Source organism: Piscibacillus salipiscarius JCM 13188, from assembly GCF_001311865.1.
Classification (GTDB): Bacteria; Bacillota; Bacilli; order Bacillales; family Alkalibacillaceae; genus Piscibacillus; species Piscibacillus salipiscarius.
Genome location: NZ_BBCD01000009.1, coordinates 1 through 56776, shown reverse-complemented (window position 1 = coordinate 56776; position 56776 = coordinate 1). Strand labels below are relative to the sequence as shown.

The window sequence follows — 56776 nt, the reverse complement described above, 5'->3', positions numbered from 1 at the left end:
ACATATCAAAACGATTCAGAAACACTATCCAGAGTTACATATTGAGGATTACTACATAAATGACATCGGTCAAAATAATGATGTCTTAATTGTGAATGATTCCTTAGTATTTAGGTTTCCAAAATATCAAGACGGCATTGATCAACTACGAACCGAAACTAAAATTTTGAACTATATTAAAGACAAAGTTTTACTCGCGATCCCAAATCCAATCTATTATTCTTTTGATAAGTTAGAGCCAGGCGACGTTTTTACTGGTTATGAACTCATTGAAGGCGAACCATTGTGGAAGAGTCAATTTGAATCGATTAAGAACAGTGAACAGGTTCAGGCTCTAGCTGATAATCTCGTTTCGTTTTTAATAGAATTACATTCAATTTCAATAGGTCGAGTCAGGCAAGAGTTGAATTTAATTGTGAATAATCCTTTTGAGCAAATGAATCAATTATACGAAAAGATCCGGCTTAAATTATTTCCGTACATAAGGGATGAGGCTCAAAAGGAAATCTCTCATTCGTTTGAAACATTTCTTAAAGGCGAGAGTTTTAAGGCTGCAGACCTATCCCTTATCCATGGCGATTTCGGTGCATCTAATATTTTGTGGAACCCGGAAGTCAGTAGAATATCGGGGGTTATAGATTTTGGCGGATCTGGTTTAGGAGACCCGGCTTATGATTTCGCGGGTATACTTTCTAGCTACGGAGAAGAATTTTATCAATTGTGTCTTAAGAAATATCCAGATAGTGATCTTTTAGACAAACGAGTAAAGTTTTACAGAAGTACTTTTGCGTTGCAGGAAGCTTTGCATGGGATTGAAAATAATGATCAAGAGGCGTTTGAGAGTGGAATAAAATATTATAGATAAATTATAGGAAGCAAAATTGTCCATTTTCCGGTATATAAACATTTGATAAAAAAGTTAAAGGAGATTAATAGAATGGAAAATAAAACTACACCTATTACGTTTCATGGCATAAAAGAAATTGAAGAAAAGAAACTAGTCGGATTTCGTGTTGTCTGTAATGATATGGCAGGTTACGGAGAAAAGATTCCTAAAGCTTCAATGTTATTAGAGCAGCGTAAGGGCGAAATCAAACATCTGGTTGAACCAGTGAAATTAATAGGTGCTTTCATGGCTGCTGAGTCAACTGAGGATGAAGATGGGTACTGGGTTTGCTTCGAAGTGAATGATTTTGAAGATCTCCCAGAAGGAATGGTCAGTCTGATTGTACCAAAACAAAAGTATGCCGTATTAAATTTTAAAGGGCATGCTTCAGAGATATTTCATGTCTACTCTCATTTACATAACTGGATTGACGAAAATGGGTATCAGAGAAAGCCGAATAAGTGGACATTAGAGATCTATAACAGTTGGTCAGGCAAGGAAGATAACGTAGATTTGTGTGACCCGGTTTATTAGAATTTTGGAGGTACACTATGGATTGATTTTAAGACTTATACTGGTAATGATGATGATCATAACGATGTACATAATTGAACTAAATTATCCCATGAGGATTGATTTAAATGCGTTAGTTCTTATACTATTTACTTGGCTTTTTCTGATAGTTGAGGCCTATCATGATCTTCGTGTTAATAACCATTTTAAAGTGAAGTTAGCAATAAGTTTTGGTGTCATAACCGTGGCATTCATTTATGTTTCTTGGTCAGTCATGTACAGTTAAAAAAACGAGCCGATATTTCGAGCTCGTTTTTTTCTTGACGTTTAAATGGGAAAATTTGACGTTAAAATTCAAAAACTTGACGATAGTTTTGAAAAACTTACCGTATCTTCAATACTCAACCCGGCTTTTTCTCTTGATTCATCGCTATCACAAAAATCATTAGTATGATACGGTGCCACCCACTCCCCAGAAGAATGCCCCTGTTATAACGAGTAAAATTCCCTTTTTTCTGTTCATGATGCTTCTCCACCTTAACTAAAATCTTAGAGGTAGTTTGAGAAACCTGCAGGTAAATTTCGAAAACCTGCCGATAATTTTCGAAAACGTGCAGGTAAATCTCAAAAACATGACGATAAAACTCAAAAACCTGCAGGTAAAATTAAAAACATGACGATAAATCCCGAAAACGTTCAGGTAATTTTAAAAGTTGATATATCAATAACTTGACCAGTTACGTTTTATACTCCAGCGTCAACACGCGGTGGTCTTCCACGCAACCATTAGCTTGCATGGTTTTCCTCATAGGTAGGTTTTCGACTTCAGTTGCGCCTAGATATGTTTTGGCTTTAAAATCTGCACGCAACCTTTCAAGGCCGATGAGGTGTAAATGGTTACCGAGCCCTTTTCCACGGTGTTTGGGTGAATGCCAATCCAAAATAGTCGCCCTTCTTGATCGCGACCTGGCTCCAAATGGGGAAGGACGACTCCAATTGGTTCAGAATTGATTTTATAAACGGTGAACATGTTTGGTACTGAGATGGCAGTTCGACCATCATGCTTTTTAGGAACTTCTTTGTGACTTTCACACTTCTCCCCATCACTTCAGATAAGAATGAAATCGAATTTTCGTCAGTGGGCGACCAAATCTCGTAATCTAGTGGCGCGCTCTCCAAAGGTGTTTCTAATGAACGTTGATAGATCACTCTTTCGCCTTTCATACCCATCTGTTTGCCAACAAGTTTTAGTTGATTTAAATATTCTCTTGGGCATACTAGCAAGACTTTCTTAAACTCCGTACCTTTGATGCATGAATTCAAATGGTCGATTGTCTCATTGACTAGGTCTAACTGTGTTACGTCTTCAAGTATCTCTAAGATGATTGCTTCATTGCTGATTAAACTGTGTACACCGAGCTTTTTTAGTTGATGGAGTATGGATTGAATCATAGTTAGTCCTCACTTGTCTTAAATTAAAACTATTGTAACATGCAGATGTTTATATGTGTTTGTAATTTTTTGAAAATTGTAGTACCATTTCCTTGACTAATTTATTCCATATTATAGAAACGAAGGTCATAGAATGGTTTTATATCACTTATATAAAAAATATCCTGCCTATGGGTTGTTACAAGTTGCATCAATCATAACTATTTTAACAAACTGGGCAGCTTTTCTGGCAATGCTCGTGTTGCTTGATCGCCTTACTGAAAGTGGTCTAGCATTTGGTTCCTTATGGGCTGTGAGTGGGTTGATTCCACTTGTTTTAGGCTATTTTTCAGGTGTATGGATTGATCGGTTAAATGTTAAGCGGTTGATTGTAGCGACAGAGGTTACGGCTGCCATTGGGTTTGGATTCTTTTTAGTCATGTTTAGTACGCCAGGTGACTGGCAGTGGGTTGTGTTTTTAGTTGCGAGATTGTTCATTCTATTATCTGGTAACATCAATGGAACCTGCGTTCAAACGGTGATTCCGGATATTGTTGAAAAGGATGATTTAGTTAAGGCAAATTCGTTTAGCTTTTCGCTTAATAATGTGTTGAGGCTGACTGGGGCTTCGCTAGGCGGGGTGCTGCTAGCTGTTTCAAGTTTAGAGTTTGTGTTTCTATTAAATGTGATCACGTGCCTGGTGGCTGCGCTATTAAGCTATCAAGCGACCAAATATTTTCAGTTCCCAGAGAAGACGGCATCACGTAAAAACTATTTACTAGAGTTTAAAGAAGGAATCACTCAGATCAACGTGAATAAATGGGTACTGTCAGTGGTCGTGGCCGCGATTTTCTCAGGAATAATTATCGGGACGTTTAATCTGATGCTTCAACAGTTCACCTCTGATGTTTACCATGAAGAAGATTACATATTGAGTTATTTATATGTCGCGCATGGGGTTGTGGCATTCATCGTGGCTTATACACTTGCGAGGCGGAACTTTTTTTTAAAAATCGTGTGTATTATGGTCTGAACTATATGTTGTTCGGCTTGATTTGGATGTGTTTCGGGCTGACGTCGAACTATATTCAAGGGATGATCGTGTTAATTCTGTTTGGGATTGTTGGGGCGTTCAGTGGACCTTATGAACGAACGACAATGCAACATGAAGTGCCGGACCATATGAGAGGGCGAATCTTTGCGACTTGGCAAACGACTTACTCGTTATCGATTCAGCTAGGCGCCTTTTTATCAGGTGTCATTATTACCTTATTCGGATTACGATGGGTACCGATTATTACTGGCATGATGGAAATCTTGCTTGGGGTCTTATTGTCGTGTTGTCGATTAAAGTAGGGAAGAGGATTAATTATCAAGCGAGTTGATGAATGTGGATAAGCACAATGGATATAAATTTATTGATTTTATTTATAAAAGAAAGCGAAATGCATAACTATCATAGATTGGCAGGATCTTATGCTGTCATTAAATGTGATGGCAGATATCTATTATGTTATAACACCTTGAGAAAACAATGGGAACTGCCCGCGGGACGAAGGGAAGAGAATGAGTCGCCGAAAGATTGTGCGATTAGAGAGCTTTATGAAGAAACTGGTCAAAGCGTTTCAAGTATGACCTTTAAAGGATTATTAAAAATGATGAACGTAGCTACTAGAGAAGTTAAGTATAATCCCATTTATTTTACTACTCTTGATCAACTTCAACCATTTCAGGTAAATAAAGAAACATCTGAGATCTATTTGTGGGATTTAAAGAGTCAAGTTGGGTACATAGATGAGGTTGATATCAAGATATTTGATTATTTATAAATGTAGAAAGGATTTGAATATGGAATTTACATATATTATTTGGATTGCGCTATGCACTTTAGGGGTTATTTCCGGTATTTATATTATTGTCCAAGAAAAAGGAAGGGTGCTAAAGTTTCCAGAGTGAAAAGAGACCTACAAGCTTCAATCTTCTTTACTGTTGTCATGTTTTTGACTGCGGCTGTGGCTTATGTAGGAACAGATATTACATCAGTATCTTTAATTCCATTCGTCTTCTTTATCATGGGGTTATTTATGATTATTATAAACTTATGGAAAAGGCGTAAAACAAAGGCGGAATATCTATGACAAATTGGGCTTCTCAAGCATTCACAACTGAAGATCGGCTTAGAGTTGCGAATCAAATACTAGATGTCTTAAAAGAAAAGTATAAAGAGTCATTAATCGCAGTTGCGATTGAAGGGTCGACGGCTAAAGGGTTAGATGCACCTGAGTCAGACCTTGAGCTGAGAGTTCTGTTAGATACAAAATATGATTATCACTGGATCTAGATGAAATCAATCTTGCCGTTGGTGCTCTTTGGCAGTCTTTAGTGAGTTGGGCGCACCGTGAGTATGGAATTGATCTAAATGATGATGGTCTGTTAATGGTATAAGAAAATATTCACGTTTTCATTTTCGTCTATGGTGGCAAGTAAAATATCTTTTAGCTGTACATTGCCGTAAGTTGTGTTGATTTTGTTTAATAACCAGGTTTGATCTTTTCCGAATTTATTTAGCTCATTATAGTCAATTTCTTTTTCTCGAATGACGGTTCTTGGCATTTGGAATGGCTGAATAGGTGTATTAAGAGTCGTTGGTGTTAAGGGTTGGTAACCAGATTTTAAGAAAACAGAGACTTCTCCGCTTGGTTCCCAAATAGCGAGTGCCACTTTGTTAATGTCTTCGGTTTGCTTTTTACGTAGCTCAGACAGTAAAACATCCAAAGAAATGCGGGCTTTTCTTATGTTTTATATATAATTTGACCATTCTCGATGACTGGTAGCGGATCTGGGATAAACAGTTTTCTTGTTTTATGCGAACGTAAACTAAATAGAATGCCAATTAAGTAAAGGACTAGGATGGACCCCATGGTAATCATTGAACCTTTTAATCCTAGGCCTTCATCTGATAAGGGGTGGGCGATAATGTTTCCGATTAATAAGACAATGACGAAATCAAGCAGGCCAACCTGCGAGAGTGATCGCTGACCCATGAGTTTGGCTACGACGATAAAGAACGTAAAGCCTACGAGTGCACGGAGTAACCATTGAACAAATGTCAGAGATTCTTGTGAACTGAAAAATTCCATCTTTTCGTCACCCTTGCCATAAATTTACTCGCTTAGTTTGACCATAATTGTTGTTAATATGTTTTGGTTGGAATAAAAGATAGAGGGATATTTAAGGGAGATGCTTGAAAAGAACCAAGATGAATAAATTGTGGTGGTTAAACCAAAAGGAGTCTTGTTCAAAAAGAATCTGTTGCAAGAAGAATTAAAGGGAGGAACTTTCAATGCTGTTTAATGGAGTAAGAGTTCGTCTACGAAAAAATGTCCAGTGATGATGTTTCTACTTACCATGAGTGGAGAAACGATTTAGAGGTTATGCATTTCACAAACTCCACATTAGATGTTTATACGTATGCAGACACTGAGAATTTATTTGAACAAATAACTGAATCCAATAACTCAAAAATATATATAATAGAAGAAGTTGAAGGTAATAAACCAATTGGAGTCACGTCACTTATTAATATTGATTATGTAAACCGTAACGCTGAATGTAATATAAGCCTCGGGGATAAAAATTACTGGGGTAAAGGTTTAGGGCAGGAAGCTTTTCGGCTATTATTGAATTTTGCATTCAAAGAATTGAACTTACACAAAGTGTATTTAAGGGTTTTTTCTTACAATAAAGGGGCAATTAAGTTATATCAAAAACTTGGTTTTTATGAAGAAGGAGAATTAAAAGAACATTTTTATCGGGATGGTTCTTGGCATAATGTCATTTTCATGGGCCTATTTAAAAGAAATTATAAACAGTGAGAAGTCTATTTTTTTCAACGTAATTCACCCTCAAGTTTTATTAAGTAATTATAGCTCAAATAACATTCCCAACTTGTATTTATTTGTTAATTAATGGCTATCCTTTTAAGGATGAAAAACTGAAAGGATGGTTGACATGACTAAAGAAAATAAAAATTTATTTGTAGCGGGCTTTATTTTGGGTTTAGGAATTTTAGGTGCGATTGATGGCGTTGTGTTCCACCAACTACTTCAGTGGCACCATATGATATTAAGTCCTAATATCAAGGTAGAAATTTTTTACAGACGGATTGTTTACGGCTGCTTTTTCGGCGCTGATGGTTTGGGGTGCGATTAAAATTTTTCGTGATGCGAGGAAGCATGAGCTGGGTCATAACGGGAATATATTTTTGAGTGGAATTTTGATTGGTGGCGGTGTGTTTAATCTAGTTGAAGGAATTATTGATCATCACATTTTGCAGTTACATAGAGTTAGACCAATGGCGGAAAATCCACTTATGTATGACTTAGCTTTTTTAGCTTCTGGTGTCATACTTATTTTAATTGGTTATTGGCTGAAAAATCAGGGGCAGAAGGCGCATGACTAAGAAAGATGTACTTATCATTTTTGTGCTTTTGCTGGCTTTTTATTTTTTATGTGAATCAAAATCCTCATGTTGGTGTATTAAGTGGGGATGAAATGGCGATGCATCATCTTGATATGGTGTATGAGGGATCGTATGAGGTTCCGGATGGGTTGAAGGTTGCTGAGAATCCGACTTATCCTATTGGGAGTCAGGCATTGAGTCGGGCTGATCATATGGATGGGATGATGGATGGGGTTGAAGTAACCATTGTTGGGACGTATGAGACAATTGCTTACGCGACGACCTATACGTCAACGAACACTGGTATGCGGGTGGAAGAGCATAAGTGGGTGGTGCATGAGGAGCTCGTGGATGTTTCGGCTGGCGCTTTGAAGGACGGCGCGGAAGTTTTTAACTCGTGCGCAGCATATGAAAGGGATGAACGATGCGGTACATACAATCGATTATTCCACGCCGACGACGGTTTACATGGTCGATTTTGAACTCCCTAATGGTACGAAGGTGACGAATCATAAGTGGGTTGTCGAGGAAGAACTGGAACCATTATATTAGAACACGTACATAAGACCTCGTTTTCTAAAGTTTGTTCGTTTTTTTAGAAAATGGGGTTTTATTTTTGGTCGAATTAATATATAATCACAATCATACACGAACAACTTAATAAATTAACGCTTGTATAATAGTGGGAATATGGCCCACGAGTTTCTACCAAGTTACCGTAAATGACTTGACTACAAGCGATTTTCATTATACGAACATACAAGTCTCTAGTCTTGTATGGTGTCTTGCATACTTTTTATTAAGACAAGTCGAATGTGATGAATCGCTTATAGTCATGGGTGATTCTTGGCATTCGGCTTTTTTTATATTTAAGGGAGGCATTGACATGGAACAACTACGGAAAGCAATTGAGGAGAGAGGGTCTGTGTTATCAGATCGCGTGATTAAAGTGGATGAATTTTTGAACCATCAGATTGATACGGACTTGATGGTGGAGATTGGTCGTGAGTTTATTAAACGGTTTCAAGATGCTGGCATCACGAAGGTGTTAACGATTGAAACATCAGGCATTGCGCCGAGCTTTATGGCTGCTCATGAGCTTGGGGTGCCGCTCGTGTTTGCCCGTAAGAAAAAGTCATTAACGATGAGGGACCATCTTTACACGAGTCAAGTTTACTCGTATACGAAAGAGGAGACGAACCAGATTACGGTGTCGAAGGATTTTCTGAAGTCGGATGATCGAGTTCTCATTATAGATGATATTTTAGCAAACGGGGAGGCCGCGCTTGGGTTGGTGGACGTGATTGAACAGTCCAAAGCGAGCATTGTCGGGATTGGGTTTGTGATCGAGAAGTCGTTCCAGGACGGGCGACAGAAGATTGAAGAGACGGGTTATCAAGTGGAGTCTTTAGCACGTATTCAATCACTTGAAGGCTCGAGCGTGACATTTTTAGATGAAATAAAAGAGGAGGTTTAAGCTATGAATCAAACGGTTAACTATCCATGGTTTAAAAAAGAAGATACGGATGCGTTTTTCGCGCTTTTTCAAAATAACCTCGCGAACTTCGTGATCATTGCGGTGACAATGCTCGGAATGGGATTTCCGGCTAGTATTGTGTTTGGAAAAGTGATTCCAGGTGCGGCGGTGGCTGTGATGGTTGGGAATTTATATTATGCGTATATGGCGAATCGTTTGGCGAAAAAAGAGGGCCGAACCGATGTCACTGCGATGTCTTATGGGATTAGCACACCTGTAATGTTTGTGTTTTTATTTGGTGTGACGGCACCAGCGCTTGCGCTAACAAATGATCCTGAGCTTGCGTGGAAAGTAGCAGTGGCGGCTGCGTTTTTTAAGTGGACTTATTGAGGCTTTAGTGAGTTTTACAGGTAACTGGGTGCGTAAACAGATTCCAAGAGCGGCGATGCTTGGGGCTTTAGCGGGTGTTGCGCTAACGTTTATTGCAGGGGAAATGTTGTTTAATACGTTCTCGATTCCTGTGGTTGGGCTGGTGACGCTTGTCATTATCATTATTGGCGTGATTGGCAAGATTGCGATGCCATTTAATATTCCGCCAACGTTATTTGCGATCGTGATTGGAACGGTGTTGGCGTTAACACTTGGGTATCAATCGGCGGATAAAGTATCTGAAGGTCTTTCGAATGTTGGGTTTTACCCTATTTTACCTAGCTTAGCCGCATTTGATGGAATGAGTTTGTTGTTCACGGCATTAGTTGGCTTGTTAGCAGTGATTTTGCCGATAACGTTATACAATGCGATTGAAACGATGAACAATGTGGATGCCATGGCGGCAGCGGGTGATTCGTATGATGTACGAGAATGTCAGGCTGTTGATGGCGTTGGTACGATGTTAGGTGCTGTTTTTGGCGGATTGTTTCCAACGACGATTTATATTGCAACGGTTGCGTCTAAAGAAATGGGAGCTGGACGTGGATATAGTATTTTAAATGCAGTCGTGTTCGGACTTGCAGCTGTGACAGGTGTAATTGCGGCGTTGTCTGCTATTATCCCAATTGCCGCGGTTGCACCAATTCTAGTATTTGTTGGTCTATCAATGGTCGGGACGGCGTTTCAATCGAATGAGCAAAATATTTTCCAGCAGTGGCAATTGCGATGCTTCCGTATTTTGCGAATTATGTAATGACGCGTTTTTAACAATAGTGCTGGCGAGACGGTTGCGGGCATCTCAGAAGGTATCGTGCCGCTAGGGCAAGGTGCGATGTTTACCGCGATTATCTTAGGTGCGATCACGGTGTTTGTGATTGATCGTGAGTTTGTGAAGGCTGGGTTGTTTTCGTTGGTCGCTGCGGGGCTATCTTTTGCAGGCTTCATGCACGCACCTGAGCTAGCTCTCAATGCAGCTCCTCAGTATTCACTCGGTTACTTAATCGTTGCGGGGATGTTTGTGTACTGTGCTTTTCAGGAAGCAAGTGTGAAGGTGACGAAGAGAGAAACCGTTAAGCAAAGTGTCGCTTCATAAAGGAACTCCACGCTCGGGCCGTGGAGTTTTTACTTTTAGGAGAGGCAATGTACCATGTATTTTGTTCAATGTCTCATAAACCGGGTAGCATGACCTGAGAAGATATTTTCTATAAATCTATCTCCATATAAATCGGACAGTGGTCGCTCCCCATGACCGTTGTATGGGCGTCGGAATCTATTAATTGATCCTGAAGACGTTCAGACACAATAAAGTAGTCTATCCTCCATCCGATATTTCGTTCTCGGACGGTTTTCATGTAGGACCACCAGGTGAAGATGTCGTCACGGTCGGGATGGAAGTGTCTTAATGTGTCGATAAACCCATTGTCTAGTAAGCGGCTCATTTTCTCGCGTTCTTCTTTAGTAAAACCAGAGTTACCATGATTGGTTTTGTCGTTTCGTACATCAATCGTTTCGTGCGCGACGTTCATATCGCCACATAAGATGACGGACTTGTCTTGATCGAGTCTATGAATATAGTCAAAAAACTCATCTTCCCACTCAAGACGGTGAGGGAGTCTTGCGAGTGTACGTTGTGAATTTGGTACATAGACCGTGACAAAATAGTAGTTTTCGAACTCAAGTGTGATGATGCGACCTTCTGGGTGTGAGTCTCCGTTCATGCCGTACGTGACCTTAATTGGCGTTTGTTTCGTAAAAACAGCCGTTCCTGCATAGCCTTTCTTCTCAGCATAATTCCAATATTTTTCGTAGCCTTCAAGCTCTAAATCTATTTGGCCTTCTTGTAATTTAATTTCTTGTACGGCAAAAAATGTCCGCATCGACTTCATGAAAATAATCTAAAAAACCTTTTCGAACGGCAGCACGTAAGCCGTTAACGTTCCATGATACGAGTTTCATAGCGTGTTAATCTCCTCTCTAATTTCCGACCACCATTTTACCACACAAAATTTTTTCGAAAAGTGAATTGCTTTTAAAGTGTATTAACCATATAATACAGTTATCGGTGTATTAAGCGCTTAATACATATTTGCGCAAGGTGTATTATGGTGTTAATACACTAACGATAGTAAGCTTACGTCAAGATCAACGGGAGTGTGTGAGATGAATATGCAATTCAACAATCGAGATCCCGTCTATGTGCAAGTAGTTCGTCATTTTAAGAATCAAATTGCGAAAGGGTTTCTAGAGCCTGGGCAAGCGATTCCTTCTAGGAGGGAGTTAGCTAACCAGATTAAGATTAACCCGAATACGGCACAGCGGGCTTATAAGGAAATGGAGGAAGAGGCTTTGATTAAGACAGAGAAGAATCAACCGAGTCGTGTGACCTCTGATGAGAAAGTATTACAGAATTTAAGAGAAGAGTTAGTCGGTCAGGCTGTCAATGATTTTGTGACGTCAGTCAAATCGATTAATGTGCCTCTTGATGATGCGCTAAATCTCGTCAAACGAAAGTATGAAAAGGGGGATTCCAATGATTGAAGTGAAGGATTTAGTTAAGAATTACGGGCGTAAAAAAGTGTTAGATGGCGTCAGTTTTACTGCCGATAAAGGTGAAATTACATGTTTAATTGGGGTCAATGGTGTTGGTAAAACGACGATCTTAAACTCCATTATGAAATTAACGCCATTTAAGGGTGAAATTTTAGTTGATGGTGAAAAGGTGAGAAAGAACACGTTTGAGAAAATCACATTTATACCAGATTCAACAACGATGATACCGAGCTTTACAATCGATGAAGCGATGGATTTTATGAACGACTATTATGAGGCGTGGAATCAAGGTCGCGCGGATGATCTGCTTAAGTTTTTTAACTTAAAACGAGAAGAAAAAATATCGAGCTTATCTAAAGGTAATACCGCAAAAGTGAACCTGTTACTCGGCCTTGCATTAGATGTGGATTACATATTAATGGATGAGCCATTTTCAGGAATTGATATTTTCAGCCGTGAACAGATTGCGGAAGTATTTACGACACATTTAATCGAAGATCGTGGCGTGATTATTACAACGCACGAGATTCATGATATTGAGCATTTAATTGATAAAGTTGTGTTATTAGATGAAGGTACGATCTATAAAGAGTTCAGTACTGAGGAAATACGTGAGACGGAAGGTAAATCCGTTGTTGATGTGATGCGGGAGGTGTACCGAGGATGAAGAAGTTTTTAAAATTAACGAATTTTGAATTCAACCGTGTGAGTAAGATGTTGTTTGTGTTAATGGGATTTGTGTTAGTTGTTCAGTTAATCGGTGTTGTTTATGAAGTTTTAAGTTATAAGAGCAGGTTGGATGGGCTGATTAAAGAGGCGCAGATGACGCAAGAGCAGGCGCTGAATCAAATCGGCGAGTTATCATTGAAATGATTATGTACAATATGTTCTTCTCCGGACCGATTTTTATTTGTGTAGGTGCGATCTTGTTTTATATATTTTTAATTTGGTACCGTGATTGGTTTGGGAAAAATACGTTTTATTTATCGGCTTTTAATGCTGCCGACAGAACGTCTTAATATTTTCTTATCGAAACTTGTGACGATTTTATTGGCCACACTAGCGTTAGTTGCTTTTCAATACTTTGCGTTATTAATTGAAAAGTCGCTGTTTGACTTAATGCTGCAGGAACAGTTTAGATCTGATGTGTCATTAAGAATGTTAATCGTAAGTAATCCGATGTTTAACTTAATTTTGCCTAAAAGTATTGATGGAATTGTCATTATGTATGGATTAGGTGCTGTTACCGTCACTACCACTTTTACCGGCATTATAATGGAGAGAAGCTTTCGTATTAAAGGAATTGCGCTGGCAGTAATTTACGTTATCTTGAACTTAGCTATTGTTTTTGCGCCGGGTATACTTAATTATGAACTAATGGACCGCGGATTCTTATATGAATCCGAAGTGTTAATGGTGACAGGTGTTTTGATTTTAATTTTGACAAGTATTTCAATTTTAATTAGCCGAAAATTATTGAACGACCGAATTCGGGTGTAAGGGGGAGAAGACATGAGGAAATATTGGAAAGTTGTTGCCATTTTAGCGTTAATCGTTGTTGGAGTGAGTACTTATTTAGTTCAAACGGCACTTGCAAGTCAAGACTTGCCGCGATTTGAAATTGAACATAAAAACGGAGATGAAAGTGTTGTTGAAGACGTTAGTTTCTCAGGGGCTTATGTTCAGCATAACATCCAAAATGTTTTTAGGTTTGATGGTGAAGAGACAGAATACAGCATTGAGTCTAGCTTTATTGAAGAGATGATTGGTTCTAAGGGTCCGGTTGAAGAAGAGCTTATTGAAAAATATCGCGACTTTATGAGAGGGAAGCCTTACTTATACAATAACTTTTACAATGGTGACGATGCGTTAGTGATTGTCGAAGAAGACTGGAACTATACAGGACAGTCTAGAGCCAAATTAAATGTATCTTATTTGAATAAGGAAACGGAAAAAGAGCTTGAGACCGTCATTAATGTAGAAAACGCACACTATGCCAACGTGATCGAAGTGCAGTATATGGACGGAAGAATCCATATTTATGTTAATTATGCCGAGCAGGAATCGAGAATTTTGAGAGAATTTATTTATGATGTAGAAGGCGAAGCGATTGTAAGTGACAAAAAATCTTAGAGACAAAAGAACCAGAGGGTCAAGGATTTACTGAAATTAACAAGTTAACCGAATCTGTTACTTATCAGCCAACTCAATTTATGGTGATTAGAGCAACGGACGTGTTGTTAGAGGAAGGACTTAATGGGGATTTTCATGAAAAAGAACGTGATGAAGGACTTTATCGTTACGATATTAAAAACGGTGAACTCTCTGAATTAGATCTTCCTAGTGAAGAATACGGACATGCGAATCGTTTTGATGGTAAGTATCTTTATTTTGAACAGCCGACTGAGGGAGAACAACTATTGATTAAGCCTTATGATATAGTAGAAGAAAAATTTATTAATGACATTGAGCTTCATCCATCTGGCCAAAAGAACCACCAAATGACTTTTTCCTATGAGGTCTACGATCAGAAGCTTTACGTATTAAACGGTCTAAATCTAAAAGTTATTGATGTTGCGACGGGTGAAACTATTTATGAAGGTGAGATTGTAACAAAAGGAAATGTTGATTTAGATCAAGTTCGATTGGATACTATTATAAATTTTGATTAATAATTAAGCCCTCATCGTTGCGATGGGGGGTTTATTTTTGATTAGAATTCAGCTGATCAGCTCTTCTTATACTTAAAAATGAAATAATAAATGACAGTACAACACAAAGTACCCAAAAGTTATTTTCGCTGACAGCGAGCACTACGCCAAGTGCGGCGGTTAATATAGATAAGATTAATCCTGCAACAGTCTTAACATCTTTTAAGGCAGCCCAATTCATATGATCACTCCACTATTTGTTTATTGTATTAAATGTACCATAAAAGAAGGATTTGCGCATCGGAGCGAACGGGTCTAAAAAGTTTTTAAATTAGAAGCTATTGCGCGCCCGGCCGTGAAAAAGCACTATCCTATCATCCTCAAGTGTTAGATAAATTCGTTTGAAGGGTAGATAAAATGGTGATTTTTACTCCGTCGACAAATTTCTGGGTAGATATATTCCGAAATGGGGTAGATAAACTCGGAAAAGGAGTAGATAAAAAGATTCAAAAAAGAAGCTTTTGCGCACCCAGCGCAAAAGCCTCTAATTATAATTCATTGGTCACTTTTTCGCATTAGCGAAAAAGCATCTACATTAAGCCTTAACCTCACTCGCCCTCTGAGCGGCATGCAGTCCTGCGACGAAACCAGTTGAAAAGGCCGCAGTTATATTGAATCCACCTGTGTAGCCGTGGATGTCCAAAATCTCGCCGCAGAAGAACAAGCGATCCATGAGTTTAGACGCCATTTCGTTCGGAACGATTTCCTTAAGCGACACGCCACCTCCTGTGATAAAGGCCTTTTCAATCGATAGGGTTCCGTTGACTCTCATTTTAAAACCTTTCATCATGGCTGCTAAGTCCAGCACCTCTTTTTTCTTGAGGTGGTGGTACGTTGTGCTTGGGTCAAGTCCGATTTGTCCCATTAAAATAACAAATATCTTTCAGGTACAAGGCCTTTCCACACTTGCTTCACCGACTTGTTCGGACTTTCTTTGGCCATCTTCATTAGTTTATCGGCGACGTTTTGCTCCCCTTCATCTGGAAAGCAGTCGATCGCGACATCAAGCGTATCAACTTTAAACTTTTTAAGTGCTTTAACAACGAACTGGCTGAGTCTTAAGGCGGCTGGTCCTGATAAGCCTTGGTGGGTAAATAAGATGTCCCATCTGTGAGCTTGAATAGGTTTGCCGTTTGGTTTCAGGGCTGTGACCTCAACGTCGTACAAAGAAATGCCTTGAAGTGTTTTATCTTTAATAAACGACTCGTTTGACGTCAAAGGCACTTCGGTCGGGTACAATTCAGTTATCGTATGGCCAGCTTTCTTCGCCCAGGCGTACCCTTGTCCTTCACTGCCTGTGTTCGGAACGGACTTTCCGCCAACCGCGATGACAACACACGATGTCTTGATTTTTCATTTTCCAAAATAATCTCATGCGAATCATCACCGTAATGAACAGCTTCAACCTTCGTATTGAGCCTGGCCTCAACCCCGAGCACGTCTAACTGTTTTACCAGTGTGCTCACGACTGTTTTCGCGCTGTCGCTCACGGGGGAACATGCGGCCTTTATCTTCTTCTTTAAGCTTCACGCCTAGCGATTCGAAGTACTCAATAATCGAAGAGTTGTTAAAAATGGAAAAGGTGCTGTATAAAAATTTCCCGTTCCCAGGAATGTGCGCGATTAACTCTTCATCAGGTAGCACGTTGGTCACATTACAACGACCACCCCCGCTAATCGCAAGCTTGCGCCCTAATTTATTCCCTTTTTCGATCAATAAAGTGTTGGCTCCGTTTCGGCCTGCGGTAATGGCTGCCATTAGTCCGGATGGGCCACCGCCAATTACGACTACATCATATGTCAATTTATTCAAGCCTTTCTGTATTAAAATTCGTCATATTTCTACAACACGTGTGTTTTTCTTCATTTATATCGTTCTATTATATGATAAAATATAATGGTTAGATTGAACAACAATTGTAGGTGAAAACATGTCAAACAAGATGTTAAGGGGCACCATGCTGTTAACGGGTGCGAACTACACGTCTAAAATTTTAGGCTTATTATATGTGATTCCGTTCTATGCGTTAGTTGGAAATACGGGCGGGGTCCTTTATTCATACGCTTATAATCCATATCAAATATTTTTAACCTTATCGTCATTAGGCATACCAATGGCGATGTCGAAATTTGTCGCGAAATACGATGCTTTAGAAGATTATGAAACGAAACAATCCATGTTTAAAACAGGCATGATGTTTATGATGGTCATGGGACTTGTCATGTTTTTAATTATGTTTTTAGTGCTGATTGGTTAGCGCAAATTTTTATATCGGATACTGATTTAGATAACTCCGTAGAAGATGCGGCGTTTGTTATAAAAATGGTCAGTTTTGCGCTGATTGTTGTCGCACCTATGAGTTTGATTCGAGGATATTTTCAGGGGCATCAATCGATGGCGCCAACTGCGTTTTCAATTGTCGTCGAACAAATTGTCAGGATTGGCTTTTTATTACTTGGGGCATTCATTGTAATGAAGGTGTTAGACGGAACGATCAGACTTGCGGTTGGACTTGCTGCTTTTGCGGCTTTATTGGTGCAATTGCAGCGGCGTTTATACTTTATTATTTCTACAGGCGCCATAAACCACAAATGGAGCGTGAGCTTGAAGAAAGTGGAGGCGTTCTATCGTTTCCAAAATCAGAGCATTACCGGGAGCTATTATCTTATGCCGGGCCGTTCGTGTTAGTCGGAATTGCGACGCCCCTTTATCAAATGGTCGATCAATTTACGTTTAACCGAATTATGTCCTCAATTGGACAGGCTAAGATCTCAGAAGATTTATTGTCGGTTATTCTCGTTTATGGTCATAAGCTTGTGATTATTCCGGTGACTCTTTCGATTGGACTAGCGATGGCCGTATTACCGGCGATTACGAAAGCGTTCACCGAAAATGATAATAACCTATATAAACATTATATTAATCAGGCCATACTAATCGTCGTGTTGTTAGTGTTACCAGCTGCTGTTGGTTTGTCCATTTATCGGTACAAGCTTATGGTGTGTTATATGAAGTGCAAGACGCTGTAAAATTCGGAGGTGCGATCTTAAGTTATTATGCTCCAGTATCGTTGTTCTTCGCGTTATTTACCGTCAGCGCAGCAATTTTACAAGGGATAAACCGACAAAACTTTGCCGTCATAAGTCTTGCGGTGGGGTTAGTGCTTAAGATTGTTTTGAACTTCCCACTCGTGTCATTATTCCAGGGTAAAGGTGCGGTTATGGCGACAGGTATTGCCGTTTTAACAGCGGCAGCCTTAAACTTGTATAAAATTCATCGCGTGACAGGATTTAATGTGAAACCTTTATATAAACAAAGCTTATTAATCGCTATATTAACCGTTGCCATGGCAGTTGTGGTCATCGCAGCTCGCTTTATTGCTGGCTTACCATTTAGTGACGACCCAAGCAGACTAAAGTTTGTCATTCAAACTCTTATTGCCGTTCCAACTGGGGGTTATGTTTACTTATGGCTGGCGTATAAAACAACGTTATTACAACGGTTATTAGGTGACAGGGTCAATCGTCTTGCGAAACTTTTCCCATAAGAGGTGTGGTCATGAGATTAGATAAAATATTAGCCAATCAAGGATTTGGTTCGAGAAAAGACGTGAAGAAGTTAATTAAAAAAGGAAAGGTTCAAGTGGATGGGAAGGCGATTAAAGATTCGTCTTTCCATTGTGAACCTAAGGAGTCTGAGATCGTTGTGAATGGACAGGTGCTCGATTATCGAGATTATGTCTATATCATAATGAACAAGCCTAAAGGCGTGATTTCTGCGACTGAGGACCACGTGGAAACATGTGTGACAGATTTATTAGATGAGTTCTATCAACCATTTTCACTATTTCCAGTCGGGCGCTTGGATAAAGATACGGTCGGTTTACTGTTATTAACAAATGATGGGGGAATTAGCTCATAGGCTATTATCTCCTCAAAAACACGTTGAGAAGACATATGAAGCGCATATCGATGGTTATGTGACAGGTGCAGACGTAGATGCCTTTAAACAAGGCGTTGAACTTGACGATGGATATGTGACGAAACCTGCTGAATTAATAATTGCTGAAGCGGGTGACATTTCGTATGTACGTGTTGTGATTACAGAAGGAAAGTTTCATCAAATTAAGCGTATGTTCGCATCACGCGGTCATAAAGTGGTTGAATTAGAGCGTGTACAAATGGGAAGTTTAGTGTTGGATGAAGAATTAGCTCGTGGTGAGTATCGTGAGTTAACGGAACAAGAGCTATCATTACTACAAGCTCATTAATCGACTTTAGGCAGTTTTAACTTTTTTATCAGTTGTTGTCCATTCGCCTTTTTATAGCTTTCAACGAGTCCGTTATATTGTAAAATATTTATATCACGCTGAATCGTTCGCTCTGAAAGACCGAATTGCTCTGATAGTTCCTTTGTTGTGGCTGTTCCTCTCTCATTAAGGTACAAATAAAGATCCTTAATCCGATTTAACATCGTTTGTGATGGGTAACTCAAAAAACCACCTCTGGAATTTATTTGAATACATGATATTATTGATTTAGAAATATTGTACTATAAAATAAATAAAAAAATCAAAAAAATTTTAAATAGAAAGAGAAGTGACGAGTAAATGCCTGACGATCCTCATTATTTATTGGTTTTTCCGTGCCACAAGAGTACAAAGAGTTTTTAGTGAAGTGGCAGGAGGCTTTAAAACCTTTTGTGGATTATCATAAGTGGGTTCATGGAGATGACTTTCATGTCACCCTTAGGTTTCTTGGTGCTGTAAAGCCGAAGACGCTCCATCAACTTAAACGACTTTTGTCTACCCTTAAGAGTGCTCCATTAGAGCTTCAAATGAATGGTCTAAATTTCTTTGGTAAGGAAGAACAGCCGCGAGTGATGTATGCCGAAATTGAACGGGATCAAGAGGTTCTTGATTTTAAAACGTGGTGTGGATGAATTATTAGACTCACTCGGAGTCGAAGAGGAAAACGCCCGTACCGCCCGCATATAACACTTGCAAAGAAGTGGGGAAAAGGGAAGCTTCATTTATCCAAAGAAGCGCTTGAGAATAAATTAGATGACCCGAAGTCGTTTTCATTTGATGTAAGGCATGTGAACTTATACCGCGTCCATCCTGATCGCGAAAAAAATATGAAGTCATTGAATCTTTTGATTTGAAGTAAGGTGTTGTTATGGGGCAATTAGTAAAGTTACAAGATTACATATCTAGATATGAAACCGATATTTATAAATATCCGGGCCAGTTCATTAGGTTAAAAAAAGATCAATATGAACGGTTAGTTGCGCGCTGGGAACAGGAGCAGCAAGGAGTGTTTACAGGTGAGCCTGATTTAGAGAATCATGCTGAGAAAGAACCTTCCTTTTTTTAAGCGCTTTTTTCAACGTAAAGAGGAAGTGGATGATCCCGAAGATGAAGATGAGGTTATGGCTCTTCCGGAACGGGAAGAGGACGTAAAGCAATTTTTCTTAGATCAAGTGTTTGACACCCAGCTTATTTGGGCTTCGAGTACGCTTCAAGAAGTATCTTATTTTGATAAAGGTTATGAGCGCGACCCGTGGTTAAAATATTTTTTGCAGCGTTTTCCTGATACATATCTCGTATTCTATCAACCTTCTTTTAAGCTTAAAAATGCCACGCTTGATGCTGAAGTTATTATGTTAACGCCAACTGAAGTGATGTGCGTGTCCATATTAGATCGTGATTATCAAGATGCTGTATTTTATCCCTCTGATGATCGCAAATGGACGGTTATGAAAGATGAACAGGAGAAATCGATTGTTAACCCGGTTATTAAACTTAAGCGGATGGAAAAGCTCGTTCAAAGTATTTTTGATTATTATGAGGTTGATTTTCCTATTAAGAAGTATTTACTTGCCCAGCAAAATCAAATCGTCCATCAGTCATTGCCGTTTCAAACGGAGTACATAGATCAAACGAATTATCCAGAATGGTTTCATAAACAAAGAGAGTCCAAGTATCCGATAAAAGCCCAGCAGTTAAAGGCATGCGAAAAAATGTTAGAACATACGTTAAGGCATTATGTGAACGTCCTGTTTGGCTGGATGATGAACGTCGAATTGGTTTTGAGGAGTCATGATATGTATGTTCTAATTATTAATCCAGTTGCAGGTAGAGGAAAAGGAATCAAAATTGTTAAAGAGTATTTGAAAGGCGTACAAAATCCCCAAAACTATAAATCTTATTACACGGAATATCCTGGTCATGCGACGAAGCTGGTGGCTCAAGTTGTTTCCCTTCACGAGGAGAAAATTGAAATGTTAGTAGTCGTAGGAGGCGATGGAACGTTTTATGAAGTCATAAACGGGGTAAAAGCCTATGGCGATTTGCCACTTGCCTTTGTACCAGTTGGGTCAGGGAATGACTTTGCTAGAGGCTGCAGCATGCCACTAGATCCGAAAGAGAGTTTAAGGACTATTTTTAAACAAAAACGTTTCAATCATACTGGGCTGGTACTTATTTAACTGATGGACGGCCTGCTAGGTTAGAGAAGCTTTTTGCCTCAAGTTTAGGCATTGGCTTTGACGCTGAGGTCGCTGAACGGACGAATGAATCGAAGTGGAAGGCATGGTTTAACCGAATTCATTTATCATTTTAGTTTATGTTATTGGACTTATTGTGACCATTTTTAAATTTCAGCCAAAAAATATTCATTTAACGATTGATGGCAAAGAGCGTGAGCTTAAGGGCATTTGGATGCTAACGATTACAAATCATCCTTATTTTGGTGGTGGCATGAAAATCGCTCCAGATGCTACAATAAATAAACAAACTTTTCATGTAACGATTGTTCATCAAATTTCTAAGTTGAAATTACTTCTTTTGTTTATCACGGTGTTTTTCGGAAAACATACTAGATTAAAAGAAGTGGAAATGCTGAAAGGTTCTGAGATTATGGTTCGTTCAGATGAATCTATAATCTACCATGCTGATGGTTACACTGGTAAATGCTATGAGTGTCACGTCAGAAAAGAACAGGGGCCACGTCGTGTCGTTAGAAAAAACTAGGAAATTTATGAAATCCTCTTGAAATTGAGTCGGTTTATAAGGTAATCTAATTAAGTATCTCTAAAAATTTGAGGTACCAAACACGAAGACTACATGTGCAAAAAGTGGGTGAGTGAATTGGAACAGTTTCTCGGTTCCGAATGGGCTATAACTCCTGCAGGTGGCACCACAGGAGAAGCTTTCTTAGCACAAATGATCATCAAAATTATTTTTAAAGCGTAACTCGTCACCGTTCTTAGCGGTTTTATCTGCTGAAGGCATTGTACCAAAGCTCGTTTGGACAAAGCGTTTAGAAAATGGCGATGTGATTACAGCTCAAAAGTGGTTAGAAGGCCGCGTTCTCACAAAAGATGAAATGAAAGAAGATCAAGTTGCCAAGCTACTCAGCAAAATTCACCACTCATCTGAAATCTTACATCTTTTTATGAGAATGGGGAAACAACCACTTGATCCGTCTAAATTATTGGTTAGACTTATTAACCAATACCGCGGGAATCAGCATGTGGATCAGGCACTGATTGCCCATGCGCTAGAGTTTTTACATAAGCATCTTGATCAAGTAAGAACGCAGGAAATGGTCGTTTGCCATTCAGATATTAACCACGAAAACTGGTTACTCGGTGAAGACGATCACTTGTATTTAATTGATTGGGATCAAGCTGTCATCGCGGACCCTGCTCTTGATTTGTGCATGCTTTTATATCAGTATGTACCAAGGGAAAAGTGGTCTGATTGGCTCAAGGTTTATGGCGTCCAGTTAGATGACAATCTATATTTACGCATACAGTGGTACATGATTGCCTCAGCGCTATCCTATTATATTTGGTACTTAGAGAAGGGTAATATGGAGTACTCGAATAAATGGAAAGAGCGTTTGATGCAACATAAAATGGTCATTTATTCATAGAGTTTAAGTCTATATCCTTAAGGTTAGCTTTTGGATATAGACTTTTAGTATAATAGAGTTTAATAAATGAACTAGGAGTGACAGCATGCGTTTACGACATAAACCATGGGCAGCAGATTTTATAAAAGAAAATGAAGGGCTTATGGTCTTAGATCCGTTTGACCAAAAAGGGAAGTGGCAATCGTTATATGACGATGAACAGCCAATTGGACTCGAGATTGGAACAGGAAAGGGGCAGTTTATCGCTAATATGGCGAAGCAGCACCCTGAGATGAATTTCATAGGCATTGAAAAGGCTGAGAGTATCATTGTGACAGCTATTCAAAAGGTGTTAGATCGTGATGTTTCGAATGTTCATCTTGTACATGAGAATGCGGAAGACCTGAGAGACATGTTTGCCGAGAATGAAGTGGATACGATTTTCTTAAACTTTTCAGATCCATGGCCGAAAACAAGACATGAAAAACGTCGTTTAACTTATAAGACGTTCTTAGAACAATATGAGAATATTTTAAAAGATGATGGAAGAATTATTTTAAAAACGGACAACCGAGCGTTATTTGAATATTCGTTAGTTAGCTTTTCCCAATACGGGATGAAGCTTGAAGATGTCTCACTAGATTTACATGCAATAGAGGATGACAACAATGTGATGACAGAATATGAAGAGAAGTTTTCTAGTAAAGGACAACCTATTTATCGCTGCATTGCGACATTTCAGTAATGGATAAAAAGGAGAGGATCTCATGGAAACACTAACAGTTGGTCGTGCGAAATTAACTTGGTTAAATGGCGGTGTCACGCATATGGATGGCGGGGCGATGTTTGGAGTCGTTCCTCACCCGCTTTGGAGTAAAAAGTATCCTCACAATGATAAAAATCAAATCGAATTACGCTGTGATTTAATTTTACTTCAGTTAGATGGCAAGAATATGGTCATTGACTCTGGCATTGGCCGCGGGAAGCTTAATGATAAGCTAAAACGTAACTTCGGCGTACTTGAGGAGTCCAAAGTGGAAGATTCGCTTGGTGAGGTAGGACTGACACTTGAAGATATTGATATAGTGCTTATGACGCATCTTCACTTTGACCATGCCAATGGATTAACGAAGCCTGATGGCGATGACTTAGTAAGCACATTCCCAAACGCGACAATTTATACATCTAAGGTTGAGTGGGATGAGATGCGAAATCCTAATATGCGTTCAAAGAATACTTACTGGGAAGAGAACTGGAAGCCTGTTCAGCATCAGGTTAAGACGTTGAAGTTGAGGTTGAGATTGCACCGGGTCTTACGATGCATCACACGAGCGGGCACAGTGACGGCCATTCGGTCATTAAATTTAAAGACGGGGATGAGTCATTTGTTCATATGGCAGATCTAATGCCAACCCACGCGCACCAAAATCCGTTATGGGTGCTAGCGTATGATGATTTTCCGGTTACAAGTGTTCATGAGAAGAAAAAGTTGCAAGATGAAGCATACGAAGCGGGAAGCTGGTTCGTGTTTTACCACGATGCTTATTACCGAGCGATTAAGTTTGATGATGAAAAACAAATCAGCGAGTCGATTGAACGTCCGCGTTATGAGTATAATTAGAATGGTCAAAAGCCTGCCAGGACGGCAGGTTTTGTTTGTTTTTCATGGGAAAGGACTATTCCGATAAATTAAAGGACTATTAAACAGACTTTTTGCATCATTTTTCTAGAGAAAAAACCATTCCTGCTGAACAAGGGTCCATTTGCATGATTCCGAGGACTATTCAGTTTATAAAAAGTAGCATTTGCGCGCAAAAGCCACAATTATTTACTAGAAACTTTTCTCGTTTACTAGACAAAGTTGGTCGCTTACTAGACACTTTTAAAGATTTACTAGACAAAATCAGAATTTTACTAGACAATTTCGAGAATTAACTAGACAAAATCGCGATTTTACTAGAAGAATTTTTGAAATACTAGACATTTTATTCAAACAGCACTTTCTCTCGCCATTTTCCAAACCTGAAATATAGATAAGCGAACAAACTACTGATCACGAAGCTTCCTCCCATACCAATGGCGATACCAACTTCACCCATTAGATCGGCAAATAATGCTGATAGCGGAAACCGCAAAACCCAAAACGAGATGATGTTTAGAACGAGTACTTGATACATGGCGCCAGATGCGCGGACGATGCCGTTTAAGACGAAATTGATGCCTAAAAACGGGTAACAAAGCGCAATAATCTGTAGGTACGTGGTGCCGAACTCGATTGCTTCCGTCTCATCAATAAACAGTGAAACTCCATACTTCGCAAGTGGAATGACGAGTAGTCCAATCGTAAACATAATGCCGAAGTTGTATAGAACAGCTGTCTTGGCAATTTTACTGACTCGTTTCATGTTCCCGATTCCGATATTCTGTCCTGCCATACTGTTAACTGCCGTTCCTAAGGCGTGTGCAGGTAACATGATTAAGCTATCAAGACGCTGGGCTGCACTGAACCCTGAGACAACTGAAGGTCCAAACGATGTGACGACAGACATAATGGCTGCTACTCCAGCTGAAATCATCGTCATTTGCAAACCTGACGGGATTCCAAGGTGCAGAATTAATCTCACTTCTTCCTTACTTGGTAAAAATGGAATCGAAAATGGTGCCAGCTGCTTTTTAATATATAAATTAATCCGATTAAAAATGATACGCCTTGCGAGAAGATTGTAGCAAACGCAGCACCTGAGATGCCAAAGCCAAACACGGAAATGAACAATGGATCTAAAATAATATTCAGAATTACAGCAATGGCAACAATTCTAAGTGGCGTCCGGCTATCGCCTAAAGCCCGTAGCACTGTGCTAATAAGTTATATCCAAATAAAAGATGATTCCTAAAAAGTTAATCTGTAAATAGAGCTTGGCCTCTTGTAACATGGCCTTAGGTGTGCCAAGCAGGTTCAATAATGACTCTGCGAATATATAGCCGAACGTTCCCATGATTATGGCCAGAACAGTCAGTACGATGACAAATCCATTCAAATAACGCCTTAAGCCTTCGTCATCATCACGGCCTTTTTGCTGAGACAAAATGGTGAGGGAAGCGTTGTTAATGCCAATCGCAAAGGCGAGCATCGTAAATATAATCGTACTTGAGATCGCTACTGAACCGAGCGCGTCATCACCTATTAAATTACCTACCCATAGGCTGTCGATAATTGATAGGACGTTTGAAGTAAGCTAGCTAAAATTAACGGTCCTGAGAAGATGACTAATTGTTTTAGTATGTTTCCTTGCGTGAAATCCTGCTGGTTCTTCTTCATAACAAGACAACCTTTCAACTTTACTACTTCATATATTATCATTAATTGGATGTTCATAAAGTGTTTAGAAATTGACAGTTTTTTAAATTGATATGCTTTTAAATCAGCTAGTATAATATAGTTAAGAGATTTGGCTTTCACAAGCCGCTAAAGGTGATGGATAACATGAAAAAGCTTTTATTTTCACTTCTAGGATTCATATCGCTTGGAATAGGTGTAGCCGGAATTATATTACCGATTATTCCTGGAGGACCATTCTTTTTATTCTCAGCTTACTGTTTCGGAAAGAGTTCGGAGCGACTAGAAAAATGGTTCAAGCAAACGACTTTTTTATAAAAATTACGTGGTCAGGTTTAAAGAAAATAGAGGGATGACACTTAAAGAGAAAATACGGATCAACATTATTGCCGATAGTTTTATCATATTATCGATTATAATGGTCGATATACTGATCGTACGATTGTTTATGATTTCACTTGCCCTTTATAAGCATTACTATTTTGTCAAAAAGATTAAAACGATTAGTCAAGAAGAGTATGAAGCGCAGTATATTAAAACGGATTCAGCAACATAAAACCGCCCCTTTCGCTATTCACGAAAGAAGGCGGTTTTTCTAATCTTTCTTAACTTCTTCTTTACTTGATGGTTCTTCAATTAGGTTGTTTGCAGACTTTTTTAAACTCAGATAGCGTTTTGTCCGATTGCTGATCCAATCTCGGGTAGTTTTTTCGGACCGAAAACGACTAAGGTGATGATCAGGATTAAAATTAATCCCGGTACCCCTATGCTGGAAATCCCCATTGAGGTTCTCTCCTTTCCATTAAGTTAGGCTACTTTTGCTCTTGCTTTTAACAAGGGCACCGCCGCCTTGTTTAAGATACTTCTGGATGCCGTCAGCTGCACGATAAGCTAGAGCTCCAACTGTGCCTGTTGGGTTATAGCCGCCATTATGAGCAAAAGCTGATGCACCAACAACAAACAAGCTTTCAGAATCCCACATTTGTAAGTAATTATTTACAGCTGAGGTTTCGGAGTCTCCACCCATAATGACCCCGCCTGTATTGTGAGTTGTTTGATAAGGAACGATGTCATAATGCTCATCCATGGAAGCTTCTTCGATAATGTCTGCACCCATTTCACTCATAATGTCTTTACAAACTCCTGAGATATGTTTGTGTAACTTGCGGTCTTGTTCAGTGAAATCATACGTTAATCTCAGAAGCGGGTTCCCGTAAAAGTCTGTATAAGTTGGATCTAGATCCATATAGTTGTTGCGATGCGGGATGGATGCCCCTTGTGAGCCGACATTTAATGTACGGTTATGATATTTTAATGTAGCTTTTTTAAACTCAGGACCCCAAGATGGTGTGCCTGATGGCGTTACGTTAGATCCAATTGGTCTTCTACCTGTTTGAGTAATTGAAATTGAACCGCCATGAATGAAGTCTAAATCGGAATGATCAAAGTTATCACCATTATAATCATCCACTGAAGCACCTAAGGAACCAGCTCCCATGAAAGTGTTAAACTTTTTCTCTTCAAAAATCCAGCCGCACCAGGTAAGATCTGATAGCAATAGTTTTTACCAATAACACCTTCACCAGTCTTATGATTATAAGGTTGTCCAATATTGGATTGTAATAACAAGCGTGTATTGTTTAAAACATAACTCGTTAGGACGACTACATCCGCTGGTTGAATGAATTCTTCACCAGAATATACATCAACGTAACGAACGCCGGTTGCTTTTCCACCTTCTTGAATCACTTCAACCACTTCTGAGTGCGTTCGTAGTTCGAACTTACCTGTTTTCTTTGCGGTTGGAATGACCGTGACGTTCGGTGAAGACTTCGCTCCGTATTCACAGCCGAAGCGTTCGCAGAATCCGCAATACTGACACTGCGCAATTGTCTGGCCATCAGGGTTTTCATAGTTCTCAGAAAGGTTCGCAGATGGCATCTGGAAAGGGTTAAGTCCCATATTTTTAGTCGCTTCTTTAAACAAGTTTAATATCGGCGTGCTCTTCATCGGGGGTGTTGGATAGCCATTCTTTCTCGGCGCTCCTTTAGGGTTTTCCTCACCACTAATGCCGGCTGTTTTGTTCGAATTTATAAAAATATGGTTCCAGCTCATCGTACGTGATGCCCCAATCTTGATACGTATACTCATCTCCAAGCTTTTGGCCATATTTTTCATCCGTCATCGATTTAATTTGAAAATCGTACGGTAAAAAGCGCCATGTCTGACCGTTCCAGTGAACACCAGCTCCGCCAACACCAGAGCCTGGTAAGAATGAACCTAATTGTCTCATTGGTAAAGCAAGTTCATCTGGATTATTTCTAAAGGAAATCGTTTCCCTAGAGGCATCTTGCATCAGTCCGTGACGAATATCATAACGATACTCATCATGAATCATTTGAAAGTCTTCTGTTGAACGATCTTCACCTCGTTCTAATCCGACGACATTAAACCCGGCTTTAGTTAATTCAGCTGCGATGATGCCGCCTGTCCAGCCGACACCGACTGTAACGCGTCGACTTTATCTTTTTTAGTTGCCATAAGCATCCTCCTTAATGTAAGTGGTCATAAAGTGCACTTGGCTCCATTTCCACAAAATCTTCGCTCTCGATTTCTTCAATGTAGCTCATCTTACTTCCAGGGAAATTCTTCATACGCCAGCCGTCCATGTTCGTGTTACCGCCGTATAGCGGGTCACTATAAGCTCCAGCTAAAGTTGCCTCGCGGAGTAGGCCGAAGAACGTAGAAGCTTTAACCCCTTTTAATTTCACTTCATCTTTTGCGAATCTGCTTAGAATTTGATCCTGTTGTTCAGCTTCTAAATTAATGAAGGAATCATTGAACTCATTTTGGCTTTCTTTTTCGATTGCCATTAACCCTTGCATGAAGATCTCTTTCCGTTTCAGACGACTTTGAAATCCTTGGAACTCTGTCCCTTCACGAAAAGGTCCTTTCATATAAACTTTTTCATTATTGCCATATTCTCCAGCCAGCTCGTGATCAATGAAATAAGGAACACCTAAAGCAATCGCCCCTGGTCCATTGTCATCCTCAGGAAATATTCGTTCAGTCGCAGCACCTAGTCGTTCGAAAGCGGCGCGGTTTTGAAGAATTTCAAAGCACGGTTATAATCTTGTTTTCCGCCTTGATTGCCATCTTGATTTTGTCCTTTTGTCTCGGCATTGTCGTCCACTTGCCAGCCAATAACAGAACCTAGAATTCCACCTCCGACAAGTCCTCCAGCGAAGTAACCACTGTTTTTCAGAAACTGTCTGCGAGATTCATCGGTCTTATGCGTGTGTTCATCTGCCAAATACATACCTCCCTATTTTAGATGTGTAGTTATTGTTTACCGCTATTGGTTAATTTATGTAAAAAAATAGAAGTAATGGACCTTTTATAAGCGTTAATGGTTTCGACTAAGAGGTTAATAGTCCTTTTTTCTAAAAAATTGATGCGATTTTTGTTGAAATGGGAAAAAATTTATAACAATAGTCCTTTTAATATGATTATTGGGATTTTAAACATAAAAAAAGAGCGTCCACACAAGGACAACTCTCATAAAATATTATTCAAATTTAACAATCTCACCTGATTTCGCATCCATACAGAAATTGATCTGAACTCGTTTACCCTCAATTTCCTGAGTAACGCCGCCTCTATAGACTTTAAGAGTTTCACCATCTACCTCGATTTCTTCGAGTTTCATTAAAATCCATGAACCTGTAATCGGTCCGTTTGCTTCAAGTTGTTTCTTTACTTTTTTTAAAGCAAGCTCAGGGAACAACCATTTATCGGTTACTTTTTGCCAATGATTGTGCCAACCGTTATGCCGACTGCAGTTGGCGCAATCAACTTATACCATTTCATGAAATCCTCTCCAATTTAAATATGTTACTGATATTATACGATTCTTTTGATAGGATTAAAATAAATTTAATAGAGATTGGAATAATTCGTGCTTTTTCGATAAAATAGAATAGGAACTAAAAAGAGACGGAGTGATACATAATGAAGCAAGATACGTTAGACCTATTTAAAACGTTAACGGAATTGCCTGGGGCCCCAGGTCATGAGCATCAAGTTCGTCACTTCATGAAGCAAGAATTAGAGAAATATTCAGATGATATCATCCAGGATCGCCTTGGCGGTGTATTTGGCGTACGTCGAGGTGACGGGCCAAAAGTTATGGTAGCGGGTCACATGGATGAAGTTGGGTTTATGGTAACTCAAATTACGAAAATGGTATGATTCGATTTCAGCCATTAGGCGGCTGGTGGAATCAGGTACTATTAGCGCAGCGTGTTCAAGTGATCACAGATGAAGGACCTGTTACTGGAGTCATTGGCTCTATTCCTCCACATAACTTAACACCTGAACAGCGCAAGAAGCCGATGGACATTAAAAATATGTTAATTGATATTGGTGCCGATGATGAAGAGGATGTTAAGAAAATTGGGGTTAAACCAGGACAACCGATTTTACCTATTTGTCCTTTTACGCCAATGGCAAATGAAAAGAAAATCATGGCTAAGGCGTGGGATAACCGTTATGGCTGTGGTTTATCTATTGAACTACTAAAAGAACTTCAAGGTGAAACGCTAAATCATGAGTTATACTCTGGTGCTACAGTACAAGAAGAAGTTGGCCTTAGAGGAGCTCAAGCAGCCGCAAATATGATCAAACCTGATTTATTCTTTGCGTTAGATGCTTCACCTGCAAATGATATGGAAGGTAAAGAAAGTGAGTTTGGTCACTTAGGCAAAGGCGCACTGGTTCGAATCTTTGATCGTTCTATGGTAACGCATCGCGGGATGCGAGATTTCGTATTAGATACGGCTGAAAGTAAAGACATCCCGTATCAGTATTTCATTTCACAAGGCGGAACTGATGCAGGGCGCGTTCACATCTCAAACGATGGTGTACCATCAGCAGTGATCGGTGTTTGCTCTCGTTACATTCATACTAGCTCATCTATAGTACATGTTGATGACTATGCTGCAGCGAAAGAATTACTCGTCAATTTAGTTAAACAAGTTGACCAAACAACTGTAGACTCGATTAGACAAAATGGCTAAGATATAAAAAGAGAGATGACAAATTGTCATCTCTCTAATCATGCTTATTTAAAATAGTATTCTAATACTTCAAGAGCCTGGTCAATATTTTCAACAGTAACGGTTGCTTTATTTGATAATTCTTTTAGTGGATGAATCAATTTTTTTGGACGGATTAGAATAAGTGGCTTATTAAGCCCAATTGCAATTCCAGCGTCCATAGCAGTATTCCATTGTTTATAAGATTCACCGAATAATGCAATCACAGCATCAGCCTTGTGCATTAGAATATCAGTTCTGAAATTATTGACGCTAGCACCGACATCATCACGGTACTTTTGATTAGGTTGTTCACCTAATATGTTTTCACCGATATCATCTGATAAATCATGATTTTCTTGAGGTCCTGAAAATTGGATATCTAAATTCTTTTCAGCAGCGCGATCTTTTAATTGCTGCCTCCAATCATCGTGAATTTGTCCTGCTAGATAGATGTTAAGACTCATAGATTTATTACCTCCAAGACTATTTTTCTATTATCATCTAATGAAATAATTTTTGTCAAACAATTCAAAAATTAGGGGAGAGAGAAAGTGTTTAAAAAAAGATTAGTATTAGCGTTTATAGTCCTCATGTTGGTTATCATCATGTCAGGGTGTTTGAACTCTGAAGAAGACACGATTGAAGAATCAGAGACGGTTGTTAAGGAAATGTTTTTATCAGACGCTGAAATTGAGAGAAATTTTGAAGCAGAGGAGTTCAAAATGTACAAGCCTGAGTCTCTTGAATTCTCAGAATCTCGTGGTCAAAATCTTATATTTTTCGAAGAAGAACAGCCATACATATTATTTATCAATGAACTAGAGGCCCCGAATAGTAAATGGTACTATGATGAGCTAAAACAAAAAGAAGAACAGCTTCATCTAAGAACTTTTGAAACGGAAGAGCAATTCGCCTATTACAGTGTTAAAGAGAAAGAAGAAGGTCAATATGAAGTACAAGTAGGCATAGGCGGGGTCAAAATGGCTACTAAAACTGAAGCTGACGATCTAATTGACGATGTTCAAGAAATGATGAAAATGGTTAAATCTATTAATACGAAATAGTCGGAGGAAAACGTGATGAAAGAGTTCTTAAAACGTAAAGGCGTTGAGATTAGCTTTCAAGCTTATGCGATTACAGCATTGAGTTATATGGCATTAGGTTTATTCGCATCGCTTATTATTGGTGTGATTATACAAACTATTGGCACTGAGGTTCCATATGCCCCAGAGATCTTTGTTGAAGCAGGTGGCTATGCCATTCAAGGCGGAGTCTATGGTGGAGCGATTGGTGTCGCGGTCGCTTATGGGTTAAAAGCACCTCCGCTAGTTATGTTTAGTGCGTTATTTGCTGGGTCTTTTTGCGGCGCACCCTGATTTTATTAATTCAGGTCCGGCTGGAAGTTTTATAGCAGCATTAATTGCTATTGAAGTTGGTAAGCTCGTTAGTAAAGAGACGAAGATTGACATTATTGTGACGCCTTTTGTGACGATTATGGTTGGCTATATTGTGGCAAAATTAATTGGCGTTCCGATCGCTGAATTTTTAACAGCATTTGGTGATGTCATCGAGTGGGCGATTCAGTTAAGACCGTTACTTATGGGGATTATTGTTGCTGTATTAATGGGGCTCGCTTTAACGGCACCTATTTCAAGTGTAGCGATTGCTATTATGCTTGATCTAAACGGCCTCGCTGCAGGAGCTGCAACAGTTGGTTGTGCTGCACAAATGATTGGCTTTGCAGTGAGCAGTTACCGGGAAAATAAATTTAGCGGGCTAATCTCACAAGGGTTAGGCACATCCATGCTTCAAGTAGCAAACATTATGAAGAACCCAGCTATTTTAATCCCGCCAACTATTGCGGGGGCCTTACTTGCACCCATTGCGACCGTTTGGTTAGAGCTTGAAAATAATGCCTATGGTGCTGGCATGGGAACGAGTGGATTAGTCGGACCTATTATGACACTAAAGACGATGGGCTTTACTCAAGACATCTTTTGGATTGTCATATTACTATTTTTCATCGCACCAGCTATGATTAGTCTGCTGATCTCAGAATGGTTACGCAAAAGAGGTGTGATTAAGGCTGGAGATATGAAGTTAGATGTGTAATCATGTTAGCATGACCATAGAAGGGGTCATGCTTTTTATTCATTCATAAAATGGTAAAATAATGGCTAGTGTGGCTTTCGAAAAGGAGGCGAAGAACGATGAAAATGACTTCGATTAAAATGAAACGTAAACTAGAGGAACGTTTTAAACACGATGAGTGGCAGACGCACTTTGATCGTGATGAAGATACATTTCGAGTTGAATGGAAAGATTCCAAGCAAGGTGTAACAATTTCGTTACCAGGGGTGATTTCAAAATATGAAAATCGCCAAGAAGAAGCTTTAGATGAGCTTGAGCAGCACATTAAAGAAGCGCTTAAGATCATGAATGAAGAACAGACATTGGAAGGAAAAGAAGCGAATATTTTCCCTGTTATTCGTTCGGGTTCTTTTCCTAAAGAATCTAATAGCGGTGAGCGATTAATCTACAGTGACCATACGGCAGAAACGCGTATTTATTATGCAGTAGACCTTGGTAAATCCTATAGATTAATTGATGCGAAAATGTTAAAACAAGAAAATTGGGAAGAGGAACGCGTGAAGGAAGTTGCGATGTTTAATGTCCGCAGACTTAACACAGACATGAAGTCTGATGAGGTTGCTGGTAACACGTTCTATTTCCTATCATCAAAAGACGGATATGATGCTAGCCGTATTCTAAATGAAGCGTTACTTGAAGAGATGGCTGGTAAAACCGAAGGCGAACTAGCCGTTGGTGTCCCTCACCAAGATGTGCTCATCTTTGTTGATGTCAAAAATAAACGGGGTATGACATCTTAGCCCAAATGATGATGCAATTCTTTGCTGAAGGGCAAATACCGATTACTTCCTTACCGTTTATTTATGAAAATAAAACATTAGAACCGATCTTTATATTAGCTCAAAATAAACCAAAAGATAAGGAGTAGTGGACCATGCAATTTGTCTATAATAAACAAGGCATTGGCGATGTCTTAATCATCACTTTAAATCAAAAAGAATCAGAGGTTACTCATGAGACCATTGGTGATGTAGTCAAACTTTTAGATGAAGATGGCCAAATTGTCGGCTATAATATTTTTAATGTCTCAAATTATTTATCTTTAACTGGTAACGGGCCCCTTGAAGCGACAGAAGAACTCGTCAATGATGTTAAAAGTGTCTTTGAGAAAAATGATGTTCAAGATGAATTAAATATAGATCTAACGCCTAAATTTGTAGTTGGTTATGTAAAAGAGATGGCGCCACACGAAGATGCAACCAAATTAAATGTATGCCAGGTAGATGTTGGTGATGAAGAACTTCAAATTGTTTGCGGTGCACCAAATGTAGAGGCAGGACAGAAAGTCGTTGTTGCTAAAGTTGGTGCCATGATGCCAACTGGTATGCTTATTAAAGACTCGAGCTTACGCGGGGTAGCATCAAGTGGAATGATTTGTTCAGCTAAAGAACTTAACCTGCCAAATGCGAGTGAGAAAAAAGGCATTTTAGTTTTAAGTGACGACTATGAAGTCGGAGCACCATTAATATATATGCTTAAATAAAAATATAAGGTGGCTGTCTACGAGAAAGACGCCCCCTAAATCTCACGAAGATTTGAGGGATATACGATGAAAGAATTTACATTAAAACAAAAGGTGAAATTAAGCGTTTGACCAATGAAACATTTAAATTTGATGAACGTATTGGTGAAGGCTGGTTTTCTGCGGTTTACTTCTTAAAGACGAAGAAAATAGTGGAAGAGCATTTAAGAGATAATGTTGTTACCATGCAATTTTTCCAAAAGAAAGATGCCGTACTGTGCGGTACAGACGAAGCGATCGCATTATTACATACGTTTGCTGACCATCCAGAAGAACTAGAAATCCACTCTTTACAAGATGGGGATAAAATAAGTCCGTATGAATCTGTGCTAACTGTGACAGGACCGTATCAAAATTTTGGCTATCTAGAAGGCATTATTGACGGGATTTTAGGTAGACGTACATCTGTTGCAACAAACGTCTATAAGGTTGTAACAGCTGCGAAGTCTAGCGGGCGTGATAAGCCTGTTATTTTCATGGGTGACCGGGACGATCACTATACTCAGCAAGCTGGTGACGGATATGCTGCTTTTATTGGCGGGTCAACAGCCCAGGCAACTCACGCAATGAATGAGTGGTGGGGTAAGCAAGGAATGGGCACGATGCCGCATGCCCTTATTCAAATGTTCCAAGGAGATATTGTTAAGGCAACTAAAGCTTATAAAGAAACATTCCCTGAAGATGACTTAATCGCTCTAGTTGATTACAACAATGATGTCATTACTGATGCTTTAAAAGTCGCCCATGAGTTTGGCGATGAGCTAAAAGGCGTGCGAATTGATACGTCTAAAAACATGGTCGATCACTACTTCTTTAGAAACCCTGAAATTATGGGCTCTTTTGACCCGAGGGGAGTCAATCCTGAACTGATCTTTGCGCTTAGAGATGCATTAGACAAAGAAGGATTTAATCATGTTAACATCATGGCCAGTGGTGGATTTAATGAAGATAAAATTAAACGCTTTGAAGAAATGAATGTACCTGTTGATATGTACGGAGTCGGCAGTAATTTATTGAAAGTTAAAATTGGATTCACTGGTGATAATGTAAAATTAAACGGTAAAGATGAAGCTAAAGAAGGTCGCCGCTTTAATTTAAACCCAAGATTAGAAAAAGTTGATTATCCAGTTAATAAAGATTGATTGCTTTTGCAGTCAATCTTTTTAATGTTAGAAGGCCAAAAGTACCAAGTGACGTTCGAATTAATATAATATACGGACATTTGGTTTTTATTAAATGTTTTTAGGGTAATGATTTCTGATAACAGTTTTAAAATTCGATTACGAGTTCGAAGATTAATGTATTTATAGCTGTTTTCTGCTATAATGTATAAAAGCAAAATGAAATCATTATGCATATATTATACACAGGATGACTTAAGCGGAGGTTCGATTCATGCCGACTTACCATTTATTGGAATAAAAGGAACTGGAATGAGTGCTTTAGCACAAATTCTTCATGATTCTGGAGAACACGTACAAGGTTCAGATATAGAAAAACATATATTCACTGAAGATGCACTAAGAGAGAAAAATATTAAAATATTACCGTTTGATCAGGCTAATATTACAGAAGATTTAACCATTATTGCAGGTAACGCTTTTAATGACGAACACGATGAGATTGTTAAAGCGAAGGAATTAGGGCTAGATTTTTATAGGTATCATGAATTTTTAGGTGAATGGTTGACTCGTTATACGAGTATTGCTGTCACAGGTGCTCATGGTAAAACATCCACAACTGGCTTATTAGCACACACGCTCAAACATAATGTACCAACTTCTTACTTAATTGGCGACGGAACGGGTCATGGCCATCCCGAGAGTCAGTACTTTGTTTTTGAAGCATGCGAATACAGAAGACATTTCCTAGCTTATAAACCGGATTATGCCATTATGACAAACATCGATTTTGATCACCCAGATTACTTTAGAAGTGTGGAAGATGTATTTGATGCATTTCAGTCCATGGCTATGAATGTAGAAAAAGGAATTATCGCTTGTGGTGATGATGAATATTTACAACAAATTCAGGCTAAAGTGCCGGTTGTTTACTACGGATTCACTGAAGGCAATGATTTTCAAGCGAAACATGTAAAAGAGTCAGAAGAAGGAACGACTTTTGATGTATATGTGAGAAGTACGTTTTATGACACGTTTACGATTCCGCAGTACGGTAATCATAGCGTGTTAAATGCACTAAGCGTTATTGCACTCATGCAGTATGAAAGTTTTTCTGCTCAGCAGATTAGTCACTTAAAATCATTCCCTGGAGTGAAGCGTCGTTTTACTGAAACGGAATGGCAAGATGGGCAGATTTTAATCGATGATTACGCGCACCATCCGAAAGAAATCGAAGCAACCATCGATTCGGCTCGTAAAAAATATCCTGAAAAGACGTTGTGGCTGTTTTCCAACCACACACATTTACTAGAACGAAACAATTTATCGATGAGTTTGCGGATAGCTTATCTAAAGCAGATCACATCTATTTATGTGACATCTTCGCATCCGCTCGGGAAAAATCGGGTAATTTAACGATTGATCATTTGAAAGATAAAATCGAAGGTGCTGAGCTTCTACATGAAGGTGAAACAACGATTTTGAAGCAGCATGGTAACAGCGTTCTACTATTCATGGGAGCAGGCGATATTCAAAAATATGAAGAAGAGTTTAAGGAATTAGCATAAACATAACCAGGGGCAGTCGCTCCTGGTTTATTGCTGTTGACGGAGGATTTTACATATGTCTAAGATAAGCACTGTTACACTTGAACGTTATCAAGACAAGCATCGCGCTGGATTAAGTGATTATCATTTATCAGAAGAACAAATCGTTACGCTTCTAAAGCTTTAGATGCTTTAAAGCAATTTCAGGAAGATCCATCGCGACATCCGATTGTCATTTTATATAATGGTCAACCTGCAGGCTTTTTTATCCTGCACGGATGGGAAGGCGTTCAGCGTTATAGCAACAATACCAATGCTTTACTGATAAGAAGTTATTCAATCAATGCAAAATTTCAAGGAAACGGGATTGCGAAACAGTCGCTATTCGAGTTGGAGGATTTTGTGAAAGAACATTTCCCTGATAAAGATGAAATAATTTTAGCTGTTAATAAGAAGAATACAGTCGCTCAGCAGGTATACCTGAAAGGCGGCTTTGTCGATTCTGGACAAAGGATGATGGGACGAAAAGGGGAATTATATATTTTCCGCAAGTCATTAAATGTCTCATAAAAAGAAGAAATGTCTCACATATTAGGTTTGAAAGTCTCAATTTTAAAAAAAATGGTCCCATTAATTGCGCAAAACGTCTCATAAACTGATGAGAAAGGTCCGTTTCGACAAAATCAGACAAACCAGGATGGGATGTTGTGTATTTAAAAGGCTGCCCGTAAACTTAAGGCAGCCTTTTAACCAATATTTTAATTGTTCAGGATTTAACCCTTCTAATTCAGGAATGACGAAACGCCCATCTTTACGAACTAGCTCGCCATCAAAATACATTTCGCCTCCGCCGTAATCTTCACGCTGAATGCAAACCATATCCCAGTGAATGGATGAATCATTGCCATTATAGGCATTGTCATAGGCTTGGCCAGGAGTAAAGTGGAAGCTTCCGTCGATTTTTTCATCGAATAAAATGTCTTTCATTGGATGTAAAATATAAGGATTAATGCCAATTGCGAACTCACCAATGTAACGAGCACCTTCGTCAGAGTTGATTACTTCGTTAATGCGGTCCGTATCATTTGCTTTCGCATCGACGATTTTTCCGTTTTCGAATGTTAACTGAACATTTTCAAACGTAAATCCTTGATATGGTGATGGTGTATTATAAGTAAGGGTACCATTTACAGAGTCTTTTACAGGTGCTGTGTAAACTTCACCATCTGGAATATTCATTTGACCAGCACACTTGATTTTTGGAATATCTTTGATTGAGAATTTAAGATCCGTTCCTGGACCTTTAATATGCACTTCATTCGTTTGTTCCATTTTCTTAACAAGTGCATCCATGGCCTTGTCCATTTTTGCATAATCGAGTGTACAGACATTAAAATAAAAGTCTTCGAATGCCTCTGTACTCAGACTTGCAAGCTGAGCCATTGATTCATTTGGATATCTTAACACGCACCATTTTGTATTAGGTACTCGAATATTACGGTGAACGCGCCCAACTGTTTGTCCGAACAGCTTATTGTTTTCATTAGGCACATCAGAAAGTTCGTTAATATTGTCGCCTGAGCGAATTGCTATGTAAGCATCCATGTCTTCCATAACCGTTGCTTCGTATTTTTCCCAGGCTTTAAGCTGCTCTTCTTTTGCTCCTTTTAAGAGAGAGCGCATGACTTTGGGGTCTTTTAATTCAACAAAAGGTTGACCTCCAGCTTCGTATGCTTTTTCAATAATTGCAGATACTAATTCCTGTTGAAGTCCTGTGTTTTCAATTAATAACTTTTCATCTTTTTGTAAATCAACAGAATAATTGACTAATAAATCGGCTAGTTTTTCGATTCTTGGATCTCTCATATGTATCCCTACCTTTATTATTTAACTTATATGAATATTTTATCATATTTCAATCTTAAATGAGAAAAAGGTTGTTTGACACAGGACCAATTCGGGTATAGATTAGAATAAAGAAGATATAGGAAGGTTGTGAGAATTTTGAATCTGCTACATATCTCAGCTTTGATTGCAGCAGTAGCCTTTTTAATACTCGTTGTTTATATTTCCTATACGCTTATTTCGGTACGTAAAACGTTTCATCACGTAGCGAACACAGTAGAGGGTATTGAAAAGCAAATGCAAGGTCTTACCCATGAAACAACGGAATTATTAAAGAAAACCAACCACCTTGCAGAAGATATCTCTGAGAAAACAGAAAAGGTGAATATCTTATTCGATGGGGTTAAAGGAATTGGTTACACTGTGCAGGATTTTAATGAGTCGTTGCAGAAATTATCAGATGAGTTGAAATCACAAGCAAATGAACATGCTGAAAAAACTACCCAAACCATTAAATGGGGAGAAGCAGCGATTCATCTTTGGAAGAAGTACAAAGATAAGTAATTATTAAAGAGGAGGAATTGATTATGACAAACGAGAAAGACGTTCAAAACAATCAAGAGAACATTAACAGTAAGGATTTTTTAATCGGATCATTAATTGGTGGTATCGTCGGAGCTTCTGTTGCGTTACTATTTGCACCTAAATCAGGCCGTGAAATGAGAGAGGATCTAAACACTGGAGCGCAAACGGTTCGTGAACGTGCAGGTGAGTGGAAAGATGTCGCTTATGAAAAAGGGACAGAATGGTCTACTCAATTACAAGATAGAAGCCGCGAGTTATCTGATCGTGTAAAAGATAAAACAGGTGAGCTTCAAGAACGTGTGAACCAGTTCAAAGAAGAGAAGTTCAACAAAGAAAATAAAGAAGCTTTAGAAGTTGCAGAGGCAATTGAAGAAGCAGCTGAAGAGCTTGAGCGTTTAGAAGCGGATCAAGCTTATGAAGAAGCCGTTCAAAAAATTATTAATTCTTAAAAGGTTGTTGGGGAGGCCCGACAACCTTTTGTATGATAAAAGGAGTGTCATCCATGAAAGAATTAACGTCAGTGGAAGAATTCAAAGGAGTTATAGAGCAGCAAGATCAATTCGTTTTGCTAAAACATTCCTTAACCTGTCCAATAAGTGGTGAGGCTAAGTCACAGATTGAAGATTTTAAATCAGCAAATGAGGTGCCAACCTATATCATACCTATTCAAAATTACCGTGAGTTATCTAATTATGTGTCTGTATTTTCGGGATTAAGCATGAATCTCCTCAAGTCTTCTATATTAAAAACGGACAAGTGGAATACCATACATCACATTGGCACATTACTCGCAGTAAAATGGAAGAAGTCACGAAGTAAAAAGGTGCGTCCAATTAGGGACGCACCTTTAATTATAATTTATTCTCCACTTACAAGGTTTTTTTCGCTACTAGTGAAGATTTATTCCCCGCTTTGGGCGTTTTATTCCCTACTTTCTTGAAAATTTTCTCAACTTGAAGTATATATTCCCCGGTTCTAAATGATCATTATTAACTTTTTGCGATGTTTGTCTGAACTCAATAGACAACTGGTCGCCATCTTGAATGTCATCGATAAACCCTGCTTCTTGATTGTTTTCCATAACTTGAAGCGAGCGCCTTTCAGTTGATCTAAGTCAAGTTCGATATGGTTAAAAATATCCTGAAATATAAAGGACGCATGTTCTTGCTGTTCGAGAATGATGTGATCATTAGGATAAACTAACGAATCGAGATCGCATTTTTCACCATTACGGTAAACTGATGCGAGTTGCTTTGTTAATTGAACAGGTTTTCCGTTAAACTGTACCGTAATGGACTGTTCCACTTCATGAATTGTTGTATTTAATAATTTTTCAATCGTAATAAATTCGTGATGAATGACGTCTAACTGATCCTGATTTTTCACTTCATCTGATAGTTTAAGTACTTGTCCATTTCGTTTCACTTCAACCATTTGTTTAAATAAAACCTTTTCTTCATGGTTAACCCGAACTTTGAAAGCGTGATGTTTGGCAACTAAATTGCCTTTGCCAATTTGTTTTAGAACATGTTCTAGAGAACTCTTTGAATCCCACAAGATTTTGTCGCCATCAGATACCACGTAATGATTAGGAATAGTTTCACCATTTACCTTTACTAACATAGGAAGGTAGTATGTTTCATTATTAATCCGAACGGTTAATTCAGGTATCGTTCCTAGCAAATCCTCCACCGTATAATCAGGTGTGACACCATCTTCACCTTTAAGAACCTCAAGCTCATCATTATGTTGAATTGGTTCTTGAACGGATGCTTCACGCCCATTAATTTTAATGACTGGACCACTGCCATGAGTTCCTGGTAGAGTCATGCTCTTTCCATTCAAGTCCACCATGACAGCCATCCCTGGTTTACCGTATAGCTTATTGAGCTTTATCCCAGCTGCTAGTAAGCAATCACCAATGGTTAATTGTTTTAAATCAAACAATCGAATCGTCCGTTTGTTTACCGTCACACTAATATACTTAACTGGGTTTTGCTTCGCCGCAATGGCAATGCCAATAGGTGTAATATATTCAGGGCTATTAGGCAAATCTTCCTTTTCCGTTAAGTTTTGAATGGCATCAATTCCTCTAATGGCGACTCTGTTTTCCGGTAAACTTAAATGTTCCGATAATTTCCTAGGTAATTCTGGTGTTAGACTACCACCACCGACTAACATGACGGCTTGAGGTGGCTTTTGATTAAGTGTTAAAATTTCATCACTAATTGATCGCGCCAGTTGTTCAACTGAATCGTTAATCTCCTTAACCACGTCAGAATAGTCGACTTCATGCTGTATTCCTAATATATCTTCGAACTGAACGGCTTGTTGATTCATTAATTTCCTTTTAACATCTTCTGCGCGGTTAAAATCTAGTAAAAATTTCTCGCTAACAGATTCAGTTATTTCGTCGCCGGCTTTAGGTACCATGCCGTAAGCGGTAACTGTTCCTTCGTTTGTGATGGCAATATCACTTGTACCTGCCCCGATATCAACGAGCGCTACATTTAGTCGTCTCATTGATTTTGGGATTAAAACTTGAATTGCAGCAATAGGTTCAAGCGTTAACGCATCCATTTCTAAATCTGCCCGTTTTAAAGCCGAAAGGAGGGAATCGACTACAACTTTTGGTAGAAACGTAGCGATTATTTCTACTTTTGCCGTATCCCCTTGCTGATCAACTAAGGATCCAATCTCAGAACCATCTAAATAGTAATGTAAAACAGAGTAACCAACACAATAATAATTGGTCATATCATCAGTATCTTCTTCTTCAGCTAGTTCGTATTGGGCTTGTTGTACGGCTGTTAATTCTAAGTGGAGGATGTCTTCGGGTGTCATTAGCGGTTTTTCCAAAATAGACGTTTCATAAGCGGCGCGCTTTGTCTTTAAGGCTCTTCCTGCAGCTGCCACACAAACTTTTGATAATGGCCCGTGTTTAGCTTCTAATTTTGATTTAACACTCGATATGACATCTGAGACTTTAACTATATTATGTATTTGACCGTCTAACATGGAACGCTCTTCATGTTCTTCCGCAACTAAATCTAGAACGTTATATTGACCATTTGTTTGTTCTAACATGATCCCAATGACACTTCTTGTGCCGATATCCAAAGCAAATAGTTTTTGACTCATCATGATTAGACCCCTTTATGATGGATTAAATGACAACTGACTTCTGGTCATTTATAATACTAGGAAGAATAATTAGTTAAAGTTAATGTACCATAAAAATAGATTTCACAAAACTAGGGGAGGATTCATCATGAGCGCGAACCGATTAGATGAATTAAGAAAAGAAGTTGACCAAGTCAATTTGCGTCTATTAGATTTAATTAATCGCAGAGGAGAACTGATTAAACAAATTGGTGATATTAAGACTGAACAAGGAATAAACGTCTTTGACCCAATTAGAGAAAGAGAAATGTTAGATTTAATCTTAAAAAATCATGATGGGCATTTTGAATACTCAACTATTGAACACCTATTTAAGGAAATCTTTAAGGCGGCAAAAGAATTAATTGAAGAAGATCAGTTAAACGCCCTATTGGTATCAAGGCAGAAAAAACCGACAGATACGGTTGTAAATATTGGTGAAAACATTCAAATTGGAAATGGACATAGAGAATTTGTTTTCGGTCGTGCTCAGTGGAATCCTATGAACAAGTGGATGCGGTGGCTGAAGCGATTAAAAAGAAGGGTTAAGCTTATTACGCGGAGGTGCATTTAAACCACGCACATCTCCTTATGACTTCCAAGGTCTAGGAGTTGAAGGGCTTAAAATTTTAAAAGAAGTCGGTGACAAGCATGGACTTAAGACAGTTAGTGAAATTGTGAATCCAAATGATATTGAACTTGCGCACGATTATGTCGATGTGATTCAAATTGGCGCCAGAAACATGCATAACTTTGAATTATTAAAAGAAGCAGGACGAGCTAGTAAGCCAATCTTTCTAAAAAGAGGGTTAGCAGCTACCATTAATGAATTCATTAATGCTGCTGAATATATCATTTCTCAAGGCAATGAACAAATTATTTTATGTGAACGCGGCATTCGTACTTATGAAACAGCGACTCGAAACACGCTTGATATTACAGCTGTTCCGATTTTAAAAAAAGGAAACACATTTACCAGTCTTCGTGGATGTAACGCACTCGACTGGGCGTCGTGATCTGTTATTACCTGCTGCAAAAGCGGCATTAACAATTGGCGCAGATGGTGTCATGGCCGAGGTTCACCCAGATCCTGCAACAGCTTTATCTGATTCACAACAACAAATGGATTTACCTACCTTCCATTCATTTATTAATGAGCTACGTCAATAACAGGAATACTAGTCATAGTATTTCTGTTTATTTTGTGAAAGAAAAAGAACAGTTTAAGGTAAACGGCATGCTTATGTTGATAGAATTTTTAGAATGTCGTATGCTATTAGGAAAAGCGCAGGACGCCCGTTTAACCACGCAGTGAGCCGACTAAAACCGGCCACGTCCTATGGCCAACGTCGGCACTAGAACGTCCAGTTCGTCGCTGGACCGACTGAACTGAGATAAAGGAAACACGATGAGCATCGCGAATCGATGTTGACTTATCGTAGGTTTAGACGGGAAGTCACCCAGTGGTTGGGCACCTTGCGCTAGACAAGACTGAACAAGTATCTATAATAGCATAGGTGTATAACTATTAAAGAATAACGGTGCGAAGCGAGGGATTTCAATGAGTGTAACAATTTATGATGTAGCGAAAAAGCAAACGTGTCCATGGCCACTGTATCAAGGGTGATCAATGGTAATACAAACGTTAAACCTACCACAAGAAAGAAAGTGTTAGCTGCCATTGATGAATTGGGATTTAGACCAAATGCGGTCGCAAGAGGACTTGCAAGTCGTAAAACAACTTCTGTTGGGGTTATTATTCCTGACATATCGAATATGTTTTTTGCTGAATTAGCGCGTGGGATTGAAGATATCGCCACTATGTATAAGTATCATATTATTTTAAGTAGTTCGGATCAAAACTTAAACCGTGAATTAGATTTGTTTGATAACATGTTAGAAAAACAAGTAGACGGTGTTATTTTTATGGGTGGTTCTGTTTCGGAAGACCATGTCAAAGCCTTTAAAAACTCAAATATTCCAGTCGTGTTAGCAGCTACAGTTGATGAATCGAATGAGATTCCATCAGTTAACATTGATTATTATACTGCGATCCAAGATGCCGTGCACCATTTAATTGAAGAAGGCGGGCACCAGACTATAGGATATGTGGCCAATCATTCACGCTCAACCATTGAACAATCTAAAATTCAAGGGTTTAAAGACAAACTAGAAAAGCAGCAACTTGAAGTTCCAAATCACTTAATATATGAGGGTGATGATACGTATCAATCTGGACTTAAAGCGGCCGATTATTTCTTAGGTTTAGATGAAGCTCCAAGTGCCATTATGACTTCTTCAGATGAAATGGCATTAGGTGTTGTTCATGGTGCACAGGACAAAGGGTTGAAAATCCCTGATGATTTATCAGTCGTCGGTTTTGATAACACAAGACTATCTGTCATGGTACGACCAGAATTAACAACTGTTGTACAGCCAATGTACGATATTGGTGCTGTATCGATGCGTTTATTAACGAAACTTCTTAAGAATGAAGAAGTCAGTGAAGATCAAGTCGTACTTCCGCATCGAATTATAAAAAGAAGCTCAACAAATCATTAATCCATCCGATAATATAGATATAGACAATTTTCTACAATAGGGTGAGAGGTTAATGAAAAAGAGATATAATGACACCGATTGGCATAGCGCTCGGTTCGACAATGATTCTTGTTGGGATTTATTTTAATAGTGGTTTAGATGGGTTTTCGACGTTTTTACAATTATCATCATTCATTATCGTGATTGGTGGTTTATTCGGCGCTTTAATGATTAACTTTAATATGAAAGAAATTAAATTAACAGGGAAAGTTTTTAAAGAAGCGTTTAGTAAATCTGACCACAATTTAAAAGAGCTCATTCAGCTATTTATTCATTTGTCTGAAAAGGCAAGACGTGAAGGGCTTTTAGCATTAGAAAGTGAACTTGAAGAACTAGATGATGAATTTATTAAAAAAAGGTGTTTACTTAGCTATTGATGGCATTGAACCAGAAGTCATTAACGATATTATGAATGCTGAGATTACAGCAATGGAAGAAAGACATGGTAAGGGACGTTCCATCATCGAAAAGGCAGGGGAGTATGCTCCTTCTTGGGGGATGATCGGGACGCTAATCGGACTTGTGTTGATGCTTAATAACTTAACATCACCTGAAACGATTGGGCCTAGCATGGCTGTAGCATTATTAACAACATTTTACGGTATGGTTCTAGCTAATCTAGTATTTATTCCAATCTCAGGTAAGCTGAACAATATGACTGAAGAAGAAGTATTTATGAAACAGGTCATAATAGAAGGGGTTATTGGTGTACAATCTGGTCAAAATCCTAAAATACTAGAAGAAAAATTAAGTGCATTTTTATCTAATGAAGAGTTGAAAGAAGACGAAGAGGTAATAGAAGAGGAAGTCATTGGAGAGACGGCCAATGAATCTTAATCGTAAACGGAAAAAGAAGCAGGGTAAGCAGGCACCGTTATGGATGGTTACTTATTCGGATATGGTTACACTTATATTAGTGTTTTTCATTCTACTATTCTCTATGTCACAAATTGATGCTGAAAAACTAAAAACCGTAACAGAATCGTACCAACAACGGGTGATTTTCGATTATTATCCATCGCCTGTTGAACTTGAAAGGTCAAGTGATGTTAAGGAAGATGAAAAAGAATCTGAAAACATCACAGAACTTCAGCAGCCTGAACCTATAGCAAGTGATGATTTTGAAAAGCAAATTGATGAGTTAGAGAAGTTGCTACAGCAAATCGAAGAATACATACGAAATGAAGGCTTATCTGACGTTATTTCGGCAACACGAACGGATGAAGGTGTTGTGCTGGTTCTACAAGAAAATGTATTATTTGAATCTGGTGAAGCTCAATTAATAGGTGACGCTCTGCCATTACTCAATAAAGTTGCGACCCTACTTGAAAATATACCGAATTTAGTCAAGGTGGAAGGTCACACGGATCCAAGGCCGATTAAGACTAGTCGTTTTCCTTCAAACTGGGAATTGAGCGGCGCAAGAGCGAGTAGTGTTGTTCGTTACTTTGTGGAAGAACAAGAGCTTGGTAAGAGCCGATTCCAGATTGCTGGATATGCAGATACAAAGCCTATTGTATCCAATGATTCAAATAAAATATGAAGAAAAACCGACGCGTTGAAATTATTATCCTTGAAAAAATTAATAAACATAGAAAGTTGCTCCTATGGTTTAATTGGGGGGCAACTTTTTTGACTGTATTATTCAACATTATTTCATGGTAAACTTTACATTGGAATTAAATAAACTTAAAAGGAAGTTAATTAATGGGGAGTTCAGGAGCAGTCTCAATCACCCTAGATGTTATAGCGTGGTGTGTTATTTTAATTCTTTTGTAGTTTTATATAGAAAACAAGAGAATACACCAAAAGTTTGGAAGGCGTTCATTGTATTGCTGATCGGTATGATTTCATTTACATTTGAATATATCATTTTCGAAACAAAGATTAGTATTCCAGTAATTCCGATAGGGTTAGGGGCTTTATTTCTAATTCTAAATAATATAAATGATTACTGGAAGACTTATCAACCTTATGCTTGGTTAGGGTTTTTAGCTTTATTTATTTTCATTATTTCAACATTGCTAGCCTCACCTATACAAAATTCTTTTATCCGAGTGATGAGCTTTCAACCTTTATAACGGATGCAGAGGAAGCTCAAGTAGTATCGATTCATCCATCTGGTAAAGAAGTAGAACTAATTCATGTGGCCAATCAATTAGAACAATTGGAACAACAAGAGATAAAAAGTGAACAATGGTATAGGGACATGACGGTTCGTAAAGAAAATCATGAAATTGAAGAACGTTTTCCTTATGTTCTAACCAATACCTCTCCCAAAAGTGGTAGCGGATTTAATGGCGTGATCTATTTGGAACGAGATGGGAAAGGAATTCTAGTAACGACTAAGGATCGTCAATATTATTTCCGTTCTAATGAATCCCTTTTAAAGGAGGGGGCCGATGAATAAATATAGAATGATCATGGTTAGCTTAACTATTTTAATCATTGCTGCATTAGTTTATTGGTACTGGTTCTCTTCACCAGAGTCCCTTCCATCTGATGAGCAATTAATAGCAGAAATGAATGATTTCTACCGAGAAGCTAACGTTAAGACAATTCAGGAGACCATCATGCTTGATGATGAACATGCATATATTCCATTTATATCAAAACAAAACGTCTACGGTGCAAGTTATTGGAAGTGGGAAAGACGAAAGTGGAGGCCAATTCGTATTTCCACCTCGGGAGACCCTATTGTGTGGAAGGTAGAACCAGACGACCCATCTACCTACCACATCGTATGGAATATGAATCCGAAACAACCATTAAGTTATGCAAGCTTTTATTTGACGCGTGATCGCAATTATCACATATCAGGGGAAAAGCATCGTTACTGGCCACAAATTCAACTAAAAAATGACGTCAATATTGCAGAGACATCATATGGATCGATGAAATTACCTATGGCTTGGAGCTCATTTTTAACTCAAATGAAAAACACCGTATCAGAACCTAATGAGTTTAATATATTCCATAGAATGGGCGTACAGTTTGCGTGGATTCCATACAATGAAGAAGGGGATCGAATTTTCCCAGAGAATATTAATGGTAGTACATTCTCAAATGGTGGAATGGAAACTCAATTTGTTGTTCTGATTGATGAATCAGAATTAGAATAATTAGATTTAAGAAGGCGTTGATCTGTAAAAGGGTTAACGCTTTTTTTGTCGAAAATTAGTTGGAGGAAGGGGAGGGGAGAGGTTATGTTTTTAAAAACGTTTTGAACAAAGGAAATCAATGGTGTTCAAATGGGGAATGGTCTGTTGTCATTTCGAGGTGTGAATTTAAATGTCCATAGCTTTTTATAGATGGAGTTTTAATTGATACTGGCGCCAAATCACTTGAGTCATACTTTAAACCGTTCTTTAACCAATTGAATATCGAACAGGTTGTGATTACTCATTATCATGAAGACCACACAGGGAATGCCTCCTATTTGCAGAAAACTTTAGGCGTACCACTTTATATGAATCAAGGAATGATTGAAAGCTGCAAAACGAAGGCAGACTATCCATGGTATCGAAAGTTTTTCTGGGGAAAACGAAAGCCTTTTATTGCAAATCCAATCGGAGATTCGTTTACATCAAAGAGAGCTACGTGGAATGTAATTAAAACACCTGGCCATTCTAGAGATCATCTATCATTTCTAAATAATGAAACAGGTCAATTATTTACAGGGGATATATTTGTTAATGAAAAGGTAAAAGTTATATTGCAAGAAGAACATATTCCTGACACAATCGAATCCCTTCAAAAAATATTAACCTATGATTTTAAAGAAGTGTTTTGCAATCATGCGGGGCACTTAAGTGATGGGTACCATTCTTTAAAAACTAAATTAAATCATTTGACTGAGCTTCAAGATCGAATTCTTCATTTATATCATGAGGGAAGAAGTTCAGATGAAATTAACCAGATATTATTTCCAAGAAAATATCCAATTACAAAACTATCATTAGGAGAGTGGGACTCCTTACATATCGTGGAATCAGTCATTAATCACGAAGCAAAAGAAAATGCCTATCAAGCTCGATAGGCATTACATGTATTTCTGTTGATTGGTAATAAACTGTATGCTCTTATTTAAGGACAGTTTATTTTTCTCTGTTATCTCTGGTTTACGAGGAATTTCACGATAGATACCTTCTTCGTCATGCCAATGACTTGGTAATGTAACAGGGCTTTTTTCCTGCCACTGATCTAACCAAGTTTGCGGGAGGTTTCCAGTCATTGGTTTAGAGGATGACGCGATATTCCAGACTTGTCCCCAAGCACGAGGAACTACTCGCCACATGTCATAGCCTCCGCCGCCCAGTGCAACCCACCTACCATCACAGTACGTATGAGCAATTTCATGAGCTAACTTAGGAATCTCCTCAAACGTTTTCATCGTACTGCATAATGAGTGAGTGGGTCGTAAGCATGCGCATCAGACCCATTTTGAGTGACGATCATATCAGGCCTAAAATACTCCGCAATTTCTTTTAATGCTTGCTCATAAACTTCTAAAAACGATTCATCTTCAGTAAAAGCGTCTAATGGAATATTAAATGAATATCCATAGCCTTCTAATCGGCCTCTTTCATTCGTGTTTCCCGTTCCTGGAAATAGATAACGACCAGTTTCATGAATAGATAATGTACAAACGTTAGGATCATCATAAAAGATCCACTGAACCCCATCTCCATGATGGGCATCCGTATCTACATATAAAACTTTATAATCAGTTTGTTCTCTAATATATTTTATCGCAATGGCTGCATCGTTATAGATGCAAAACCAGAGGCTTTACGAATAAAACCGTGATGTAGTCCGCCTCCTAAATTAACGGCATGCTCATATCCATCTTTGAGCACCGCATCAACAGCCGTTAACGTACCGCCGACTAAAGTAGCTGCTGCCTCATGCATATTCGGGAAAATAGGTGTATCTTCAGTACCTATGCCATATTCTAATCCTTCACTTTCGGTTAACAGATCTTTTCCTGCTCGCTTAACAGCATCAACATAACGTGGATGATGAACACTTTCTATTTCCTGATCTGTGGCCATTCTAGGCGGAATAATTTGTTCATCAGTTAATGTACCAGCAGCTTTTAAAAGGTCATATGTTAATGTCACCCTTTGCTGATCGAAAGGGTGGTCTTCACGAAATTTGTATGAGTTAAAGTTATCTGTATAAATGAACGCTGCATGACAACTCATGGAGACAACCCCCGGTATGTTAGGCCACAAGACTTCATAACCTCTATTTTTTAGTTCATCTATTAATGGCATAGGATTCATCGTTTGAATTCTAAGTACAATAATCTTTTGCGAACGATCTTGTTCATATGGGTAAATAAATACAGAAGAAATATTAATTTTTCGTTCACCGATAATTTGTGTAATCTCTGGAAGCATGCCAGCTTTATTAGGAACTTTAACTTCAACTTGTGAGCTTTGTTCATGAATACCAGTTAACTGGATTAGTGTATATAGTAAATCTTTTTCTGTTACGATTCCGACAATGCGATTATCCTTCGTAACAGGAACACAAGCAATCTCATGTTCATAGAAAATGGATGCAATTTCCTCAATGAAATCGAGTGGATGAACGGTGATGACTGGGCTTGTCATGATGGAGCTGACTTGGTGGTTTAATGTGTCTTCATTCTGAATTTTTTCTAAAGTGGAAGGGGCTGCATCCCGAATATCACGATCTGAAATGATCCCCACAACACTGTTATATTCATTAACAATGGGAATGTGGCGAATATGGTGTTCATTTAATAATGATAATGCTTCTTTAATTGTATGGTGAGGTTCTAAGGTGATGACGTCTTTTTTCATGATTTCTTCAACTAACAACTGCTTCACCTCTTTTACATAAATAGATCATTTCGTCCCATAAATCTTAATGAATCGAATGTTTTGATTGATTCATCAGTTACATTTTTTCCAATTCGTACTAACAAGCAGTTCGCAGGGTGAGAGATAATTTCAGGGTCGTCGGTTGTCATTGGTTTTAAACCTCCGTAACCCATCATCGTCTCCATTAATTTACGATACTGCCAAACATTTAAGCGAGTAGATTCCATATCCCAATGCCAATAATATTCAGTTGTGATGACAATGTAATTTTCCATTTGTTCATCCAGCATGGACACTTTTAAAATGGATGATCCAATACCTAGTCCTCGATAGTCGTTAGATACTTCAATTGCACCAAGCTCTAAAAGGTCATCCATTTTGATAGCAGACCATCTCTCTAAAGGGTCTGGGTGCAAGTAAGTCGCATACCCAACAATCTTATCTCCGTCTCGTGCAATCATGATACGGCCCTCAGGGAAATCAGCAATTGACTTAATGGCTTCAAATTGTTTCTTAGGTGGTCTGAATGCTGTGAGTCCCTCATCAAAATAATAATTGCTAAGTTCTTCAGAATTTAATGGGCCTTCTACGATAATGGTTTTGCCGTTCTTGTTTATTTCTTGTTTATGATAATTTTTAGGATGTTCCAACTCGTCACCACCTAGTTAGCCTATTAGTCTCTCTATCAACAGTATAACATGATTGAGAGGAATGATTTAGCAAAATAGTTTGTAAAAAAGAAAATCCGTACGCGCTATAAATTTAAAGCGGTACGGATGAAATATGTTGCAATCGAAATGTTTACTAGTTTTACAAATACAAAGTATTTAATTTAGTGGAAATTAATAATACTTAGTTCCCATTAGTATCTCCTGAATCGTTGTTGGAGCTATCAGATCCACTTGATTCACCACTGGAGTCTCCACCAGTTCCATCAGAGTCACCACCAGTGCCTTCAGAACCACCGTTTGAATCACCGGAGCCATCACCAGAGCCTGAACCATCGCCAGATCCGTCTCCAGATCCATTGCCATTATCTTTGTCATCTTTTTGTCTTTTTTCTTGTCTTTTTCTTTCTTATCCTTTTCCTTATCTTTTTCTTCTTCTTTTTCTCTTCTTCAGGTTTTTCGATTTTACCGTAGGTCACGGAAGAAGAGAAGTCGGATTCGTTACCATAAAAGTCAACGGATTTAACAGCATAAATTCTATTTTGAGATACTTTCACGCCTGGTTCTTTTGTGTTTTCAATCAGTTGGAATTCGCCATCCTCCGTTGCTTTCGTATATACTCTATAGCCAATTACGTCGCCGCCACGTTCACTCCAATTCAATTTCGATCCATTCATTTGAACACCTTTTGGTGGATTAGGATTGCCATTATTTTTAGGGTTGCCATCTTCAGGAGCGATTAGGTTTTCAAAGGCTTTGTTATCTGGAACTAACTTACTCATGTCATCTATATCGTTCCAACCTTGTTCCTCAAGGAATCCAGGTCTTAAGAAATATCCTTCTTCAACGAATTCTTCAGGTGTACGGTCAATGGCTTCATAGTATTTGTCATCAATTTTGACATATTGACCTTCTGTGACGCTATCATCTTTTTCGTAGGAACATGATTAACATTGAAGAGGTCAGTTTTAACTAATCCTAGTTCCTGACATTCTTTACTAGGTAATAACCCAGATAATTGGCAGTAGCTTCGAGAAACAATACCTCCAGGGCTTTGATGTCGCTGATCTGGTGCCATTAACTTAGGTTTTACTTCAGTTGCTGCATTAACTAATTCAGCCCAGAATCCTAAATTACGACTACTGTATCCAATACAGCCACTACATCCAGCCTCAAGATTCATGACACGCTCTCTTTCATAAGCAGAAACGGTTCCATCACCATTAGCATCGTACTCATCGTAACCAATCCATGTACCTAAGGTTACATTTGGATTGTAACCTATAAATAATGCATCCATCTTATCGTTAGATGTACCGGTTTTACCAGCCCAATCGACATAAGGATTATTTAACCTGCTTCTTGCATACGTTGCTGTACCACTTGTTACTACATCACGTAGAATATCTGTTGTTAAATAAGCCGTTTGTGGCGAGAACACTTTAGTTTCTTCGGCTTTATGTTCAAATACTAGATTCCCTTCGCCATCTGTAATTTTTTCTATCATAAATGAATCTTTAAATTTTCCTCCATTAGCCAAGGTAGAATAACCATTTGTCGTATCCTCTAATGTGACATAATCCGAACCGAGCACAAGTGGTGTCACCATTCTTCCAGGGGGGAATTGCTCGCTATCGAATCCCATTTTAGTTAAATAGTTTGAAAGTTCATTTTGACGTCCTTTTCTTCTGGTTAGATCATGAGCTAACCTTGCTGCAGGTATATTATCAGAGTCTCTTAAAGCTTCCCTAGCACTCACTAATCCACTGTAAGAACCTGTGATATAGTTTGTAGGACTCCAATTACCATCATATTGTGCGGATAATTCTGGTCCGAATTTTACGTCGGCTAGGGGAGAACCTGGGCTTATAATCCCCATATCTATAGCAGGTGCGTAACCGTATAATGTTTTCATCGTACTACCGTTTGGTCTAGTGTGGTAAAATACGTGATTAATCTTACTATGCTCGTAATTTCGGCCACCTACAAAGGCAATAATTGCGCCTGTTTTATTATTTTTTAGCATGGCCCCAGCTTCTACAGGCATTTTAACATCTATAGGATCACCGTTTTTATCATATCTTGTCACAGTTTTTGTTGGAGCAAAGTAAGCGTAATCCTTTGTCACATCCTGAAAACGTTTATAGATTTTCTTATTAATGGTCGTGTGAATTTCATATCCGTTTTGTCTTAAAGCTCTTTCAGCTTTTATTTTAAACTGTTCTAGTAATTTATCGTTTTCTTCTAATTCTTCCATTGTATAACCTTCTTCTTCAGCTAGCACCTTGGTCATACGGTCAGTTGCTCTACGTTCGATTTCTATAGTTAAGAATGGATAATCAGAAATAGTTGATTCTTTTTGTCTGTTAGATTCCCAATCACATCATATTTTAAAGCTTTTTCATAAGTTTTTTTATTGATAAACCCTTCTTCGTGCATACGACTTAAAACGTGGCGTTGACGCTCTAAACCATCTTTTAATCCTTCTTTTGATTTTACCTTACCACCATTATCAAATGGCGTATAAGCGAAAGGACTTTGAGGAAGTCCAGCAATATAAGCAGCTTGAGCGACGTTTAATTCTTTCGCATTTACATCAAATAACCCTTGTGCAGCGGCTTGAATCCCAGCAATATTACGTCCTGAAGAATCACGGCCAAATGGGACAATGTTCAAGTATGCTTCAAAAATTTCATCTTTATCAAAGAACTTCTCTAGACGGAGTGCAATTAAAATCTCTTTAGCCTTACGTTCAAATGAGACTTCATTTGTTAGAATTTGAGATTTAATTAATTGCTGTGTTAATGTACTACCACCTGATTGGTTTGCCGTGTTACCGAATTCTTGAAATAGTGCACGAAAAATCGCTTTTGGCACTACACCATTATGTGTGTTGAAATATTCATCTTCTGTTGCTTTAATCGCGTTTTTAACATGTTCTGATACATTTTTCAGCTTAACTTCTTCACGGTGTAAATCACTTCTCATCTCACCCATATGTACATTATTTGCAAAATATATATGAGATGTTTGTGAATAGTTGTAAATTTGTTTCTCCATTGTTTGTTTGTCACTAATCTCAACATCTTCTGTTAAAGAGGCAAAGTAACCGACACCAAGGCCTCCTAAGAAAAATGCTAGGATTGCACCTAATAATATAAAGAACAATAATATATTCCATAAACGTCTAAAGTAATTCGAGTCGTGGTTACGAATTTACCTTGTTGAAAGACTGATAGCCATTTATTATTCATGAACCGAACCTCCTAAAAATTCAAATCTATTATAGCATAATCTTGGCGTTCATCCTATTCTTGAATAATAGATTTTTTTATTGCATTTTTTTTAAAAGTTGTGGTAAAAATATTTCATAATACAAATGAATGAATTAATACGCTACGAATAGTTGAAGTAGATCTATGCCCAATATTTCAGAGAGCTGATGGTTGGTGAGAATTAGCATACGGTATAGCATTGAATTACGACTTGGAGCGTCTCATTTTGAGCGGTTATAATTGGCCGATATGACAATGAAGTGGTAGCGAAAAGCTACAACTAGGGTGGTAACGCGAATCCTTCGTCCCTATTTTGGGGCGTGGGATTTTTTATTTATATCTTTCGGAGGTGCCATGATGAAATTTTTAGAAGAATTAAAAGCACGTGGATTAGTGAATCAAATAACAGATGAAGAAGGGCTTGAGAAACACCTAAATGAAAATAGAGTGTCGTTATATTGTGGTTTTGATCCAACTGCCGATAGCCTGCACATAGGTCATCTATTGCCTGTGATCATGCTTAAGCGTTTCCAAGAAGCAGGACACCAGCCCATCGCTTTAGTAGGTGGTGGAACGGGAATGATTGGTGACCCTAGTGGAAGGAATGAAGAAAGACAGCTCAATGAAGCAAGCGTTGTTGAACACTACAGTAATAGTTTAAAAAATCAATTAGCTAACTTTCTTGATTTTGAAGATGAAAAGAAGGGTGCCATTGCGGTTAACAATCTTGACTGGCTTAAAGAGATGTCTGTTATTGAGCTTCTTCGTGATGTGGGTAAGCATTTCAGCGTAAATTATATGTTGGCAAAAGATTCAGTTGAGTCCAGAATCGAAAATGGTATTTCGTTTACCGAGTTCTCTTACATGCTACTACAATCATTAGACTTCTATAAGCTAAACCAAGAACAAAACTGTACGCTACAAATAGGTGGTAGTGACCAGTGGGGTAATATCACAGCTGGCTTAGAGTTCATTAGACGTAAAAGTGAAGAAGGGGAAGAGGCTAAAGCATTTGGTTTAACTATTCCGTTAATCACGAAAGCTGATGGTTCTAAATTTGGTAAAACTGCAGGAGGCGCTATTTGGTTAGATCCTGAGAAAACGTCACCATACGAATTTTATCAGTTCTGGTTAAATGCCGATGATCGTGATGTCATTAAGTTCTTAAAATACTTTACGTTTTTATCATTAGATGACATAAAAGAATTAGAAGGTGAAGTTCAAGCACGACCAGAGGAGAGGGCAGCTCAAAACGTCTAGCAGAAGAGATGACAAAACTTGTTCACGGTGAAGAGGCACTTAATCAAGCAATCAAAATCTCAAATGCTCTGTTTAAAGGGGATATCAAAGCATTAAATAAATCTGATATAGAAGCAGGATTTAAAGATGTACCTTCTTACGCTCTTGAGGAAGAAGAAAAAGGACTTGTTGATTTATTAGTAGAAGCGAACATTTCTTCATCAAAACGACAAGCGCGTGAAGATATAAAAATGGAGCGATCTATATTAACGGTGAGCGTGAGCAAGATGCAAGTTACGTCTTAGATCATAAAGATAAATTAGACGATGCGTTTACAGTGATTAGAAGAGGGAAGAAAAAGTATTTCTTAATTAGGCATTAATAGTAAAAA

59 protein-coding genes, 20 pseudogenes, 1 riboswitch and 1 other annotated feature (1 of these 81 cut by a window edge) are annotated in these 56776 nt (G+C 38.5%); of the genes and pseudogenes, 55 read left to right on the top strand and 24 right to left on the bottom strand.

Annotated elements, in window-relative coordinates; translation table 11 throughout:
• Both JCM13188_RS07965 and JCM13188_RS07960 read left to right on the top strand, forming a co-directional pair.
• Positions 1–865: the 3' portion of a phosphotransferase family protein gene (locus JCM13188_RS07965; protein ID WP_054753314.1), read on the top strand. The gene continues 11 nt to the left of window position 1, outside the view; 865 of the gene's 876 nt are visible here — the last part of the coding sequence; its start codon lies beyond the left edge, outside the window; its stop codon occupies positions 863–865.
• Positions 866–937: 72 nt separating this feature from the next.
• Positions 938–1420: a GyrI-like domain-containing protein gene (locus tag JCM13188_RS07960; RefSeq protein ID WP_054753312.1), complete on the top strand. Its 483-nt coding sequence runs from the start codon at positions 938–940 to the stop codon at positions 1418–1420.
• A gap of 716 nt (positions 1421–2136) precedes the next feature.
• Here the strand turns inward: JCM13188_RS07960 and JCM13188_RS18495 are convergent.
• Positions 2137–2340 (bottom strand): hypothetical protein, encoded by a 204-nt coding sequence (locus tag JCM13188_RS18495; protein WP_279401563.1) that lies wholly within the window; start codon positions 2338–2340, stop codon positions 2137–2139.
• Positions 2297–2851 carry a hypothetical protein gene (locus JCM13188_RS07950; RefSeq protein ID WP_054753309.1) on the bottom strand — a complete coding sequence of 185 codons (555 nt, stop codon included), beginning with the start codon at positions 2849–2851 and terminating at the stop codon, positions 2297–2299. The genes JCM13188_RS18495 and JCM13188_RS07950 overlap by 44 nt, the downstream gene beginning before the upstream one ends.
• 133 nt (positions 2852–2984) lie before the next feature.
• Between JCM13188_RS07950 and JCM13188_RS07945 the strand changes: the two genes are divergently transcribed.
• The 5 genes from JCM13188_RS07945 (at position 2985) to JCM13188_RS07925 (ending at position 5171) form a co-directional block, all read left to right on the top strand.
• Positions 2985–3863 (top strand): MFS transporter, encoded by an 879-nt coding sequence (locus JCM13188_RS07945; RefSeq protein WP_054753307.1) that lies wholly within the window; start codon positions 2985–2987, stop codon positions 3861–3863.
• 5 nt (positions 3864–3868) lie between these two features.
• Complete coding sequence (locus JCM13188_RS07940) at positions 3869–4186, top strand: MFS transporter (protein ID WP_279401562.1); 318 nt, start codon at positions 3869–3871, stop codon at positions 4184–4186.
• 47 nt (positions 4187–4233) lie between these two features.
• Positions 4234–4659 (top strand): NUDIX domain-containing protein, encoded by a 426-nt coding sequence (locus tag JCM13188_RS07935; protein WP_279401561.1) that lies wholly within the window; start codon positions 4234–4236, stop codon positions 4657–4659.
• Between the two features lie 123 nt (positions 4660–4782).
• The gene (locus JCM13188_RS07930) at positions 4783–4968 is read left to right on the top strand and encodes a hypothetical protein (RefSeq protein WP_054753302.1); all 186 of its coding nucleotides are present in this window, start codon (positions 4783–4785) and stop codon (positions 4966–4968) included.
• Positions 4965–5171, top strand: a complete 207-nt coding sequence (locus JCM13188_RS07925; RefSeq protein ID WP_054753300.1) for a hypothetical protein — start codon at positions 4965–4967, stop codon at positions 5169–5171. The genes JCM13188_RS07930 and JCM13188_RS07925 overlap by 4 nt, the downstream gene beginning before the upstream one ends.
• A 92-nt stretch (positions 5172–5263) precedes the next feature.
• Here the strand turns inward: JCM13188_RS07925 and JCM13188_RS18490 are convergent, their stop codons facing one another.
• Positions 5264–5605 (bottom strand): YetF domain-containing protein, encoded by a 342-nt coding sequence (locus tag JCM13188_RS18490; RefSeq protein WP_279401560.1) that lies wholly within the window; start codon positions 5603–5605, stop codon positions 5264–5266.
• Positions 5606–5622: 17 nt separating this feature from the next.
• The gene (locus JCM13188_RS18485; RefSeq protein ID WP_279401559.1) at positions 5623–5970 is read right to left on the bottom strand and encodes a DUF421 domain-containing protein; all 348 of its coding nucleotides are present in this window, start codon (positions 5968–5970) and stop codon (positions 5623–5625) included.
• 206 nt (positions 5971–6176) lie between these two features.
• On the opposite strand from JCM13188_RS18485, the pseudogene JCM13188_RS07915 reads away from it, so the two are divergent.
• The 7 genes and pseudogenes from JCM13188_RS07915 to JCM13188_RS07890 all read left to right on the top strand — a co-directional run bounded on the left by JCM13188_RS07915 (position 6177) and on the right by JCM13188_RS07890 (position 10291).
• Positions 6177–6705 (top strand): annotated as a pseudogene (locus tag JCM13188_RS07915) (GNAT family N-acetyltransferase).
• A 136-nt stretch (positions 6706–6841) separates the two neighbouring features.
• The gene (locus JCM13188_RS07910; protein ID WP_279401557.1) at positions 6842–7042 is read left to right on the top strand and encodes a DUF2243 domain-containing protein; all 201 of its coding nucleotides are present in this window, start codon (positions 6842–6844) and stop codon (positions 7040–7042) included.
• Complete coding sequence (locus tag JCM13188_RS07905; RefSeq protein ID WP_054753296.1) at positions 7023–7292, top strand: DUF2243 domain-containing protein; 270 nt, start codon at positions 7023–7025, stop codon at positions 7290–7292. Before JCM13188_RS07910 ends, JCM13188_RS07905 begins: the two co-directional genes overlap by 20 nt.
• 5 nt (positions 7293–7297) lie before the next feature.
• The gene (locus tag JCM13188_RS07900; RefSeq protein ID WP_054753294.1) at positions 7298–7774 is read left to right on the top strand and encodes a YdhK family protein; all 477 of its coding nucleotides are present in this window, start codon (positions 7298–7300) and stop codon (positions 7772–7774) included.
• Positions 7710–7844, top strand: coding sequence for a DUF1541 domain-containing protein (locus tag JCM13188_RS20710; RefSeq protein WP_369404896.1), 135 nt, complete (start codon positions 7710–7712; stop codon positions 7842–7844). The genes JCM13188_RS07900 and JCM13188_RS20710 overlap by 65 nt, the downstream gene beginning before the upstream one ends.
• Before the next feature lie 100 nt (positions 7845–7944).
• Positions 7945–8046, top strand: a riboswitch (purine riboswitch).
• Between the two features lie 132 nt (positions 8047–8178).
• Entirely contained in the window at positions 8179–8769 is a 591-nt protein-coding gene (locus JCM13188_RS07895; RefSeq protein WP_054753293.1) for a xanthine phosphoribosyltransferase, read from the top strand.
• Between the two features lie 3 nt (positions 8770–8772).
• A pseudogene (locus JCM13188_RS07890) lies at positions 8773–10291 on the top strand (NCS2 family permease).
• A 109-nt stretch (positions 10292–10400) separates the two neighbouring features.
• Here JCM13188_RS07890 and JCM13188_RS07885 read toward each other — a convergent pair.
• Positions 10401–11154: pseudogene (locus tag JCM13188_RS07885) on the bottom strand (exodeoxyribonuclease III).
• A gap of 204 nt (positions 11155–11358) precedes the next feature.
• Between JCM13188_RS07885 and JCM13188_RS07880 the strand changes: the two are divergent.
• The 6 genes from JCM13188_RS07880 to JCM13188_RS07855 all read left to right on the top strand — a co-directional run bounded on the left by JCM13188_RS07880 (position 11359) and on the right by JCM13188_RS07855 (position 14420).
• Entirely contained in the window at positions 11359–11736 is a 378-nt protein-coding gene (locus tag JCM13188_RS07880; protein ID WP_054753291.1) for a GntR family transcriptional regulator, read from the top strand.
• Entirely contained in the window at positions 11729–12415 is a 687-nt protein-coding gene (locus tag JCM13188_RS07875; RefSeq protein WP_054753289.1) for an ABC transporter ATP-binding protein, read from the top strand. The genes JCM13188_RS07880 and JCM13188_RS07875 overlap by 8 nt, the downstream gene beginning before the upstream one ends.
• Complete coding sequence (locus JCM13188_RS07870; RefSeq protein WP_054753287.1) at positions 12412–12621, top strand: hypothetical protein; 210 nt, start codon at positions 12412–12414, stop codon at positions 12619–12621. Before JCM13188_RS07875 ends, JCM13188_RS07870 begins: the two co-directional genes overlap by 4 nt.
• Positions 12622–12744: 123 nt before the next feature.
• Positions 12745–13248 (top strand): hypothetical protein, encoded by a 504-nt coding sequence (locus JCM13188_RS07865; protein ID WP_279401556.1) that lies wholly within the window; start codon positions 12745–12747, stop codon positions 13246–13248.
• A 12-nt stretch (positions 13249–13260) separates the two neighbouring features.
• Positions 13261–13881: a hypothetical protein gene (locus JCM13188_RS07860; RefSeq protein WP_054753283.1), complete on the top strand. Its 621-nt coding sequence runs from the start codon at positions 13261–13263 to the stop codon at positions 13879–13881.
• A gap of 83 nt (positions 13882–13964) precedes the next feature.
• Entirely contained in the window at positions 13965–14420 is a 456-nt protein-coding gene (locus JCM13188_RS07855) for a hypothetical protein (RefSeq protein WP_279401555.1), read from the top strand.
• A 31-nt stretch (positions 14421–14451) separates the two neighbouring features.
• On the opposite strand, the gene JCM13188_RS07850 is transcribed toward JCM13188_RS07855, so the two are convergent.
• Positions 14452–14640 carry a hypothetical protein gene (locus JCM13188_RS07850; RefSeq protein ID WP_054753279.1) on the bottom strand — a complete coding sequence of 63 codons (189 nt, stop codon included), beginning with the start codon at positions 14638–14640 and terminating at the stop codon, positions 14452–14454.
• 354 nt (positions 14641–14994) lie between these two features.
• Positions 14995–16262 (bottom strand): annotated as a pseudogene (locus JCM13188_RS07845) (BaiN/RdsA family NAD(P)/FAD-dependent oxidoreductase).
• 127 nt (positions 16263–16389) lie between these two features.
• On the opposite strand from JCM13188_RS07845, the gene JCM13188_RS18475 reads away from it, so the two are divergent.
• The 5 genes and pseudogenes from JCM13188_RS18475 to JCM13188_RS07835 all read left to right on the top strand — a co-directional run bounded on the left by JCM13188_RS18475 (position 16390) and on the right by JCM13188_RS07835 (position 18729).
• The gene (locus JCM13188_RS18475) at positions 16390–16716 is read left to right on the top strand and encodes an oligosaccharide flippase family protein (protein WP_279401553.1); all 327 of its coding nucleotides are present in this window, start codon (positions 16390–16392) and stop codon (positions 16714–16716) included.
• Between the two features lie 137 nt (positions 16717–16853).
• Positions 16854–17147 carry a hypothetical protein gene (locus JCM13188_RS18470; RefSeq protein ID WP_369404895.1) on the top strand — a complete coding sequence of 98 codons (294 nt, stop codon included), beginning with the start codon at positions 16854–16856 and terminating at the stop codon, positions 17145–17147.
• Entirely contained in the window at positions 17051–17488 is a 438-nt protein-coding gene (locus JCM13188_RS18465; protein WP_279401551.1) for a lipid II flippase MurJ, read from the top strand. The genes JCM13188_RS18470 and JCM13188_RS18465 overlap by 97 nt, the downstream gene beginning before the upstream one ends.
• On the top strand, positions 17473–18006 hold the full coding sequence (locus JCM13188_RS18460; RefSeq protein ID WP_279401550.1) for a polysaccharide biosynthesis C-terminal domain-containing protein: 534 nt from the start codon (positions 17473–17475) through the stop codon (positions 18004–18006). The genes JCM13188_RS18465 and JCM13188_RS18460 overlap by 16 nt, the downstream gene beginning before the upstream one ends.
• 11 nt (positions 18007–18017) lie before the next feature.
• Positions 18018–18729 (top strand): annotated as a pseudogene (locus JCM13188_RS07835) (pseudouridine synthase).
• On the opposite strand, the gene JCM13188_RS07830 reads toward JCM13188_RS07835, so the two are convergent.
• Positions 18726–18953, bottom strand: a complete 228-nt coding sequence (locus JCM13188_RS07830; RefSeq protein ID WP_369404894.1) for a DeoR family transcriptional regulator — start codon at positions 18951–18953, stop codon at positions 18726–18728. The pseudogene JCM13188_RS07835 and the gene JCM13188_RS07830 overlap by 4 nt on opposite strands.
• A 138-nt stretch (positions 18954–19091) precedes the next feature.
• On the opposite strand from JCM13188_RS07830, the gene thpR reads away from it, so the two are divergent.
• The 8 genes and pseudogenes from thpR to JCM13188_RS07795 all read left to right on the top strand — a co-directional run bounded on the left by thpR (position 19092) and on the right by JCM13188_RS07795 (position 23999).
• Positions 19092–19400 carry an RNA 2',3'-cyclic phosphodiesterase gene (gene thpR / locus JCM13188_RS07825; RefSeq protein ID WP_279401582.1) on the top strand — a complete coding sequence of 103 codons (309 nt, stop codon included), beginning with the start codon at positions 19092–19094 and terminating at the stop codon, positions 19398–19400.
• On the top strand, positions 19401–19622 hold the full coding sequence (locus JCM13188_RS20705) for a 2'-5' RNA ligase family protein (protein ID WP_369404903.1): 222 nt from the start codon (positions 19401–19403) through the stop codon (positions 19620–19622).
• A 14-nt stretch (positions 19623–19636) separates the two neighbouring features.
• Positions 19637–19834, top strand: coding sequence for a hypothetical protein (locus tag JCM13188_RS07820; RefSeq protein ID WP_054753276.1), 198 nt, complete (start codon positions 19637–19639; stop codon positions 19832–19834).
• Positions 19835–19859: 25 nt separating this feature from the next.
• On the top strand, positions 19860–20948 hold the full coding sequence (locus JCM13188_RS07815) for an acylglycerol kinase family protein (RefSeq protein ID WP_279401549.1): 1089 nt from the start codon (positions 19860–19862) through the stop codon (positions 20946–20948).
• Positions 20949–21072: 124 nt separating this feature from the next.
• Positions 21073–21492 carry a diacylglycerol/lipid kinase family protein gene (locus JCM13188_RS07810; protein ID WP_369404902.1) on the top strand — a complete coding sequence of 140 codons (420 nt, stop codon included), beginning with the start codon at positions 21073–21075 and terminating at the stop codon, positions 21490–21492.
• Positions 21493–21609: 117 nt separating this feature from the next.
• Positions 21610–22399, top strand: a pseudogene (locus tag JCM13188_RS07805) (phosphotransferase).
• 85 nt (positions 22400–22484) lie between these two features.
• Complete coding sequence (gene trmB / locus JCM13188_RS07800) at positions 22485–23123, top strand: tRNA (guanosine(46)-N7)-methyltransferase TrmB (protein WP_054753270.1); 639 nt, start codon at positions 22485–22487, stop codon at positions 23121–23123.
• A gap of 22 nt (positions 23124–23145) precedes the next feature.
• Positions 23146–23999, top strand: a pseudogene (locus JCM13188_RS07795) (YtnP family quorum-quenching lactonase).
• Positions 24000–24363: 364 nt separating this feature from the next.
• Here the strand turns inward: JCM13188_RS07795 and JCM13188_RS07790 are convergent.
• Positions 24364–25697 (bottom strand): annotated as a pseudogene (locus JCM13188_RS07790) (MATE family efflux transporter).
• Between the two features lie 165 nt (positions 25698–25862).
• Between JCM13188_RS07790 and JCM13188_RS18455 the strand changes: the two are divergent.
• Together JCM13188_RS18455 and JCM13188_RS18450 are read left to right on the top strand one after the other, a co-directional pair.
• The gene (locus tag JCM13188_RS18455; protein ID WP_279401548.1) at positions 25863–26033 is read left to right on the top strand and encodes a DUF454 family protein; all 171 of its coding nucleotides are present in this window, start codon (positions 25863–25865) and stop codon (positions 26031–26033) included.
• A gap of 34 nt (positions 26034–26067) precedes the next feature.
• Positions 26068–26271, top strand: coding sequence for a YbaN family protein (locus JCM13188_RS18450; RefSeq protein WP_279401547.1), 204 nt, complete (start codon positions 26068–26070; stop codon positions 26269–26271).
• A 107-nt stretch (positions 26272–26378) separates the two neighbouring features.
• On the opposite strand, the gene JCM13188_RS20700 is transcribed toward JCM13188_RS18450, so the two are convergent.
• The 5 genes and pseudogenes from JCM13188_RS20700 to JCM13188_RS07765 form a co-directional block, all read right to left on the bottom strand.
• Positions 26379–26498, bottom strand: a complete 120-nt coding sequence (locus JCM13188_RS20700) for a twin-arginine translocase TatA/TatE family subunit (protein ID WP_369404893.1) — start codon at positions 26496–26498, stop codon at positions 26379–26381.
• Between the two features lie 19 nt (positions 26499–26517).
• Positions 26518–28256 (bottom strand): annotated as a pseudogene (locus tag JCM13188_RS07775) (GMC family oxidoreductase).
• Between the two features lie 11 nt (positions 28257–28267).
• The gene (locus JCM13188_RS20695) at positions 28268–28744 is read right to left on the bottom strand and encodes a gluconate 2-dehydrogenase subunit 3 family protein (protein WP_369404900.1); all 477 of its coding nucleotides are present in this window, start codon (positions 28742–28744) and stop codon (positions 28268–28270) included.
• 50 nt (positions 28745–28794) lie between these two features.
• Complete coding sequence (locus tag JCM13188_RS20690) at positions 28795–29028, bottom strand: hypothetical protein (protein WP_369404892.1); 234 nt, start codon at positions 29026–29028, stop codon at positions 28795–28797.
• A gap of 255 nt (positions 29029–29283) precedes the next feature.
• Positions 29284–29502, bottom strand: coding sequence for a hypothetical protein (locus JCM13188_RS07765; protein ID WP_054753268.1), 219 nt, complete (start codon positions 29500–29502; stop codon positions 29284–29286).
• 224 nt (positions 29503–29726) lie between these two features.
• Here JCM13188_RS07765 and JCM13188_RS07760 point away from each other — a divergent pair.
• Positions 29727–30793 (top strand): annotated as a pseudogene (locus JCM13188_RS07760) (M42 family metallopeptidase).
• Between the two features lie 44 nt (positions 30794–30837).
• Here JCM13188_RS07760 and JCM13188_RS07755 read toward each other — a convergent pair.
• A complete protein-coding gene (locus JCM13188_RS07755) occupies positions 30838–31278 on the bottom strand; it encodes a YtoQ family protein (protein WP_054753266.1) in 441 nt (146 codons plus the stop codon).
• An 87-nt stretch (positions 31279–31365) separates the two neighbouring features.
• Between JCM13188_RS07755 and JCM13188_RS07750 the strand changes: the two genes are divergently transcribed.
• From JCM13188_RS07750 to JCM13188_RS07720, 8 genes and pseudogenes are all read left to right on the top strand, one after another.
• On the top strand, positions 31366–31878 hold the full coding sequence (locus JCM13188_RS07750) for a hypothetical protein (protein ID WP_054753264.1): 513 nt from the start codon (positions 31366–31368) through the stop codon (positions 31876–31878).
• Positions 31879–31893: 15 nt separating this feature from the next.
• Positions 31894–32926: pseudogene (locus JCM13188_RS07745) on the top strand (PTS sugar transporter subunit IIC).
• Positions 32927–33024: 98 nt separating this feature from the next.
• Positions 33025–33833: pseudogene (locus tag JCM13188_RS07740) on the top strand (DUF1444 domain-containing protein).
• A 6-nt stretch (positions 33834–33839) separates the two neighbouring features.
• A complete protein-coding gene (gene ytpR / locus JCM13188_RS07735) occupies positions 33840–34448 on the top strand; it encodes a YtpR family tRNA-binding protein (RefSeq protein WP_054753262.1) in 609 nt (202 codons plus the stop codon).
• A 107-nt stretch (positions 34449–34555) separates the two neighbouring features.
• Positions 34556–35629, top strand: a complete 1074-nt coding sequence (locus JCM13188_RS07730; RefSeq protein ID WP_369404891.1) for a nicotinate phosphoribosyltransferase — start codon at positions 34556–34558, stop codon at positions 35627–35629.
• 198 nt (positions 35630–35827) lie between these two features.
• Positions 35828–37024, top strand: a complete 1197-nt coding sequence (locus tag JCM13188_RS07725; RefSeq protein ID WP_279401546.1) for a UDP-N-acetylmuramate--L-alanine ligase — start codon at positions 35828–35830, stop codon at positions 37022–37024.
• An 11-nt stretch (positions 37025–37035) separates the two neighbouring features.
• On the top strand, positions 37036–37176 hold the full coding sequence (locus JCM13188_RS21775) for a hypothetical protein (RefSeq protein WP_279401545.1): 141 nt from the start codon (positions 37036–37038) through the stop codon (positions 37174–37176).
• Between the two features lie 129 nt (positions 37177–37305).
• Entirely contained in the window at positions 37306–37725 is a 420-nt protein-coding gene (locus JCM13188_RS07720) for a GNAT family N-acetyltransferase (protein WP_369404899.1), read from the top strand.
• A 186-nt stretch (positions 37726–37911) separates the two neighbouring features.
• On the opposite strand, the pseudogene JCM13188_RS07715 reads toward JCM13188_RS07720, so the two are convergent.
• A pseudogene (locus JCM13188_RS07715) lies at positions 37912–39021 on the bottom strand (aminopeptidase); the annotation flags it as partial.
• Positions 39022–39150: 129 nt separating this feature from the next.
• Between JCM13188_RS07715 and JCM13188_RS07710 the strand changes: the two are divergent.
• The 3 genes from JCM13188_RS07710 to JCM13188_RS21770 are packed head-to-tail and all read left to right on the top strand — an operon-like array spanning position 39151 to position 40525.
• Positions 39151–39564, top strand: coding sequence for a DUF948 domain-containing protein (locus tag JCM13188_RS07710; protein ID WP_369404890.1), 414 nt, complete (start codon positions 39151–39153; stop codon positions 39562–39564).
• Positions 39565–39587: 23 nt separating this feature from the next.
• Entirely contained in the window at positions 39588–40034 is a 447-nt protein-coding gene (locus JCM13188_RS07705; RefSeq protein ID WP_054753256.1) for a YtxH domain-containing protein, read from the top strand.
• Positions 40035–40087: 53 nt separating this feature from the next.
• Positions 40088–40525, top strand: a complete 438-nt coding sequence (locus JCM13188_RS21770) for a monothiol bacilliredoxin BrxC family protein (RefSeq protein WP_054753254.1) — start codon at positions 40088–40090, stop codon at positions 40523–40525.
• Positions 40526–40560: 35 nt separating this feature from the next.
• Here the strand turns inward: JCM13188_RS21770 and JCM13188_RS07695 are convergent, their stop codons facing one another.
• Complete coding sequence (locus tag JCM13188_RS07695; protein WP_369404889.1) at positions 40561–42726, bottom strand: cell division protein FtsA; 2166 nt, start codon at positions 42724–42726, stop codon at positions 40561–40563.
• Positions 42727–42856: 130 nt separating this feature from the next.
• Between JCM13188_RS07695 and JCM13188_RS07690 the strand changes: the two are divergent.
• The 7 genes and pseudogenes from JCM13188_RS07690 to JCM13188_RS07660 all read left to right on the top strand — a co-directional run bounded on the left by JCM13188_RS07690 (position 42857) and on the right by JCM13188_RS07660 (position 49387).
• Positions 42857–43917: pseudogene (locus JCM13188_RS07690) on the top strand (bifunctional 3-deoxy-7-phosphoheptulonate synthase/chorismate mutase).
• A 391-nt stretch (positions 43918–44308) separates the two neighbouring features.
• Positions 44309–45309 (top strand): annotated as a pseudogene (gene ccpA / locus JCM13188_RS07685) (catabolite control protein A).
• Positions 45310–45377: 68 nt separating this feature from the next.
• Positions 45378–46185: pseudogene (motP, locus tag JCM13188_RS07680) on the top strand (flagellar motor protein MotP).
• A complete protein-coding gene (gene motS / locus JCM13188_RS07675; RefSeq protein WP_369404888.1) occupies positions 46175–46891 on the top strand; it encodes a flagellar motor protein MotS in 717 nt (238 codons plus the stop codon). The pseudogene motP and the gene motS overlap by 11 nt, the downstream one beginning before the upstream one ends.
• A gap of 435 nt (positions 46892–47326) precedes the next feature.
• Positions 47327–47758, top strand: a complete 432-nt coding sequence (locus JCM13188_RS07670) for a hypothetical protein (RefSeq protein WP_054753252.1) — start codon at positions 47327–47329, stop codon at positions 47756–47758.
• Entirely contained in the window at positions 47751–48470 is a 720-nt protein-coding gene (locus JCM13188_RS07665; RefSeq protein ID WP_054753250.1) for a hypothetical protein, read from the top strand. The genes JCM13188_RS07670 and JCM13188_RS07665 overlap by 8 nt, the downstream gene beginning before the upstream one ends.
• A 129-nt stretch (positions 48471–48599) precedes the next feature.
• Positions 48600–49387, top strand: a pseudogene (locus JCM13188_RS07660) (MBL fold metallo-hydrolase).
• Positions 49388–49390: 3 nt separating this feature from the next.
• Here the strand turns inward: JCM13188_RS07660 and JCM13188_RS07655 are convergent.
• The 7 genes and pseudogenes from JCM13188_RS07655 to JCM13188_RS07625 form a co-directional block, all read right to left on the bottom strand.
• A pseudogene (locus tag JCM13188_RS07655) lies at positions 49391–50555 on the bottom strand (acetoin utilization protein AcuC).
• A gap of 6 nt (positions 50556–50561) precedes the next feature.
• Positions 50562–51200: pseudogene (locus tag JCM13188_RS07650) on the bottom strand (acetoin utilization AcuB family protein); the annotation flags it as partial.
• A gap of 14 nt (positions 51201–51214) precedes the next feature.
• A complete protein-coding gene (locus JCM13188_RS07645; RefSeq protein WP_054753248.1) occupies positions 51215–51853 on the bottom strand; it encodes a GNAT family N-acetyltransferase in 639 nt (212 codons plus the stop codon).
• A 192-nt stretch (positions 51854–52045) separates the two neighbouring features.
• Complete coding sequence (locus tag JCM13188_RS07640) at positions 52046–52237, bottom strand: hypothetical protein (RefSeq protein ID WP_279401544.1); 192 nt, start codon at positions 52235–52237, stop codon at positions 52046–52048.
• Between the two features lie 8 nt (positions 52238–52245).
• On the bottom strand, positions 52246–52653 hold the full coding sequence (locus JCM13188_RS07635; protein ID WP_054753243.1) for a hypothetical protein: 408 nt from the start codon (positions 52651–52653) through the stop codon (positions 52246–52248).
• 44 nt (positions 52654–52697) lie between these two features.
• The gene (locus JCM13188_RS07630) at positions 52698–54164 is read right to left on the bottom strand and encodes a transglycosylase domain-containing protein (RefSeq protein ID WP_054753241.1); all 1467 of its coding nucleotides are present in this window, start codon (positions 54162–54164) and stop codon (positions 52698–52700) included.
• Positions 54165–54196: 32 nt separating this feature from the next.
• Positions 54197–55039 (bottom strand): transglycosylase domain-containing protein, encoded by an 843-nt coding sequence (locus JCM13188_RS07625; protein ID WP_054753240.1) that lies wholly within the window; start codon positions 55037–55039, stop codon positions 54197–54199.
• A gap of 221 nt (positions 55040–55260) precedes the next feature.
• Positions 55261–55459 (top strand) — a binding site (T-box leader).
• A 44-nt stretch (positions 55460–55503) separates the two neighbouring features.
• Here JCM13188_RS07625 and tyrS point away from each other — a divergent pair.
• Positions 55504–56767, top strand: a pseudogene (tyrS, locus tag JCM13188_RS07620) (tyrosine--tRNA ligase).
• Positions 56768–56776 lie beyond the last annotated feature (9 nt).

Bases quoted from the DNA above. Each gene is read 5' to 3' on its own strand.
- JCM13188_RS07960 (WP_054753312.1), top strand. From the start codon at position 938: ATGGAAAATAAAACTACACCTATTACGTTTCATGGCATAAAAGAAATT.
- JCM13188_RS07950 (WP_054753309.1), bottom strand. From the start codon at position 2,851: ATGATTCAATCCATACTCCATCAACTAAAAAAGCTCGGTGTACACAGT.
- JCM13188_RS07945 (WP_054753307.1), top strand. From the start codon at position 2,985: ATGGTTTTATATCACTTATATAAAAAATATCCTGCCTATGGGTTGTTA.
- JCM13188_RS07940 (WP_279401562.1), top strand. From the start codon at position 3,869: ATGTTGTTCGGCTTGATTTGGATGTGTTTCGGGCTGACGTCGAACTAT.
- JCM13188_RS07935 (WP_279401561.1), top strand. From the start codon at position 4,234: ATGGATATAAATTTATTGATTTTATTTATAAAAGAAAGCGAAATGCAT.
- JCM13188_RS07925 (WP_054753300.1), top strand. From the start codon at position 4,965: ATGACAAATTGGGCTTCTCAAGCATTCACAACTGAAGATCGGCTTAGA.
- JCM13188_RS18485 (WP_279401559.1), bottom strand. From the start codon at position 5,970: ATGGAATTTTTCAGTTCACAAGAATCTCTGACATTTGTTCAATGGTTA.
- JCM13188_RS07910 (WP_279401557.1), top strand. From the start codon at position 6,842: ATGACTAAAGAAAATAAAAATTTATTTGTAGCGGGCTTTATTTTGGGT.
- JCM13188_RS07905 (WP_054753296.1), top strand. From the start codon at position 7,023: ATGGTTTGGGGTGCGATTAAAATTTTTCGTGATGCGAGGAAGCATGAG.
- JCM13188_RS07900 (WP_054753294.1), top strand. From the start codon at position 7,298: ATGTACTTATCATTTTTGTGCTTTTGCTGGCTTTTTATTTTTTATGTG.
- JCM13188_RS20710 (WP_369404896.1), top strand. From the start codon at position 7,710: ATGAACGATGCGGTACATACAATCGATTATTCCACGCCGACGACGGTT.
- JCM13188_RS07895 (WP_054753293.1), top strand. From the start codon at position 8,179: ATGGAACAACTACGGAAAGCAATTGAGGAGAGAGGGTCTGTGTTATCA.
- JCM13188_RS07880 (WP_054753291.1), top strand. From the start codon at position 11,359: ATGAATATGCAATTCAACAATCGAGATCCCGTCTATGTGCAAGTAGTT.
- JCM13188_RS07875 (WP_054753289.1), top strand. From the start codon at position 11,729: ATGATTGAAGTGAAGGATTTAGTTAAGAATTACGGGCGTAAAAAAGTG.
- JCM13188_RS07870 (WP_054753287.1), top strand. From the start codon at position 12,412: ATGAAGAAGTTTTTAAAATTAACGAATTTTGAATTCAACCGTGTGAGT.
- JCM13188_RS07865 (WP_279401556.1), top strand. From the start codon at position 12,745: ATGCTGCCGACAGAACGTCTTAATATTTTCTTATCGAAACTTGTGACG.
- JCM13188_RS07860 (WP_054753283.1), top strand. From the start codon at position 13,261: ATGAGGAAATATTGGAAAGTTGTTGCCATTTTAGCGTTAATCGTTGTT.
- JCM13188_RS07850 (WP_054753279.1), bottom strand. From the start codon at position 14,640: ATGAATTGGGCTGCCTTAAAAGATGTTAAGACTGTTGCAGGATTAATC.
- JCM13188_RS18475 (WP_279401553.1), top strand. From the start codon at position 16,390: ATGTCAAACAAGATGTTAAGGGGCACCATGCTGTTAACGGGTGCGAAC.
- JCM13188_RS18470 (WP_369404895.1), top strand. From the start codon at position 16,854: ATGGCGCCAACTGCGTTTTCAATTGTCGTCGAACAAATTGTCAGGATT.
- JCM13188_RS18465 (WP_279401551.1), top strand. From the start codon at position 17,051: ATGGAGCGTGAGCTTGAAGAAAGTGGAGGCGTTCTATCGTTTCCAAAA.
- JCM13188_RS07820 (WP_054753276.1), top strand. From the start codon at position 19,637: ATGGGGCAATTAGTAAAGTTACAAGATTACATATCTAGATATGAAACC.
- trmB (WP_054753270.1), top strand. From the start codon at position 22,485: ATGCGTTTACGACATAAACCATGGGCAGCAGATTTTATAAAAGAAAAT.
- JCM13188_RS18455 (WP_279401548.1), top strand. From the start codon at position 25,863: ATGAAAAAGCTTTTATTTTCACTTCTAGGATTCATATCGCTTGGAATA.
- JCM13188_RS18450 (WP_279401547.1), top strand. From the start codon at position 26,068: ATGACACTTAAAGAGAAAATACGGATCAACATTATTGCCGATAGTTTT.
- JCM13188_RS20700 (WP_369404893.1), bottom strand. From the start codon at position 26,498: ATGGGGATTTCCAGCATAGGGGTACCGGGATTAATTTTAATCCTGATC.
- JCM13188_RS07755 (WP_054753266.1), bottom strand. From the start codon at position 31,278: ATGAGTCTTAACATCTATCTAGCAGGACAAATTCACGATGATTGGAGG.
- ytpR (WP_054753262.1), top strand. From the start codon at position 33,840: ATGCAATTTGTCTATAATAAACAAGGCATTGGCGATGTCTTAATCATC.
- JCM13188_RS07725 (WP_279401546.1), top strand. From the start codon at position 35,828: ATGAAATCATTATGCATATATTATACACAGGATGACTTAAGCGGAGGT.
- JCM13188_RS07705 (WP_054753256.1), top strand. From the start codon at position 39,588: ATGACAAACGAGAAAGACGTTCAAAACAATCAAGAGAACATTAACAGT.
- JCM13188_RS21770 (WP_054753254.1), top strand. From the start codon at position 40,088: ATGAAAGAATTAACGTCAGTGGAAGAATTCAAAGGAGTTATAGAGCAG.
- JCM13188_RS07695 (WP_369404889.1), bottom strand. From the start codon at position 42,726: ATGAGTCAAAAACTATTTGCTTTGGATATCGGCACAAGAAGTGTCATT.
- motS (WP_369404888.1), top strand. From the start codon at position 46,175: ATGAATCTTAATCGTAAACGGAAAAAGAAGCAGGGTAAGCAGGCACCG.
- JCM13188_RS07665 (WP_054753250.1), top strand. From the start codon at position 47,751: ATGAATAAATATAGAATGATCATGGTTAGCTTAACTATTTTAATCATT.
- JCM13188_RS07640 (WP_279401544.1), bottom strand. From the start codon at position 52,237: ATGGCAATGGATCTGGAGACGGATCTGGCGATGGTTCAGGCTCTGGTG.
- JCM13188_RS07635 (WP_054753243.1), bottom strand. From the start codon at position 52,653: ATGAGTAAGTTAGTTCCAGATAACAAAGCCTTTGAAAACCTAATCGCT.
- JCM13188_RS07630 (WP_054753241.1), bottom strand. From the start codon at position 54,164: ATGACCAAGGTGCTAGCTGAAGAAGAAGGTTATACAATGGAAGAATTA.